The organism is Pseudoalteromonas sp. TAE56 (assembly GCF_000497955.1).
Taxonomy (GTDB): domain Bacteria; phylum Pseudomonadota; class Gammaproteobacteria; order Enterobacterales; family Alteromonadaceae; genus Pseudoalteromonas.
Genome location: NZ_AUTN01000106.1, coordinates 1 through 57,671, shown reverse-complemented (window position 1 = coordinate 57,671; position 57,671 = coordinate 1). Strand labels below are relative to the sequence as shown.

At 39.0% G+C, this 57,671-nt stretch carries 49 protein-coding genes and 5 pseudogenes (1 of these 54 running past the window's edge); 23 read left to right on the top strand and 31 right to left on the bottom strand.

All coding sequences use genetic code 11. The features are described 5' to 3' along the window. Both L656_RS0112665 and speA read right to left on the bottom strand, forming a co-directional pair. Positions 1-760, bottom strand: partial view of an acyltransferase gene (locus tag L656_RS0112665; protein ID WP_024599473.1) — the 5' portion only. The gene continues 125 nt to the left of window position 1, outside the view; 760 of the gene's 885 nt are visible here — the first part of the coding sequence; the start codon lies at positions 758-760; the stop codon falls past the left edge of the window. A gap of 60 nt (positions 761-820) precedes the next feature. Next, positions 821-2,701: a biosynthetic arginine decarboxylase gene (speA, locus tag L656_RS0112660; protein WP_024591379.1), complete on the bottom strand. Its 1,881-nt coding sequence runs from the start codon at positions 2,699-2,701 to the stop codon at positions 821-823. 198 nt (positions 2,702-2,899) lie between these two features. On the opposite strand from speA, the gene speE reads away from it, so the two are divergent. Beyond that, complete coding sequence (gene speE / locus L656_RS0112655; RefSeq protein ID WP_010554937.1) at positions 2,900-3,763, top strand: polyamine aminopropyltransferase; 864 nt, start codon at positions 2,900-2,902, stop codon at positions 3,761-3,763. A 220-nt stretch (positions 3,764-3,983) separates the two neighbouring features. Here the strand turns inward: speE and L656_RS0112650 are convergent, their stop codons facing one another. Beyond that, complete coding sequence (locus tag L656_RS0112650) at positions 3,984-5,216, bottom strand: hypothetical protein (RefSeq protein WP_024599472.1); 1,233 nt, start codon at positions 5,214-5,216, stop codon at positions 3,984-3,986. Next, positions 5,206-5,829: a plastocyanin gene (locus tag L656_RS0112645; protein WP_024599471.1), complete on the bottom strand. Its 624-nt coding sequence runs from the start codon at positions 5,827-5,829 to the stop codon at positions 5,206-5,208. Before L656_RS0112645 ends, L656_RS0112650 begins: the two co-directional genes overlap by 11 nt. A gap of 158 nt (positions 5,830-5,987) precedes the next feature. On the opposite strand from L656_RS0112645, the gene L656_RS0112640 reads away from it, so the two are divergent. Beyond that, positions 5,988-8,030 (top strand): glycoside hydrolase family 97 protein, encoded by a 2,043-nt coding sequence (locus L656_RS0112640; RefSeq protein ID WP_024599470.1) that lies wholly within the window; start codon positions 5,988-5,990, stop codon positions 8,028-8,030. A gap of 22 nt (positions 8,031-8,052) precedes the next feature. Here the strand turns inward: L656_RS0112640 and envZ are convergent, their stop codons facing one another. Then, positions 8,053-9,366 (bottom strand): two-component system sensor histidine kinase EnvZ, encoded by a 1,314-nt coding sequence (envZ, locus tag L656_RS0112635; protein ID WP_024599469.1) that lies wholly within the window; start codon positions 9,364-9,366, stop codon positions 8,053-8,055. A gap of 5 nt (positions 9,367-9,371) precedes the next feature. Beyond that, positions 9,372-10,091 carry an osmolarity response regulator transcription factor OmpR gene (gene ompR / locus L656_RS0112630; protein ID WP_002959552.1) on the bottom strand — a complete coding sequence of 240 codons (720 nt, stop codon included), beginning with the start codon at positions 10,089-10,091 and terminating at the stop codon, positions 9,372-9,374. Positions 10,092-10,286: 195 nt separating this feature from the next. On the opposite strand from ompR, the pseudogene L656_RS1000000122805 reads away from it, so the two are divergent. Continuing rightward, positions 10,287-10,433, top strand: a pseudogene (locus L656_RS1000000122805) (transcription elongation factor GreB); the annotation flags it as partial. A gap of 506 nt (positions 10,434-10,939) precedes the next feature. Here L656_RS1000000122805 and hsdR read toward each other — a convergent pair. From hsdR to L656_RS0112605, 5 genes are all read right to left on the bottom strand, one after another. After that, on the bottom strand, positions 10,940-13,450 hold the full coding sequence (gene hsdR, locus L656_RS0112620) for an EcoAI/FtnUII family type I restriction enzme subunit R (protein ID WP_024599468.1): 2,511 nt from the start codon (positions 13,448-13,450) through the stop codon (positions 10,940-10,942). Continuing rightward, positions 13,450-14,637 (bottom strand): restriction endonuclease subunit S, encoded by a 1,188-nt coding sequence (locus L656_RS0112615; RefSeq protein ID WP_024599467.1) that lies wholly within the window; start codon positions 14,635-14,637, stop codon positions 13,450-13,452. Before L656_RS0112615 ends, hsdR begins: the two co-directional genes overlap by 1 nt. Beyond that, positions 14,637-15,338, bottom strand: a complete 702-nt coding sequence (locus L656_RS1000000123630) for an HsdM family class I SAM-dependent methyltransferase (RefSeq protein ID WP_446727580.1) — start codon at positions 15,336-15,338, stop codon at positions 14,637-14,639. The genes L656_RS0112615 and L656_RS1000000123630 overlap by 1 nt, the downstream gene beginning before the upstream one ends. A gap of 88 nt (positions 15,339-15,426) precedes the next feature. Continuing rightward, positions 15,427-16,062, bottom strand: a complete 636-nt coding sequence (locus L656_RS1000000123625; protein WP_275041076.1) for an N-6 DNA methylase — start codon at positions 16,060-16,062, stop codon at positions 15,427-15,429. 147 nt (positions 16,063-16,209) lie between these two features. Continuing rightward, positions 16,210-16,446 (bottom strand): helix-turn-helix domain-containing protein, encoded by a 237-nt coding sequence (locus L656_RS0112605; protein WP_004588153.1) that lies wholly within the window; start codon positions 16,444-16,446, stop codon positions 16,210-16,212. 100 nt (positions 16,447-16,546) lie between these two features. On the opposite strand from L656_RS0112605, the gene L656_RS0112600 reads away from it, so the two are divergent. The 3 genes from L656_RS0112600 (at position 16,547) to L656_RS0112590 (ending at position 18,880) form a co-directional block, all read left to right on the top strand. Then, on the top strand, positions 16,547-17,071 hold the full coding sequence (locus L656_RS0112600; RefSeq protein ID WP_004588152.1) for a hypothetical protein: 525 nt from the start codon (positions 16,547-16,549) through the stop codon (positions 17,069-17,071). Further along, a complete protein-coding gene (locus L656_RS0112595; RefSeq protein WP_024599466.1) occupies positions 17,068-18,501 on the top strand; it encodes a DEAD/DEAH box helicase in 1,434 nt (477 codons plus the stop codon). Before L656_RS0112600 ends, L656_RS0112595 begins: the two co-directional genes overlap by 4 nt. A gap of 88 nt (positions 18,502-18,589) precedes the next feature. Further along, positions 18,590-18,880 carry a hypothetical protein gene (locus tag L656_RS0112590; protein WP_016899339.1) on the top strand — a complete coding sequence of 97 codons (291 nt, stop codon included), beginning with the start codon at positions 18,590-18,592 and terminating at the stop codon, positions 18,878-18,880. A gap of 599 nt (positions 18,881-19,479) precedes the next feature. Here the strand turns inward: L656_RS0112590 and L656_RS0112585 are convergent. Together L656_RS0112585 and L656_RS0112580 are read right to left on the bottom strand one after the other, a co-directional pair. Further along, the gene (locus L656_RS0112585; protein ID WP_024599465.1) at positions 19,480-20,886 is read right to left on the bottom strand and encodes a sensor histidine kinase; all 1,407 of its coding nucleotides are present in this window, start codon (positions 20,884-20,886) and stop codon (positions 19,480-19,482) included. After that, entirely contained in the window at positions 20,886-21,560 is a 675-nt protein-coding gene (locus L656_RS0112580; protein ID WP_024599464.1) for a response regulator transcription factor, read from the bottom strand. The genes L656_RS0112585 and L656_RS0112580 overlap by 1 nt, the downstream gene beginning before the upstream one ends. Before the next feature lie 172 nt (positions 21,561-21,732). Between L656_RS0112580 and L656_RS0112575 the strand changes: the two genes are divergently transcribed. Genes L656_RS0112575 through L656_RS0112565 form a run of 3 tightly spaced genes read left to right on the top strand, consistent with a single transcriptional unit; the run spans position 21,733 to position 25,718 of the window. Next, a complete protein-coding gene (locus L656_RS0112575; RefSeq protein ID WP_024599463.1) occupies positions 21,733-23,688 on the top strand; it encodes an LTA synthase family protein in 1,956 nt (651 codons plus the stop codon). A 2-nt stretch (positions 23,689-23,690) separates the two neighbouring features. Next, the gene (locus tag L656_RS0112570; RefSeq protein ID WP_024599462.1) at positions 23,691-25,319 is read left to right on the top strand and encodes a phosphoethanolamine transferase; all 1,629 of its coding nucleotides are present in this window, start codon (positions 23,691-23,693) and stop codon (positions 25,317-25,319) included. Between the two features lie 12 nt (positions 25,320-25,331). Then, positions 25,332-25,718, top strand: coding sequence for a diacylglycerol kinase (locus tag L656_RS0112565; protein WP_024599461.1), 387 nt, complete (start codon positions 25,332-25,334; stop codon positions 25,716-25,718). A 110-nt stretch (positions 25,719-25,828) separates the two neighbouring features. Here L656_RS0112565 and L656_RS0112560 read toward each other — a convergent pair. Continuing rightward, positions 25,829-26,257: pseudogene (locus L656_RS0112560) on the bottom strand (transposase); the annotation flags it as partial. A 149-nt stretch (positions 26,258-26,406) separates the two neighbouring features. Then, positions 26,407-27,377 (bottom strand): annotated as a pseudogene (locus tag L656_RS0112555) (IS3 family transposase); the annotation flags it as partial. Between the two features lie 126 nt (positions 27,378-27,503). Here L656_RS0112555 and L656_RS0112545 point away from each other — a divergent pair. Both L656_RS0112545 and L656_RS0112540 read left to right on the top strand, forming a co-directional pair. Further along, positions 27,504-27,875, top strand: coding sequence for a hypothetical protein (locus L656_RS0112545; protein ID WP_024599458.1), 372 nt, complete (start codon positions 27,504-27,506; stop codon positions 27,873-27,875). Between the two features lie 120 nt (positions 27,876-27,995). Beyond that, on the top strand, positions 27,996-28,670 hold the full coding sequence (locus tag L656_RS0112540) for a hypothetical protein (protein ID WP_013463096.1): 675 nt from the start codon (positions 27,996-27,998) through the stop codon (positions 28,668-28,670). A gap of 373 nt (positions 28,671-29,043) precedes the next feature. Here the strand turns inward: L656_RS0112540 and L656_RS1000000122610 are convergent, their stop codons facing one another. After that, complete coding sequence (locus tag L656_RS1000000122610) at positions 29,044-29,454, bottom strand: TraR/DksA family transcriptional regulator (protein WP_016899346.1); 411 nt, start codon at positions 29,452-29,454, stop codon at positions 29,044-29,046. 123 nt (positions 29,455-29,577) lie between these two features. On the opposite strand from L656_RS1000000122610, the gene L656_RS0112530 reads away from it, so the two are divergent. From L656_RS0112530 to tnpC (L656_RS0112515), 4 genes are all read left to right on the top strand, one after another. Next, entirely contained in the window at positions 29,578-29,919 is a 342-nt protein-coding gene (locus L656_RS0112530; protein WP_008467385.1) for a hypothetical protein, read from the top strand. Beyond that, the gene (tnpB, locus tag L656_RS0112525; RefSeq protein WP_016899347.1) at positions 29,916-30,266 is read left to right on the top strand and encodes an IS66 family insertion sequence element accessory protein TnpB; all 351 of its coding nucleotides are present in this window, start codon (positions 29,916-29,918) and stop codon (positions 30,264-30,266) included. The genes L656_RS0112530 and tnpB overlap by 4 nt, the downstream gene beginning before the upstream one ends. A gap of 80 nt (positions 30,267-30,346) precedes the next feature. Next, complete coding sequence (gene tnpC, locus L656_RS0112520; protein WP_024599457.1) at positions 30,347-31,828, top strand: IS66 family transposase; 1,482 nt, start codon at positions 30,347-30,349, stop codon at positions 31,826-31,828. A gap of 39 nt (positions 31,829-31,867) precedes the next feature. Continuing rightward, entirely contained in the window at positions 31,868-32,608 is a 741-nt protein-coding gene (gene tnpC / locus L656_RS0112515) for an IS66 family transposase (protein WP_275041078.1), read from the top strand. 173 nt (positions 32,609-32,781) lie between these two features. Here the strand turns inward: tnpC (L656_RS0112515) and L656_RS0112510 are convergent, their stop codons facing one another. The 8 genes and pseudogenes from L656_RS0112510 to L656_RS0112475 form a co-directional block, all read right to left on the bottom strand. Further along, positions 32,782-33,159: a diacylglycerol kinase gene (locus L656_RS0112510; RefSeq protein WP_010554758.1), complete on the bottom strand. Its 378-nt coding sequence runs from the start codon at positions 33,157-33,159 to the stop codon at positions 32,782-32,784. After that, positions 33,149-33,874 carry a phosphatase PAP2 family protein gene (locus L656_RS0112505; RefSeq protein ID WP_241763437.1) on the bottom strand — a complete coding sequence of 242 codons (726 nt, stop codon included), beginning with the start codon at positions 33,872-33,874 and terminating at the stop codon, positions 33,149-33,151. The genes L656_RS0112510 and L656_RS0112505 overlap by 11 nt, the downstream gene beginning before the upstream one ends. After that, positions 33,867-34,769: a cation diffusion facilitator family transporter gene (locus L656_RS0112500; protein ID WP_002962881.1), complete on the bottom strand. Its 903-nt coding sequence runs from the start codon at positions 34,767-34,769 to the stop codon at positions 33,867-33,869. Before L656_RS0112500 ends, L656_RS0112505 begins: the two co-directional genes overlap by 8 nt. Beyond that, a complete protein-coding gene (locus L656_RS0112495; protein ID WP_238142582.1) occupies positions 34,770-36,386 on the bottom strand; it encodes a phosphoethanolamine transferase in 1,617 nt (538 codons plus the stop codon). A gap of 196 nt (positions 36,387-36,582) precedes the next feature. Then, positions 36,583-39,788, bottom strand: a pseudogene (locus L656_RS01000000122265) (efflux RND transporter permease subunit). A gap of 12 nt (positions 39,789-39,800) precedes the next feature. Then, entirely contained in the window at positions 39,801-41,147 is a 1,347-nt protein-coding gene (locus tag L656_RS0112485; protein ID WP_008467342.1) for an efflux RND transporter periplasmic adaptor subunit, read from the bottom strand. 62 nt (positions 41,148-41,209) lie between these two features. Beyond that, positions 41,210-42,448 carry a TolC family protein gene (locus tag L656_RS0112480; protein ID WP_008467341.1) on the bottom strand — a complete coding sequence of 413 codons (1,239 nt, stop codon included), beginning with the start codon at positions 42,446-42,448 and terminating at the stop codon, positions 41,210-41,212. Positions 42,449-42,552: 104 nt separating this feature from the next. Next, positions 42,553-42,900 carry a hypothetical protein gene (locus L656_RS0112475; RefSeq protein ID WP_010554760.1) on the bottom strand — a complete coding sequence of 116 codons (348 nt, stop codon included), beginning with the start codon at positions 42,898-42,900 and terminating at the stop codon, positions 42,553-42,555. 169 nt (positions 42,901-43,069) lie between these two features. Here L656_RS0112475 and L656_RS0112470 point away from each other — a divergent pair. Further along, positions 43,070-43,480, top strand: a pseudogene (locus tag L656_RS0112470) (ISAs1 family transposase); the annotation flags it as partial. A 32-nt stretch (positions 43,481-43,512) separates the two neighbouring features. Here L656_RS0112470 and L656_RS0112465 read toward each other — a convergent pair. Then, positions 43,513-44,136 (bottom strand): recombinase family protein, encoded by a 624-nt coding sequence (locus tag L656_RS0112465; RefSeq protein ID WP_008467336.1) that lies wholly within the window; start codon positions 44,134-44,136, stop codon positions 43,513-43,515. A gap of 350 nt (positions 44,137-44,486) precedes the next feature. Between L656_RS0112465 and merR the strand changes: the two genes are divergently transcribed. From merR to L656_RS0112435, 6 genes are all read left to right on the top strand, one after another. Next, a complete protein-coding gene (gene merR / locus L656_RS0112460) occupies positions 44,487-44,858 on the top strand; it encodes an Hg(II)-responsive transcriptional regulator (protein WP_033011277.1) in 372 nt (123 codons plus the stop codon). Between the two features lie 190 nt (positions 44,859-45,048). Next, complete coding sequence (locus L656_RS0112455; RefSeq protein WP_008467333.1) at positions 45,049-45,396, top strand: mercuric transporter MerT family protein; 348 nt, start codon at positions 45,049-45,051, stop codon at positions 45,394-45,396. Positions 45,397-45,442: 46 nt separating this feature from the next. Next, positions 45,443-45,727, top strand: a complete 285-nt coding sequence (gene merP, locus L656_RS0112450; protein ID WP_008110847.1) for a mercury resistance system periplasmic binding protein MerP — start codon at positions 45,443-45,445, stop codon at positions 45,725-45,727. Further along, positions 45,727-46,146, top strand: coding sequence for an organomercurial transporter MerC (gene merC / locus L656_RS0112445; protein WP_008467331.1), 420 nt, complete (start codon positions 45,727-45,729; stop codon positions 46,144-46,146). Before merP ends, merC begins: the two co-directional genes overlap by 1 nt. Positions 46,147-46,166: 20 nt before the next feature. Beyond that, complete coding sequence (merA, locus tag L656_RS0112440; RefSeq protein WP_008467329.1) at positions 46,167-47,606, top strand: mercury(II) reductase; 1,440 nt, start codon at positions 46,167-46,169, stop codon at positions 47,604-47,606. A 113-nt stretch (positions 47,607-47,719) separates the two neighbouring features. Then, complete coding sequence (locus L656_RS0112435; RefSeq protein WP_008110853.1) at positions 47,720-48,157, top strand: MerR family transcriptional regulator; 438 nt, start codon at positions 47,720-47,722, stop codon at positions 48,155-48,157. A gap of 169 nt (positions 48,158-48,326) precedes the next feature. Here the strand turns inward: L656_RS0112435 and L656_RS0112430 are convergent, their stop codons facing one another. Then, positions 48,327-51,296, bottom strand: coding sequence for a Tn3 family transposase (locus L656_RS0112430; RefSeq protein WP_254910763.1), 2,970 nt, complete (start codon positions 51,294-51,296; stop codon positions 48,327-48,329). A gap of 256 nt (positions 51,297-51,552) precedes the next feature. Here L656_RS0112430 and L656_RS0112425 point away from each other — a divergent pair, with 256 nt between their 5' ends. Then, positions 51,553-51,849, top strand: a complete 297-nt coding sequence (locus L656_RS0112425; protein WP_080668968.1) for a MerR family DNA-binding protein — start codon at positions 51,553-51,555, stop codon at positions 51,847-51,849. A 588-nt stretch (positions 51,850-52,437) separates the two neighbouring features. Here the strand turns inward: L656_RS0112425 and L656_RS1000000122800 are convergent. From L656_RS1000000122800 to L656_RS0112400, 5 genes are all read right to left on the bottom strand, one after another. After that, positions 52,438-52,929, bottom strand: coding sequence for a tyrosine-type recombinase/integrase (locus L656_RS1000000122800; RefSeq protein WP_356947950.1), 492 nt, complete (start codon positions 52,927-52,929; stop codon positions 52,438-52,440). Positions 52,930-53,157: 228 nt separating this feature from the next. Beyond that, positions 53,158-54,357, bottom strand: a complete 1,200-nt coding sequence (locus L656_RS0112415) for a hypothetical protein (RefSeq protein WP_024599455.1) — start codon at positions 54,355-54,357, stop codon at positions 53,158-53,160. Then, positions 54,357-55,397 carry a nucleoid-associated protein gene (locus L656_RS0112410; RefSeq protein ID WP_010554772.1) on the bottom strand — a complete coding sequence of 347 codons (1,041 nt, stop codon included), beginning with the start codon at positions 55,395-55,397 and terminating at the stop codon, positions 54,357-54,359. The genes L656_RS0112415 and L656_RS0112410 overlap by 1 nt, the downstream gene beginning before the upstream one ends. A 237-nt stretch (positions 55,398-55,634) precedes the next feature. Continuing rightward, positions 55,635-55,994, bottom strand: a complete 360-nt coding sequence (locus L656_RS0112405) for a hypothetical protein (protein ID WP_241763436.1) — start codon at positions 55,992-55,994, stop codon at positions 55,635-55,637. Between the two features lie 76 nt (positions 55,995-56,070). After that, positions 56,071-57,617 (bottom strand): IS3 family transposase gene (locus L656_RS0112400; RefSeq protein ID WP_139016066.1). Its coding sequence is split into 2 segments (ribosomal slippage): positions 56,071-57,158 and positions 57,158-57,617, totalling 1,548 coding nucleotides; the frame shifts between segments, so codons are not numbered across the junction. Positions 57,618-57,671: the final 54 nt, after the last annotated feature.

Genomic DNA, 57,671 nt, shown 5'->3' with positions numbered 1-57,671 from the left:
CTTCGCTTACCGGCCTTACTTCCACGTGTACGTTGATATTTTTTACCTTACCACCAGCAAAATCCATAAAAGTAGGAATGCCATCAGGGTAGTGAATTGTTACGTTAACCACTTTAGTAATTTGCTCGCCCATTGCTTGCATTACAAAAGCAATACCACCCGCTTTTGGTTTTAATAAATGTGGGAACGGGCTATTTTGACGTTCATGCTTTTGCGTAGTAAAACGAGTGCCTTCTACAAAGTTAACTACGGTTACTGGCATTTCTTTAAATTTTTCACACGCTTTACGCGTGGTTTCTAAATCTTTGCCACGCAACTTTGGATTCTTTTTTAATTGGCTTTTGCTCGTGCGAGTCATAAACGGAAAATCAAGCGCCCACCAACACAAACCTAAAATAGGCACGTAAATAAGCTCTTTTTTCAAAAAGAAGTTTAAAAATGGAATTTTTCGATTAAACACACGTTGTAATACTAAAATATCGACCCAGCTTTGGTGATTCGCTATTACTAGGTACCAATCCTTTAGTTTAAGGTCTTCAAGGCCAGTTACATTAAGTTTAGTTGGCGTAAATAACTTTTGATTTAAGCTATTAAAGGTAACCCAAATAGTTGCAAATTGCTTAGCTGCCCAGCTCATAAGCTTTTGTAAAGGCTTAATAGGGATAAGCTTTATAAGCCCACAAACAAAAATAGGCACAAACCAAAAAAGTGTGTTTATTGTGTAAAAAATAATACTAAATACACTGCGAATAACTGACATTACTTCCATTCCTTTAAACATTGCGCAGCCACTAATACTGCGCTTTCAGTTGCTTACAAATTAATCTTCAAAATAGGTATAGCCTTCAAGGCCTGCATTAAGCTCAGCTAAATAACCTTCTTTACACTGCGTCGATACATCAAGTTTATTAACTTGGTACGCAAAGTTGTCAGCTAAAATGGCGCTATCATAGTCAACAAACTTTAATACATCCTTAACGCTATCACCTTTTATGGCATTGGTTAACACATAACCTTCATCGTTAAGCTCTACGTGCACCGAATCAGTGTCACCAAATAGGTTATGTAAGTCACCTAAAATTTCTTGATACGCACCTACCATAAACATAGCAATGTGGTATTGCTCGCCATGCTTATATTCTGGTATTGGTAGGCTGGTTTCGATACCTGCGCCTTCAACGTACTCACGAATTTGCCCGTCAGAGTCACAGGTAATATCTTGAATAATCGCGCGCTGAGTCAATGGTTGAGTTAAGTTTTCGATTGGCATCACCGGAAACAACTGCTGAATACCCCATACATCAGGCAATGACTGAAATAATGAAAAGTTAACGAACAGTTTATCTGCAAGTTTTTCGTTTAAATCGTCCAGTACTTCACGGTGCGCGCGCGCGTTATTACTAAGTGATGCCCGCACACGATGTAAAATAGTAAAGTAAAGCTGCTCTATTTTCGCCCACTCTAGCATGCTTACTAAGCCATGCACGTACTGATCGTGCGCTTCGCTAAATAAGTGCATAGCATCGTGATAAATCTCAAGCGCCATACGCGGGTTCAAACGCTGTAAACACTGCCACATTTCATCAAGTACTAATGCGCTATTTTCAAGTGGTGGCTCTGGATTTAGATGATTAGGCGCTTTTTCTACGTCAATTACATCAGTAATTAATACCGCATGGTGAGCCGTTAAAGCACGCCCCGATTCGGTGATAATAGCCGGATGCGTAAGATTATGCTGGTCACACACTTCTGCAAATGCATTCACTACGTTACGCGCGTACTCTTCTACGGTGTAATTCATTGAACACGCACTACGTGAGCCAGAGCCCTCGTAATCAACGCCTAAGCCGCCGCCCACATCAACGGTATTTAACGGTACGTTTAATTGTGTAAGCTCAGCAAAGTGGCGTGCACATTCACGTAAAGCACGGTGAATATCGCGAATGTTGGCAATTTGAGAACCTATATGAAAATGCACCATTTGCATTAGGTGCAATTTATTATGCTTTTTAAGCACTTCAACTGCGCTTAGTACTTGACCCGCAGTTAAACCAAACTTGCCTTTTTCGCCGCCCGTATTTTGCCACTTGCCTTTGCCTACTGAGTTTAGGCGAATGCGAATACCAATAGCCGGTTCAATGCCTAGGTTGTCTATTTCTTCAAGTAGTGTGGTCAGTTCTGAAAGCTTTTCTACCACAATTTTTACGCTGTGGCCCATTGCTTGACCAATACACGCTAAGCGTAAAAACTCACTGTCTTTATAGCCGTTACATACAATAGTGATTGGCTCTTTTGCCACGCCCAAAATAGCCATAAGTTCTGGCTTTGAGCCTGCTTCTAAGCCAACAAGCCCGCTTGGATGCGCTAATAATTTACTTACTACAGAGCGCTGTTGATTTACTTTAATTGGATAAACACAGGTGTATTTGCCATTATATTCACGATTTGCTCGCGCTTGCGTAAACGCGTTAGTAAGTGTGTCTACACGATTTTTTAAAATATCAGTAAAGCGCACTAAAACCGGCAACGTTAAACCTTGTTGCTTAAACTGCTCAGTTAATTGCGTTAAAGAAATGGCCGGTTTTGTTTGGTCGCCATCTGGGTAAGCCACCAGTTCGCCTTGTGCATTAATATCAAAATAACCATCACTCCAATGAGCAACGTTATAAGTGGCGCGTGCTGTTTCTAAACCCCAGGTCATGGCAACTCTTCTTTAGTCAATTAGGTATAAAGGCGCATTTTAATACGTCACTATCCACTAGGCTAACAAAAATTGAACTTTCACTCACTCCTAACTAACTTTATTCGTCAAATCAGTTAAAATGTCATTGAGCAAAACGCCAAGCACTGGCAGAATTGCCCCTTTTTCATACTCAACCTAAAAAGTGTAATAGTAACTATGGCAAATTTAGATCAAAGTAAGTGGTTTACTGAAATTAGCGACCGCGATGGCAGCGCATTTTCATTACGTATTAATAAAAAGTTAGATGAAAAACAGTCTCCTTTTCAAAAGGTAGAAATGTTTGAAACCACAGACTTTGGTAATTTAATGATCATCGACGGGTGTACTATGGTAACAACCCGCGAGAACTTCTTTTATCATGAGATGATCAGCCACCCTGCACTTTTAGCGCATCCAAACCCTAAAAACGTCGTTATTATTGGCGGCGGCGACTGCGGTACTTTACGCGAAGTATTAAAACACCCAGGCGTAGAAACTGTAACGCAAATAGATATAGACGAAGTAGTAACGCAAATGTCGTTAAAATACTTCCCAGAGCTTTGTGAATCTAATAACGACGCCCGTGCAACGGTTATGTTTGACGACGGTATTAAATACATGCGCGAAGCCGCTGGCGAATCTATCGACGTGGTTATTGTTGATGGCACCGATCCGGTAGGTCCGGGTGAAGGTTTATTTAATCATGCGTTTTACACAAGCTGTTTAGATGCACTGCGCCCAGGTGGTATTTTAGTGCAACAAAGTGAATCGCCACTTATGCACATGCCATTATTAGTTGAAATGCGCGAAGCAATGCTAAGCGTAGGCTTTAACGATTTACAAACATTACCATTCCCACAACCAATTTACCCAAGCGGTTTATGGTCAGTAACACTTGCACGTAAATCACAAGCATTTGACGGCTTTAGAGAAGATGGCGCGGCACAAATAGCCGAGCACAGTGAATACTACAATAGCGGTATTCATCATGGCGCACTCGCTACACCTAACTACATGAAACGCGCATTCGATAAAAAATAATACCAATCTGCTTATATATGGGGTCTATTTAACGTTAAGAAAATTACGCTAGAACTAGGCAAAAATTTTTGTATCTAGTTGTTCTAAATAAAAAATTTTTAACGACGTTATAGTGCAATTTAATTCGTTAAATTGATCAAAGATTTATGCAGGTTGGTATAATCTATACCAATTTTATTAAACTAAAAAGGGAGCTTTAAATGCTCCCTTTTTTATACTTTTAAAAACGCCATTGCGCATTTAGCATTATTTGCTGCTGCGAGATTCGTTCATTAAATCCAATTGGCTCTCTATTTTTAGCAGCACTTTTAAGTGCAGAACCTTCAACCCCTATTTGTAGTTTATTAGTGAGCTGGTAGCGCCATGTTGCTGTTAAGCCTTCCCCATTGCTTGCATTAGGGTCAAACGCGGTTGTGTCGTTGTCAGTAACTTTAAAATAATCATAACGTACTGAAACGCGATGTTTGCCTTCTTTATGGCTCAGCATTAAATAATGACTATAAAAAGCATTATCAATTAATGCGTTACTGCCCATTTCAGTTTTGCCATTGAGTGCCTGAGCAATAAAACGTGTCTTGCTGTTAAATTTATAAAGCCAAGCGGCGCTCGTAAATCGAGTATTCCAAGCATATTGCCCGGAACTATAATTAACAGTATTTGGATCACCATTATTATCATAATAGTAGATTCTAAATTGAGACTGCTTTAAGTAATCCCAATGTATACCAGCGTAATAACCAAAGCGCCCGTCTACTTCCTCAAACGGTAAAACCTGATTAGCTTGCCAGCGTAATTCGTATTCGTTTAATGCCGCTACAGGCGCAAATTGCACGCTTTCGTTAAACGTTGTTTGTCTATCGTGTAATGCAAAGCCACGCCATGCGAGTAAAGTACCTGCGGGGTCATTGCCTTTAAATGTCGCACCCACAAAGCTAAAGCTATGTCTGCTGTTAAAACGTTTTGCTGGGCGCTTAATAGTTACTTCAGCACCAACGGTACGCACTTCCTCACCTATCCAGCTATTGATAGCTGAATTTGTATAGTTATAAGGAGAAGTCCAGCCTATATCAGGGTTTTCAAGCGACATAAGCGGATAAAATCCCCCTACGCGCACGTGCCATTTATAGTTACTGTTAGATAGTGGCTGATACTTTACAAAAGCTTGCGTAAAACCAAGGCCAACGTCAGGATCTTGATTCGCATTTAACACGCCGTGAGTCGACCAGCTAGATGCTAAATCAACATTAAAATCTAAAATACCTTGCGATAGAATAAGCTCATCACTTTTAGTATCGTGCCGATATAGTCCGATACCGCCTTCTTGAAAACTAAGCGTATTATCACCCTGCACGGCTCTAATTTGTATTAAGCCTTTTACTTGTGCATACAACACATTACTAAAACATAAAGCACCGGCTACAAGTGCCAGTCTCATTAGCCTATTAATAATCATCAAATTCATCCGTAGCAAAATCAATTTGCTCCGCTATTTCCTGCTTTACTTTATAAATGATAGGGTTGGTAGCCACAGTAATAGTTTGAGATTCAATCTTACTAATATCGCTAAACCCAGAATGCCAAACACTTAACGTGTATTCGCCTGCATTGGCATTTAAATCTACATGTCCATTTTCATCAGTGATTGCAAAAATAGTACTATCTACCACCACTATATAACCTAACATCCAATCATGAATATTACAGCCAAGCTCAACAACACCCGTTTGTTCAAAAGTAATGGGCGCTTTTGGGTGCTCCTTATATAGCTTTAATTCAAATGTTTTAGCTTTAGAAAATGAATAAACATGATGCATGATTGAGTCCGCATTCGGAAACTCTACCTTTGCATTTTGTGGGACAACTAAAATACGCGGCTTAAATTCTCGATTTTGCTGGGTCATCGCATAAGGTGCTTCTGGAGGAATAACGCTAGAGGGGCCTCCTGCAGTTAACCATACAACAGCATTAGGTAATGGGTCATTATTAGCATTTTTAATTGTAATATTTGCTGCAAAAACTCCAGTACTAACACTTAGTAAAAATACACAAAGTAAGCTTTTTATCATTTTCTTGTCGCTATTATCAATTTGTTTACATTATAGACCGATTAAGCCAGCAAATTCTTTCTATTTTTTAAAACATTGAATACGTATGTAGGCAGTCGTATTAATCATCAACAGTCATTATCCTTAAATGTCACCACCGACTCATCTAAGGACACACCATGAGAATACCAGCACTTGTGCTTTTAGCCTTTGCTAGTAATAGCTACGGACAAACCGTAGAGCTAAAATCGCCAGACACACAAATAACAGTAAGCATTTCTGACGAAAACAACACGCCAAGCTACGCAATAAAATTTAAAAACAAAGCGGTTATAAACAAATCTTTACTGGGGTTTGAATTTAAAACACAAGCGGCCTTTAGCGACGGCTTTAAAATTAAAAGCATTGAACAACAAAGCGTTAACTCGCAGTGGCAACAACCCTGGGGCGAGCGCCAAAATGTTGTTGACGAATATAACGAAGTAGCCGTTACTTTTACAAAAAATGAGACAAATAAAGGCACCTACACTATTCGATTTAAAGCATTTGATAGTGGCGTAGGTTTTAGATACGAAGTACCACAACAAGTAGGCTTCGAACATACAGAAATAACCAAAGAGTTAACTGAATTTGCAATAAACAATAGCCATGATGCAACAGCATGGTGGATACCTGCTCGTGGCTGGAACCGCTACGAATATGTTTACAACACCACCCCACTTAACGAAGCTCCACTAGCCCACACACCATTTACGTTTAAAACAAGTGATGGTACTCATATTAGTATTCATGAAGCCGCACTTGTTGATTACGCAGGCATGGTACTTAATCAGCGTCGCTCTGGTACGTTTACTGCCGATTTAACGCCGTGGTCAGATGGTGTCGCCGTTAAAAAACAAGGTGCTTTTAAAACACCATGGCGCACCATTCAAATAGCCGACAGCGCTGTTGGCTTAGTTAACTCAGATATAATACTAAATCTAAACGAGCCTAATAAACTCGGTGACGTGTCGTGGGTTAAACCTGGTAAATACGTCGGTATTTGGTGGGGTATGCATATAAACACGCAAACTTGGGGTAGCGGTAAAGAACACGGCGCCACTACGCAAACCACAAAATACTATATGGATTTTGCAGCGCAGTATGGTTTTGATGGCGTACTCGTTGAAGGCTGGAATATTGGCTGGGATGGCGATTGGTATTTTAATGGCGATGTATTTAACTTTACCAAACCGTACGACGACTTTGATATAGCAGCGCTTACTCAGTACGGCAAAGAAAAAGGCGTACAACTCATTGGCCACCATGAAACATCAGGCAATGTAAGCAACTACCGTGACCAAATGGAAGATGCTTTTGCCCTTTACGAAAAATCAAACGTAAGCCAAGTAAAAACAGGTTATGTAGCCGATGGCGGAAATATAAAACGTATAGACAAAAACGGTATTGCTCGCCACGAATGGCATGACGGCCAGTTTATGGTTAACGAATACCTTTATAACGTAAAACTTGCAGCTAAACATAAAATTAGCATTAACACTCACGAGCCAATTAAAGATACAGGCCTGCGCCGTACTTATCCAAACTGGATTGCGCGCGAAGGCGCACGCGGACAAGAATACAATGCATGGGGTTCGCCACCTAACCCACCAGAGCATGTACCAATGCTTGCTTTTACCCGCATGCTATCTGGGCCGATGGATTTTACGCCAGGTATTTTTGATATGAGCTTTAATGGTTTAGGAGGCGATACAAACCGCCCACAAACCACTCTCGCCAAACAACTCGCACTTTACGTTGTTTTGTATAGTCCAATTCAAATGGCTGCCGACTTACCTAAAAACTACTTAGCTAAGCCCGATGCGTTTCAATTCATTCAAGACGTACCAACAGATTGGCAGCAAAGCATTGCTCTTGATGGTGAAGTAGGCGACTTTATTGTATTCGCTCGTAAAGAGCGTAAAAGCACTAAATACTCAGGAAACGATTGGTACTTAGGTGCTGTTACTGACGAAAAAGCCCGAACTATTGAGGTAAAACTCGACTTTTTAGAGCAAGGCAAAAAGTTCGAAGCGCAAATTTATAAAGATGGTAAAAACGCAGAGTGGAAAAATAATCCGTACGATATAACTATCGAAAAACGTATTGTAACTACAGACGATAAACTAACGCTTGAGCTTGCCACCAGTGGCGGCACAGCTATTCGTTTTAAAGCACTTTAATATAATAAAACCCCTGCATTTACTATGCAGGGGTTAATACTTTTATTGGCAAATATACTTGTGCACTTAAACCGCCTTCTGGACGGTTTTCTAGTTTTACTTTACCGTCGTGCATATCAACAATGCGTTTAATAATAGCAAGACCTAAACCACTGCCTTCACTGCCACGTGCAGCATCGCCTTGTTTAAAGGGCTCAAACACAGACTCTAATTCGTTTTCAGGAATGCCGGGGCCACTATCGTTTACAGCAATAACCACGTATTTTTTGTTTGAATTAAAGTAGCTAAGTACTTCAATATCGCCCTCAGAATAACGCAGTGCATTACCAATCATATTGGTAATTACACGCTTAATAGCCACAGAGCTTAACGGTATATTGCCTATATTAGGATTACTTTTAAAGGTAATAGTACGTTGATGTTGAAGCTCAGAATTGACAACCTCGGCAACTAAAGCATTTATATCTTCGCAACTTAGTTCTTCACGTTTATGGTGGCGTAAATACTCAATAAACTGATCAATAATCCCGTTCATGTCTTCTATATCGTAAATTATACCTTCACGAAGATAATCATCTTCATCAACCATCATTTCGGTAGCTAAACGAATACGCGTAAGCGGCGTACGTAAATCATGAGATACACCGGCCATTAGTAAACGGCGGTCGTTTTCGAGTGCGGCAATTCCGCGCGACATTTGGTTAAACGCACGCGTTACTTCTATTACCTCTGTTGAGCCTTGTTCTTCTAACTTAGTAGAAAAATCGCCTTTACCCACTTTCACAGCAGCTTGTTGCAGTGCTTTTAATGGCCTATTGAGGTGCCTTGCAAACAACCACCCACCCAGCACACTTAAAAAACCAATACTTGATAAGTAAAACGTTAAAAACTCTAAGTTATTCTCTTTAAAGCCTTTAAGCGGTACCTTTACCCAATAACCTGGTGCTTGCGGTGCTTCAACCCAATAAATCAACGGATCAGTTTGGCTAATACGTACACGAGAGTAACCACCAAGTTGCTCAGTCATACTACGCGATAGCATAGAATACTCGCGGCTTTGCCCAAGCCCTTGGCGCATTGCTTCTCGCTGAGTCATCACTTCAATGCCAGTGATTTCAAAAAACTTTGCAGATACTTCGTCGTTTATTTCAACGCCATCTTCCCAGTCAATAAATACCGTTTTAATTTGCTTAGCAAGCATCAAGTTAACTTGCTCAATGGTTGGTTTTACAACATAAAAACTAACCGTAACATAAGACACTATTTGATTTATGAGTAGCAGAGCCGCCACTAAAAAAACAGTTTGTCCAAAAGCACTGCGCGGAAACATGCCCATAAATATTACTTTTCACCGTCGGGAACAAACACATACCCCAAACCCCAAACGGTTTGAATATAACGTGGATTAGCAGCATCTACTTCAATCATGCGTCGAAGTCGCGACACTTGCACATCAATACTTCGCTCAAGCGCACTGTAATCACGCCCACGCGCTAAGTTCATTAGCTTATCGCGGCTAAGTGGCTCACGCGGATGCGAAACAAGCGCTTTAAGCACTGCAAACTCACCACTGGTAAGCGATATTGTTTTATCCCCTTCACTCATTTCGCGCGTTGCCAAATTAAGCGTAAATTTACCAAAAGCGATTAAGTTTTCTTCAGCAGCAGGTGCGCCTGGCACTTCTTTTGCGCGGCGACGTAAAATTGCTTTTATGCGAGCAAGTAGCTCACGTGGATTAAATGGTTTTGGAATGTAATCGTCAGCGCCAAGTTCAAGGCCAATAATGCGGTCTACTTCGTCGCCCTTTGCAGTAAGCATAACAATAGGAATTTCATTTTCTTTTTGGCGTAGACGGCGGCAAATCGATAAGCCATCCTCGCCCGGGAGCATTAAATCGAGAACCATTAAGTGAAAGTTTTCTCGCTCTAGGAGTCTATCCATTTGCTCCGAGTTTCCTGCGGTTCTAACAATAAAGCCTTGCTCTACTAAGTAACGTTCAAGCAAACTGCGTAAGCGCATATCGTCATCAACAACTAATACTTTTGTGGTTTCGTGTCCCATGATCTCTTTCTTATTTTTATATCCAATTACTAGTTAATATAAATGAAAAACTTAATAATCAAAAACTAATTACTTGCTTAGATTGTTACTGAACATTTCAAAGCTTACTTACTCGTACTTTATTATATTTTACGCTCGACAAGTTTTGACAAATTTAATAACGTGCACACCATTAGAGCTAATAAAGAATTCACCATGAAAACAAATTTAGTTACCCGCGAAGGTTACTTACAATTACAACAAGAACACGACCAACTATGGAACGTTAAACGCCCAGAAGTAACAAAAATAGTAAGCTGGGCAGCCAGCCTCGGAGATCGCTCTGAGAACGCAGACACGCAATTAGAACCATTACAAACATACTAAATACTATAAGAGCTAAGCTTTTAAAGCTTCAAAAACTAGTATGCGTACTATTTTTCATACTATTCAAAACTATAACTTTTCAAACTAGCCGAGATTAAATAGTAAAAAATTGAGCGTAATTTTTTCTTCTTAAGACGCACAGCTAGCATCACTTAAATTGCATTAGGGTAGAAACCTCCACTGTTATTTTTAGTTACTTATATATGATTGTTACTCGTGTAAAAATCCTGTTGATAACTCTCAGGATATAGAATGCGCGGCATGTAATTGGATTGTCTGTAGTTATTGTGGGGCGTGTGGGTGTGGGTATACTGGTTATAAGCACGCCTAGCAGTAAGAAGAGCAAAAGTAATTTTTGCTCTTCTTACCTTTTTTTAAATTAATAATTATATCAGCCTCTTAAGAGTATAGTCGCTCACTTACCCCTCAGAGGCATCAAGTAAGCTTTTTCAATTGCTTACTGATAGCTATAGATAATTTAACTACCTTGCATACAAATACTTCTGAAAACCTATAAATGTGTCGCGTATCGCGGCTGGTGAGCCAAATTCAATGGCGGCGTCGTTAATGGTGTTGTATTTAAGCTCTACTAAGCTGCGCATTTTTTTTGGTGCCAGTTCTTGAACGCCGTCTTCAATGTATTTACTTAATATAAAGTTGATAAACTCTTGTTGTTTATAATCGCTAAACGCTGAGTTTATTTTAGGTTTAGCTTGTTGAGCTCGCTCGGTGCGTGTTTGCGCTTCTGCGGCATAGGCTACGTACGATAAAACATCGTATACATCGCTGTCTTGAGCATCAATTACTGCCTTCATGCTATCGAGTTTTTCGCTATCGTAACCCGCTTCGGTTAAATCTTCTAATAGCTTTTCGCGAGTGGTTGGGTCGCTCCAGATTTCTCGTAGTTGGTCTTCGTTTTCAAAAAAGCGCGGTAGGTCATCGAACATACGTTCAACAAACTCTTTAGCTGTAATGGGCTTGCCTTCAGCACTCCAGTACATTGCTGAGGATATATGCTTTATTTGTCGTGTACGGCCGTCTGAGAGCTTTATTTCGAGCTTTTCGCATACACATGGTCTTTCGCCACATTTTTCACAGCCTTCAGGCTCTGGCTTTTCACAAACACATGGTTTTTGTTCACACACTTTACACGGTTTCTTTTCACCGGCACCATCGCCGCCAGTGTCTTCACATTGGCACGGGGTTGTGCCGCACTCTGGGCATACTTCGCTGGGTATTGGTTCACCATCCCAAGCAGGATCAGCAAAGTTATGGTGCGCTTTTACAAAGTCGTAAATGGTAAAATAGTCTTTGCCATCGTAAGTGCGGGTGCCTCGGCCTATGATCTGCTTAAACTCAATCATATTATTACAAGGACGCATGAGCACAATGTTACGGACGTTACGCGCATCTACGCCTGTAGAAAGCTTGCGTGATGTGGTTAAAATTGTTGGAATGGTTTTTTCGTTATCACAAAAGGTTTTTAAATCGTTTTCACCCGCTACACCATCGTTAGCGGTAACACGAACACAATAGTTAGTGTTGGTGGTCCAGCCTTTTTTTACTGCGTACTGATTAATAAAATCGCGCACCATACCGGCATGAACTTGTGTTGCACAAAACACGATGGTTTTTTCATTGGGTTTAAAGCGATCCATCCAGTAATGAACGCGGCGTTCTTCACGTTGTGGAATGGTGATAATACGGTTGAAATCGCCTTCTTTATAAAGCTTGCCGGGTTCTGGGTCGCCTTTTACAACAACGCCATCACCTTCTGTATAAATATACTCATCCATCGTGCCAACAATCGGTAACACTTTAAATGGCGTTAAAAAGCCATCGTTAATGCCTTCTTTTAGAGTATAGCTGTAAACAGGCTCGCCAAAGTAACCATAGGTGTCGACATTATCGGTGCGTTTGGGTGTTGCGGTTAAACCCAGTTGTACAGCAGGGGCAAAGTAATTAAGAATATCACGCCAAGCACTTTCATCATTTGCGCCACCACGGTGACACTCATCAATAATAATTAAATCAAAAAAATCAGTCGGATATTGCTCGTAATACGGGTTTTCTGCCTTTTTAATTGGCGCATTTTCATCATCTTCTGTTGTGGCTTCTTTTAATTCGGTTTTAGGACCACACATAAGCGCATGAAAAATAGTAAAAAATACGCTAGCATTTTTAGGAACGCCACCTCGTTTACGAATATCGTCAGGGGTGATACGTACAATGGCGTCTTCACCAAATGAGCCAAAATCGTTAAACGCTTGGTTGGCTAAAATATTACGATCGGCCAAAAACAAAATACGTGGGCGCTTTTTAGCAAGGTTTATATCTTTCTGCGCGGTTAAACTCCAACGGGTTTGAAACAACTTCCATGCGGTTTGAAAGCCAATACACGTTTTACCTGTACCGGTAGCCAATGTAAGCAGTATGCGATTTTTACCTTGGGCAATGGCTTCAAGCGCATTGTGAATGGCGTTTTCTTGATAATAACGGGGTGCCCAATCGCCTTTGGCTTCAAAGGGAATGCTGGAAAACGCATCACGCCAAGCGGTAGTGAAAGCGGCTTCAGGGGTATCACCTTTTTGCTCAAAAGTTAAATCCCAAAGCGCTTGCGGTGATAAGTATTCATCTACCAGCGTCTCAACACCGGTGAGCATATCAATTTGGTAAATATCATGGCCGTTGGTGGCATACGCAATCCGGCATTGCAGGCGTTGTGCGTAGTCTTTGGCTTGGCGCACACCTTCGCTATAAGTCAGGCTTTCTTTTTTGGCTTCTGCAGCGGCAAGCTTGCGGCCTTTGTATACCAGCACATAATCGCAAGGCACTTTATTAGCGCGTTTACCGCCGGCCATAATTTGGCCAGGGCAAATAAGCTCCCGGCGAATAAAGCTGTTATCAACTTCACCCCAACCCGCAGCAACTAACTTAGGATCAATTAAATCCGCTCTGGTGTCGGCTTCGTTACGCGTCCTTGCTTGTGACATTAGGCCACCGCTCCTTCTTTTTCTTTGGTCAACTCGCCGGAAAAGGCTTTTTGTAAGATGGATTTTTTGAGTTCGTCTATCGAGTTCAATTTATTATGATATACATGTTCCAAGCTTATTACGTGATTAAATAACTCATCAAAATTGCGCACAAACTTCTCGGTTAATTCAACCGGTGGAATCGGCAAGGCTAATTGCTTTAGAGACTTCCCTGTAAAATGTTGGATACCAGCCCCAGTAAAACTGTTTTTTAGAGTGCCATTACAATCGCTCAGATATAAATAGTATAAAACCCAGCGATTATAGAGTGGATTATGACAACGTATTCTATGCAAGGCTTTTTGGAAAAAGATATCTTCATCTTGCTCCCAAATAGCTCCACGCCCTGGATAACCACCCTCACAAATTACCAAGTCTCCTTTTTTAATAGCATATCTTTCATACTCACTATCCTCAAAACGCATTTCAAGAAGATCATCTGTATTTATATTAAACCACTGAACATTTTGATTTCTTAAATATGGCTTTGGATTGCCTTTATTTTTCTTTTTATCAAGCATTTTTCCCAAACATGTTTCAGCGATTTCAGCAATCTTCTTAACTCCCCAATCATCACCATGCTGGCTAAATACTTGCTGCAAGTAGCTTTCAAACAGCTCGCGAGCGTTTTTGAGGTTTTGCTCGGTCTTGGCGCGGGCTTGCTCTATATCGGCGAAGGCTTGGTCGAGAATGGCGACGATGCGTTTTTGTTCGGGGATAGGTGGAACGCTAACTTCAAAGGGCGATATATCCGCTTTACTAAATCCAGCTTGAGCGGATCGTTCTGCAACCGACATTAGTCGTTTTTGAAAACTTTCTGAGTGAAGATATAAATATAAAAAGTCTTTATCGATTATATCTGTATTTGGAATTGTTTTAATCAGAGCCACATTATATGCGCCTGATTTACCTCGATGAACTTGACCAACAGATGCACCATATCGCGCTAGCATTACATCATCATTTTTACATATACGGTTTTTCTTAGCCTCTGGTATATAAATAGCCTTATCATCGCTTTTAAAATCTCGTATTTGGAGAAGCCTAATATATCCATCTTTTTCTTCTTGAATAAATACAGACTTTGGAGGCTGCGAACCTCCTTGAAAATCACAAATATCGCCTAGTTTATAAGTTAGCCACCCCATCACAACAACTCCTGAATCTTACCCAGAATCGCTTCACTCTCTTTATCCAGCGCGATGATTTCTTCGATAATGGCTTGAGGTTCACGCAGTGGGGCTTCTTCCGCTTGATTCGGGTTTTTAACCGATAAGTCCCATGTTGCATCATCTAGTTCAGTCGTCGCCAATGACCAAGACTTAGCACTGTCCTCAAAGCCCTTTTGTAGTTCAATAAACTCTTTTAAGTCGTTATCGTTGAGAGGGTTGGTTTTACCCAAGCTGCGGCCAGGATCAAGCTGATAGAACCATGTTTTCTGTGTCGGTTCGCCTTTGGTGAAAAACAACACCACGGTTTTTACCCCAGCGCCTAAGAAGGTTTTTGCTGGGCAATCTAGCACGGTGTGTAAGTTGCAGTTTTCTAATAGCTCTTTGCGCAAGGCAATGGCGGCGTTATCGGTATTGGATAAGAAGGTGTTTTTAATCACAATAGCAGCACGGCCACCAGGCTTGAGCATTTTGATAAAGTGCTGCAAAAACAAGAAGGCCGTTTCACCGGTTTTAATCGGGAAGTTTTGCTGAACTTCTTTACGCTCTTTGCCGCCAAACGGCGGGTTAGCTAATACAATATCGTGCTGGTTGCTTGGGGTAATGTCTTGTAGGTTTTCGCCTAATGTATTGGTGTGGATCACGTTAGGGGCTTCGATGCCATGCAAGATCATGTTCATAATGGCGATAACGTAGGCTAAAGACTTTTTCTCTTTGGCGTAGAAGGTGTTTTCTTGCAGGATTTTTAAGTCGCTGGTTGATAGCTGCTTACGGCTTNCCTGCCGACCCTGCGGCACCGTCGTATATGGTTTCGCCTATTTGTGGCTGTAATACGTCGATCATCGCGCGAATTAATGGGCGAGGGGTGTAGTATTCGCCCCCGTTACGGCCAGCGTTGCCCATGTTTTTAATTTTTACTTCGTACAGGTGTGAAAGCTCGTGCTTTTCTTCTTGTGAGCGAAAACGCAGCTCATCCACTTTCTCTAGGGCGTCACGCAGTGAATAACCACTTTGAATTTTGTTTTTGATCTCGCTAAAGATCTCACCGATTTTATATTCAATGGTATCTGGTCGCTCGGCGCGTTGCTTAAAGCCTTTAAGGTAGGGAAATAACTCACCGTCAACAAAGTCCATTAAATCATCGCCCGTTAAGGCGTTATCGTGATCAAACTCACCAGCAGCCGTTTTAGGCGCAGCCCAAGAACTCCAGCGGTATTTCTCATCGATAATGTATTGGTAGTCTTCTGCCATCAATTCGGCTTCTTGAGACTTGGTGAATTCTAGGTCATCAAGGTATTTAAGGAACAGCATCCACGATGATTGCTCGGTGTAATCTAGCTCACTAGAGCAACCGGCATCTTTGTGAAAAATGTCGTCAATGTTTTTAAAAGTTTGTTCGAACATGTAAATTAAGTCCTTGTTAGCCAGTGAGCTTGAGGTGATTTTTACTAAAAGCAACTCACTCGCTTATTTATATTCCTGAGGTAATAGTGATTAATATACCCTAATTAATTAAAAACTTAATAATATATTAGTACCAAGTAGTTTTGGTTAGTCTAGGTCAATTTTATACTTTTGCCTTGCCGGTAGTATCTCTTCAAACTCGCAATTTAATGCGTTTACTAATTTATATAAGGTTTCGAGCTTAATATTAACATTACCTCTTTCCATTTTTCCGTAATTACCGCGCTCTATACCGACATAGGCGGCAAACCCTTCTTGCGAATAGCCTGCTTCTTTGCGTTTTTCTCGTAGCTTTTCACCAAAATGTTTAACTAAATCACTCACCTGATTTTCCTCAAGGCAAAATGATTAGATTTTCATGTTGAGGGCTTAACTACCACGCCCTATAATACCCATTATTATAAGAAGTTTATTAGGATTTACTTTGAAATTTGACCCTCTCGTAGCTCAAATTATTGTTGCACCAAATTTTGATAACTTTACAACAAGCGATGTACGCTCGGCGTACTTAGCATTAAAAAGTGATTCTTCTTTAGTACCTACAGCAGTTAGGCGAAGTATATATGCCGAATTGGTCAAGCTTGTTAAAAAAGGCTGGCTGAAAAAGGTGGTATCAAATAAAAAAGGATTTACGCGATTCAATAAAACTGAGAGCTTTAACGTTGAGACAATTACTCACTTAGCTAGTGCCATACCTATTGCAACTACAGAGAAGGCGGATGATAAATACGCGCTGTTACTTAGTAAGTTAAATCATTACAAAGCCGAGCTATTATTGAATATGGGTGAATCTGAGGCATATAAAGAGCTTTATTTGGAGTCACCCGAATTAGTAGATGAACTTCAGCCACAATATAACAAAGCCAGAGACAACAACACCAGAATACTTGGCAAAATTAGAGCAATTGAAGGCTTACTGAAGCAAAACGAAGCATTAGAGAAAATATGAAACTAAGACTATGGCAAGACGAGTGTATTAATTTAGCGTTTAAACAATACCAGACCGGCAATAGCCACTTTTTAGCCTTGGCAACTCCTGGGGCGGGTAAAACCTTGATGGCCTCAGAATTAGCCGATCAATTATTAAAAAATAATATGGTCGATGTGATTATTTGTTTTTCACCGTCGTCTATTGTTTCTCAAGACTTTAAGGAAAGCTTACAGCTAAAAACGAATGAACGATTTGATGGGCTTATTGGCGCTAAAGGTAGAGCTTTAACCTATCAAAGCTTGCAGTATTTAGATGTGAACTTTTGGCGGCTATTTGAACGATATCGTGTTTTTGTAATATTTGACGAAATTCATCATTGTGCTGGCTCTAATATTGCCAATGCAAATGCATGGGGTGAGCAGATAATACTTAACATTCAAAATAAAGCACAGTATACATTAGCCTTAACAGGCACCCCTTGGCGTTCTGACGCTGCTCCTATTGTTCTTTCATCGTATCAGCAACCTAACAATAAAATAGCGTGTGACTACGTTTACGGGCTTTCTGAGGCTATTGGAGATAATGTTTGTCGGGTTCCACAAATAGTAGCTGTTGATAATAGCCGCATTACAGTTGTAGATGACGCTGAAACCAAAACATTTAACTGCTTTAAAGCGTTATTAAACGACTCTGGCGTTTCTTATCAAGAAGTTATTGAAAATGAAGCCGTAATAAAATACATGATTTCTTCAGCTCAAAAAAAGCTGACTTCTATAAGATTGAAAAACCTCGATGCAGCGGGGTTGATTGTTGCATCTTCTGTTGAGCATGCCCATCAAATCTCTATGTTAATGCGAACTCACTTTGACGAGGATAGCACTGTTGTAACCTACCGAGAAAATGAACCTACAAGTATTATTCAGCAGTTTAGGTATGCACAAACTAAGTGGATTATTTCTGTTGGTATGATTAGCGAAGGTACAAACATCCCTCGTTTGCAGGTTTGCTGCCACCTTACAAACATAAAAACAGAAATGCATTTTAGGCAAATATTGGGCCGTATTCTGAGGGTAACAAACTCTAAAAACCAAGAAGCTATTATGTACATGCCCGCCGAAACTAAGCTTTTAGAGTATGCGTATAGAGTTAAACAAGATGTTCCATTTGAAGCTGATGTAGTTAAATTTGAAAAGATTGAAACTCCTGCTGGAGAAAACACCGCAGATACAGACTCAAGCGATATTACTTTTAATAAACAAAGTAAAAAACCTTCCAAAGCTCAGTTTGATTTTGATAACTTTGCTGACTTTTTTGATCAGCCAGTTATGAGCAATAGGCCTGAAGCGACAGAGGAGCATTTTTTAACCGGTGCTTATGAACGAATAATTAATATATCAGGCCGCTTTCAGCAAGAGGCTATTGCTTTAGGGTTAAGTGAATTGCGGTAAATACGCTAGAATTTACCTCAAGTAGATCTCTACAGACAACATCGATTTCAGTTACACGAGGAAATATAACTAAATTTAAGGTGTTGCTATGTATAGCTTCTCTGAAATTCATAAAAAAATAGACTTTATAGAGATTTTAACCAATAGAAAGATCAGTGAAAAATCAAGTTACCTAGAGCAAATTAACTTTATACATCAAAGTGTAAATATAAAAAATGCTGAGCGTTTAAGGATAGAGTTAGGTTGGGGTATACGAGCATTTTCTTCAGCTATTAGAACCAGCAATAGCTCATATGTACGCTATAAAAAAGAATTAAAGCCTTTAAATACCACTTTAAGTGAAAATGCATTTGAACTTGCAAAAGCCTGGAGCCTGTAACGGATTCTGTGTAACTGCCCGTTTTTACATTTTAAATATGCTTGCTGAGTCGTTCCTCAAATTCGACTCTAAAAAACCTTTAACATTTATAGGCATTATAGCTGGCCGTGAATTAATTAAAAATACTGTAAACAGACTCAAGTATGGCTATAACGCCTAAAAATAAAGTGCCTTAGGGCGTAAGCTGGTTGCAATATCTGAAGCCAAGATCTGTACCTTTGGTTAATTTACCAAGAGATTATCACTTTAGAGATTAATAAGTTGATTTGAGGTTATTAATGGCTCAATTTTCTCTGATAGTCGCATTTGTGCCATGAGCAGTCATTCATGATCAACTCGTTTCTGCCCCTTTATGAGTTAACGCAAATACCCTATAGGTCGGCTTTGAGCGATAAGCGGTCGGTCGGGTAAACTCGTTTTTGGACAAAAACGAGTTAGAGCCGGAGGGCGGATCTGTAAAATGTATAGTGATAACAACATCCTGCTAAGCCGCAGAAACGGAGTTGATTGTTTGATAGCTACCAGTACAATTAAGTATTTAGGAGCCTCATCACATAATTGCATTCCCCAGCCTTTATTTCTATGTAGGGCTAAATAAACTAATCAGTGTTTAAGGCTAAAGAGAATGTGATTTTTCTGTCACTAACTTCTGCACTTAATTGCGCATCAATTGCTTTACTAAGCGTTTTAGCGATTGATAACCCCAATCCAAAGTTATCATTCGATGTTCTTGAAGTGTCTTTTTGCCATAAAGGGTCAAATAATTGGTCTATATCATTATCACTCAAAGGTTCAATAAGGGAGTTAGTAACTGACAAAAATAAAAGTTTTTCTTTTGAAATCATTGTCGAAACTAAAATTTTTGAATTTAGTGGGCTGTATTGTTTAGCGTTGTTAACTAAATTGCTAATAATTGATTCGAGGGCAAACAAGTTGCTTATAATTGCTGGTGCATTCTCATTCAACTCCAAATTTACACGCGATAAATTAGTGTTTTCTAAGACTCTGGTAATGACTTGATTTAAATCACAAGCATCTTGTTTGATTAGCTTACCATTACTGTATTTATGTAATAGCAATAAGTTCGACACGATATTTTTAAGCCGTAAACTTATTTTCAACGCTTCAGGCTTAAAATCCTCATTGAGCTCAATCTCATTTGGAAACCTGATAGCAACTTCTGCCATATTTATAAGTTCGGCAATGGGCGTTTTTATTTCATGGGCAATATCGGATGTAAGTCGCTTTTCCCTTAGGTAAAGTTGTCTATTCTCTTTAATAAAAGCATTTAAGCTTTCAACAATAGGCAAGAGCTCTTTAACTGGATCTTGTATAAATATCTGTGAGCCTTCACTGGTAATACTTAACTGACTGATATCTTGGTTGAGTTTAATTAATGGCGCAAGTGATGTATCTATCGCCTTCCTGACAAATAATCGAATAAATACAATAACTGTAATTATGGTGACTATAAAAATAACGTCAATCAACCAAAGTACAAAATCAACTTCCTCAGAAGACGCTGCATAAGCTAAAGTCAGTGGCTCATCATTTGTTTTTTTATATGTGTCTACTGATATATTGTCTTTTTCTTGTGGTATAAAACGACTATAAAACACCCGACCATCTCGGCCATCAGATAATTGTATAGGGAGTATTTTTGACTCGCCAATTTCTAAGCTTTCATATGGTAGGTTTTTAACTTCAAATAAATCTAAACTTTTTGAGCGGGTAAAAACACTTTCTTTGCTCCATAATTGAAAGTACTCAGGCTCTATTTCCCCTTCGAACTCGGGCAAAAACTCACTAGAAAAGTGAAACGAAAAACCTTCATTAGTTTTATGTACTAAGGTCATTAACATACCTGCTTTGGATTGCAGGCTGCGATCAAACTCATTATCTATCCAACTATCAACAGCAATGTCGGTTGCCAACAAAATGCATAAAACAAAGCTAGTTATAGTTACCGAAAGTGTAACAACTAATCTACTGCGAATAGATTTCATTATTGTCCTTGTACAATATAACCAAAACCACGTTTGGTCTGAATTGGCAGCTCCCCTCCTGCAACTCTTACTTTTTTGCGAGCAGATGATAAATGGGCTTCAATCGAGTTCTTTGATATCAAATCATATTGCCCTGCAAGGTAGGTACTTAGCTTTTCTGCACTAAACACTTTATTTTGATTGCTAAATAAACATTCGACAATTTTGTACTCGTTGGGTGTTAAGTCGATAACATTGTCAGCAACTTTTAGCAGTTTTAACTGTAAATTCAGTGCTAAATTATCAATAGTTATGATATCACTCATCATCTTCAATCCTCCACGGCGCATTAAATTTAGCAGTCGAGCGTGGAGCTCATCAAATGAAAAGGGTTTAGTCAGATAATCATCCGCTCCTGTTAAAAGCCCTAAAACACGGTCTTCAGGTTCTTGCATAGCTGACAAAATTAAGACTTTAGAATCAAGCTGTTTGGTTCTTATGGTTTGCAATAAAGTAATACCATCGATACTCGGTAACATAATATCAAGTATTATAAGCTCATACTCACCTGTCATCGCCATACTCAGCCCTTGTGCACCATCACCGGTGTCATCAACCGCAAAGCCTAGATTTGCTAAGCCAATTCGTAAACTACGCCTTAGTGACGCTGAATCTTCAATTATTAATAACTTCATGTGTTACTCATTCACCTGAAATGCATCTTCATCATTAGGTTACGCCATATAGCTTAAGTTTTACTTAAGACTTGCTTAAGTTTCCATAGTTTAGCCAATATTAAGTTTAGACTCAGGATTTCTTAAGTTTCGGTTTTTAGTATTGCTGCAATTATTAAGATCGAGCACAACTATGACAGCAAATACTTCCGTTTTAAAACCCTTGTTGCGTTTTACTATTATATTGATATCAATCTTTATAACTTCCCGCATTGCTTTATTGTTTTGGCAACATTCAAGATTAAATGATGGTGATATTTGGCCGATCATATCAGGAGCAATCAGAATAGACTTAAGTAGCATTGGATACTTAGCAACTATTGGGGTTTTTATACTGATACTACATGTAGTTGCACGCCCTAAAACAGAGCTTTTCCAGCGTATTTTTACACTTTACGGTAGCTGCGTTGTAACTGTAGTTGTTATTGTTGAAGCATCAACACCTGCATTCATCAATCAATATGATGTAAGGCCTAACCGATTATATATTGAATACCTTGATTACCCACAAGAAGTCTTCTCAATGTTAGTGCATGGCCATCTTTTTGCAATGTTAAGTACATTGCTTTTGGCCTCGTTAACAAGCGTTTATAGCTATCGCCTTTTATGCAGAGCATTCACACAACCACCGTCACTGAAAAAAGCATCCAATTTACCCATTCTAATGGCTGCTTTAATAATCTGCTTATTTGCTGCTAGAGGTACATTAAATCACCGACCGCTTAACCCTGCATTAGTCTATTTTTCTCAAGATTCACTAGTAAACTCACTTGTTCTTAACTCCACTTACAGTGTTGCGTTTGCGCTGAAAAACATGGGTAACGAAAAAAGTGCCAGTAATTTGTATGGCACAATGCTTCGTCAACAAATTATAGATACGGTCAAAAAGGCTTCTTATCGAAAACAGTTTGTCGTTGGAAATATTCCAACCTTGGCGCACAACAAGCCTTTTGTGTCTGGTGTTAAAAAAAACTTAGTTATAATACTTGAGGAAAGTTTAGGTGCCCGATTTGTTGGAGAACTTGGTGGGTTAGATATTACGCCCGAACTTGATAAGCTATATCAACAAGGGTGGGGGTTTGACAACCTTTATGCTACGGGCACGCGCTCCGTAAGAGGTATTGAAGCAATTACTACAGGTTTTACACCATCACCATCTCGCTCAGTAGTTAAACTATCTAAATCGCAGCATAACTTTTTTTCACTAGCGGATGTATTCAGTCAAGAAGGTTACAAAACACAGTTTATCTACGGCGGTGAAAGCCATTTTGACAATATGAAAAGCTTTTTTCTAGGAAACGGGTTTAACGATATTGTTGACATCAACCATATTGATAATCCCCAATTTATCTCCTCTTGGGGGGTAAGTGATGAGGACTTATTCAATCAAGCAGATAAAGAACTGACTAAATTAAGTAATTCGACAGAGCCATTTTTTAGTCTTGTATTTACTTCTAGTAATCACGATCCGTTTGATATACCACAAGGCAAAGTATCGCTACCCAAAGGACATAACCCTGAAAACTATAAGCGTGATCTTGCAATTAAGTATGCCGATTACGCACTAGGTAAATTTATAAATAAAGCAAAAACACGGTCGTACTGGGAAAACACCGTATTTTTGGTTGTAGCAGACCATGATGTGCGTGTTTTTGGCTCTGAACCTGTCCCTTTGAAGTCTTTTCATATACCAGCTGTTATTTTAAACAGCGATATGAAAAGTAAACGCGATCCAAGACTCGTTAGTCAAATTGATCTACCTGTTACTTTGATGTCACTTTTAGGAATTGACCAAGCAACCCCTATGCTGGGCTTTGATCTGACTAAAAGTTATCCAGTTGAACGCGCAATGATGCAGTACTACGACAATTTTGCATACCTAGAAAATGATCGCGCTGTCATCCTAATGCCAAATCAACAAACCAGCTATTGGCGCTATAACAAACAAACCAAAATACAAGAAAAAAATGAACAGCTAAACGTTGATCAAACGTTGGCTGAAAAAGCACTAGCTCATGTGTTATTTAGCAACTTAGCTTACACCGAGCAGCTTTATCGTTTAGCTGATAAAAGTAGTGATAAGGAATAACTATGAAAATTGCTTTTAAAAGATTTTGTATTTCGTCTTGGCAAGTAAGTTACAGCCAATTTGTTTGCTTAGTTTCAATGTATATCGTTATCGCATTTAATGGCTTGTTTTTATACAATACTTTTATGGCTGCAACACAGTCAGGGCATATAAATTGGCTTTTTATCGCGTCGGTCCCTTTATTGCTTTTCTCATTGACTGTTTTAGTTTTAAGTTGGTTGTCCTTAATTACTTTTGTTAAAGCTATACTTCTATTTAGTGTTTTAGTTTGCTCATTGTTGTTTTATTCAACACTTAATTATGGCGTTATTTTTGACAAGAGCATGTTACAAAATATTGTTGAAACAAATTCAGGTGAAGCATTTTCATACTTGAACTTTCAGCTTGTGTTATTTATTTTTTTATTGGGGATTGTACCTACTTACTTATTTTCCAAGTTCACAATTATTGGGAGTTTTAGAGTTCGTTTAAAAAGTTTTACGAAGCTAAATCTATCAGCTTTGCTCTGTTGTGCCTTAATCGCTGTACCCTTTTATAAAGAGTACGCTTCTGTTGGCCGCAACAACCGACAGCTAACAAGTTATATCACCCCGTTTGCATTCTATACAGCAAGTTATAAATACCTGAGGGATAATTACTTTTATCCACCATTACCTTTCAAGGTACTCGATAACTTGCCCACTTTAAAAAATAAAACGAGCACCTCGCTAACTGTAATGGTTGTCGGGGAAACAGCTCGGGCGGCTAACTTTTCACTACAAGGCTATAGTAGAGCAACGAATACTTATACTCCCAAGTTAGGCGTAAAGTATTTTAGTGATGTTTCATCGTGTGGAACGGCAACGGCTATTTCAGTCCCCTGTATGTTTTCACGACTGAACCGCAAAGAATATGATTCTCGGCTTGCTAGTAGTCAAGAAAATGCTCTAGACATTATTCAGCGTAGTGGTGTTGAAGTAACATGGATTGATAATAACAGCAGCTGTAAAGGAGTGTGTGCTCGCATCAAATCAGACAACATTGAGCCGAATAAAGAACATCCGTTATGTGATGGTCATTACTGTTTTGATGAAATATTAGTTACGAAACTAGCAGACAAGATAGCGACTAGTAACGCTAAACATAAATTGGTTGTTCTACATATGATAGGTTCACATGGACCAACTTATTATCGTCGTTATCCTGAACACGAAAGTTTGTTTAAACCTGATTGCTCTCGAAGCGATATTCAGAACTGTAGTACAACTGAACTAACAAACACATATGATAATACTATCGCATACACAGATAAGGTGTTAAGCCAGTTGATAAAAGTATTACAAGCAAGTAACGAAACAAAGAAGTCACTCCTATATGTGTCAGATCACGGTGAGTCACTTGGTGAGAAAGGTTTATACCTTCACGGGTTTCCATATGCATTAGCACCAAGCGAGCAAACCCATATTCCAATGATTTTTTGGAGTAATAAACTCGCTAACTCTAAATTTAATCATTGTATTGAGTTACAACGCTCAAAAGTATTTTCACACGACAATATTTTTGACACTTTACTTGGCTTAACTCAAGTAAGCAGCAGTCAATACCAACCTGAATACGATATTTTTAACGCCTGTAAGGCCCTAAGTCTATAAAGAGAGTTTCCAATGCAATTTGATAGTGCAAATAAGCCGTCAGGTATTAATCGAGTAGTTTTAGCTTTTAAAAATTCACAGCGTGCATTTAAATGGCTTGCTAAAAATGAAGCTGCTTTTAAACAAGAGCTTTTTTTACTCGCTTTATCGCTAATTATTATTTCGATTTGGCAGATAGGTATTTACGAAAAGGTCATGCTACTAATCTCTGTTTTATTTGTGATATTCGCAGAGGTTGTTAATACAGCAATAGAAGCAACAATAGACAGAGTTGGCTTAGAGATTCATCCATTGTCAGGTCTCGCTAAAGATTTAGGCTCCGCAGCAGTATTAATTGCGCTATTGATAAGTTCATTCGTCTGGATTTCTGTATTTATAAGCTATATTGGTTATTTTTAAAATTTATCCAATCTCAATGATCGCTTATCGCTCATTTGCGACCGTCGCCTAAACTCGTTTTGGGGCAGAAACGGGTTACGCTTGAATGTCCGCTTCACGCCCTGAGGCACTCAACAAGCTTTTTCTACCACTAAAAGAGGAGAACCTTTCTCTTTTAGTGCTTTTAAATATTTTGATTCATCATAAGCTTTTCCTGTTTTCCAGCACCTAAATAAGATCCTTACCCATTTATAGGCCAACGCTCTTACTGCCGATTGGTGTGAATTACCTTTCGCTTTTTGCTGTGCGTAATAAATGCCCGCCCAATAAGATTGCCCTACGCTTTTGGAAGCCCACTCTATAAAGCTCTGACGGACAAATTTAGAACATTGCCAGCGCCAATGTACCCAGCTTTTTTGACCACTACGCTCTGTAACTGGCGATAAGCCTGCATAGTTTTGTATTTCTTGTGCGCTACTAAAACGAGATTTATCTTCCCCTAAAGTAGCTAAAAGCCTAGGAGCAAGGCAAGGGCCTGTGCCGGGAAGTGAAGTAAATATTGAGGCGTCATCCATACTGGTAAAAATTGAGTTTATTTGTGAGTCATACTCTCGAATATTGTTAATTAATACCAACATCTGTTTAGCCAATGCGATGACAAACGTTTGATAAGGTATAATTAAAGATTCGTCGGGTAATCCCCCCATTTTTAATGGAGGCTGGCAGTAGAATTTCCGTTGTTTAATTTTTCCAGCTTTTGTATTGGTGTTATACCACCTAACCCCATGTTAGGGCGTTCATTATTATAAGTCCATAGCCAATCAGTCGCTATGTCTTGTAACTCACTAATATCACTATAAATATAATGACTCAGCCAGTCGTAACGAACCGTTCGGTTGAAGCGCTCTATATAGGCATTTTGCTGCGGGTTACCGGGTTGAATAAACCGTAATTCGATATCATTATTTAACGCCCATTGCGCTAGTTGCTTGCTAATATATTCAGGGCCATTATCACATCTGATAGCTTTGGGTTTACCACGCCACTCTATAATTTGATTTAACGAGCGGATCACACGTTCAGCAGGCAGTGATAAATCAGCGTCAATAGTCAGCCCTTCACGATTAAAGTCATCAATGACATTAAACAATCGACACGCTCTGCCATCCGCTAATTGGTCATGCATAAAATCCATTGACCAACATTCATTGATGGTTTCTGGTACTGCCAATGGCTCAGGCTTATCTCTATTTAAGCGTTTCCTTGGCTTGATCCGCAAATTTAACTCAAGATCACGGTAAATGCGGTAAACTTGCTTGTGATTCCACTTGTGCTTTTTTACATTACGCAAATATAAAAAACATAATCCAAAACCCCAGCTTCGCTTTGACTCAGTCAAATCGAGTAACAGCTCTGCTATTTTTAGATTTTCATTTCTTAATATCGGTGTATAGCGATAACACGTTTCACTTATCATAAAAGTACGGCAAGCTAAGGCAATACTCATTTTATTTGTGCTAACGACTTCATGTGCCAATACTTTACGCTCAGAAGCCGTTACCACTTTTTTGCCATAGCCTCTTGAATGACCTCAGATTTGAGCCGCTCTTCAGCATACATTTTCTTTAAACGGCGGTTTTCATCTTCAAGCTCTTTCATGCGCGTCATTAAAGACGCATCCTGTAGTGGTACAGTGATTTTGGCCACCCATTAAGAAAGAATTCTTTCAATGCAATCAGTGCTGATACTTCGGTTACAGAGTCATCTTCGATTCAAGTACAAGAGCAACATGATCAAGTTGCATCATTGAATTCTATTCTTGATTTTGAAGAAGCAGCTAAAAATGAGCAAACAACCAGTGAATATGAACGTTGTAGCCCTACAATTTACACTAGATACACTAGTCTTAAATTGGAGCAGACTCGAACTATTGCAAGCTTTACTTATGATGGTGGTAATTGCCGTAGATACGGTTTTGCAATTTTAAGAAACTATGACGGACATGATTTCAAAGTGACTTTGGTTGATAGCAATGGAGATAGAGTTGCTGGCGGATATAGCGTAGCAGTTTCCACTTCTATCTTTAATGCAGGCACTTATTATTGGGAAGTTGAAAATAAAACAACAACTGGATCTACTTATGGTGGAATTACTTATGAAGTAAGATCTGGTGGCTAGTTAAACTTTCTATTAACGACTCAGCCCTATGAGTCGTTAATAGAAAACAATCTAAAATAAAAGCTTAAGTTTTATAAAATTATGTCGATAAAAGAAAACGACATATGAAAAAGGATTTTTATGAAAATCAGCACCAATCTACTACCTACTCTATTTGAAAGTAAAATATCTATTTTTACAAACAGTGATGATGAAAAAATAAAAAGCTTTTCTACTAAAACAAGCGAAAGTGGCTTAAAAATTAATATAAACACAACTCACCTTGATCCTAAAGTTAAAGAAAAAAAAGACAATAATGCTTTTGATTCATCATTAATTGAGGGAAGTGCATATGAAAAAGTATTTAAAAAAGAAGAGCTCAACTTTTCTAATATGAGTATAAAAGAACTTCATAGTATTGTTAAAAATGTGAATGAAATGGAACGAGAATACACACAAAAATACGATAGTGATGAACCAGTTAGATTAGGTAAGTCAGGAAACCCCATAATATCCAAAAAAAGAGAAGATATGAATAGTTTAGAGTCTAAACTTAGGATCCTTTCTTATGGTGGAGGGGATGTAGATCCTGATAAAAAAATTAATGTTATGGAGTATTTTTCTAATAGTTCAGAGAAATTAGATGGACTTGCTAAAGAATATCCTGAACGTCAGACTTATCAAGTAAGAGCCTCTTACATGAAAGAAATAATTAATACGTTTGATAAATTTATATCAGACGATACTTTTGATTTATATCAAGAAAAGGCTGCTTTATTGTTAACCGACAAAAAGAAAGTCGATGTTTTTATTTGAAAAAAGCCTAGAACATAGCAAAACAGCTAACAGCTTATTGAACACCATTTTGGTGGTTTATAACACACCGAAACGGCGTATATTACATACCCTGATAATTTCACCAATAATTACCTTTGTAAACAAGTAATTAAAACAGCTAGGAATTAAGCATGTTATTTTGCCCCAAAACGGCGTTTAATAATGTTATTGGACAAAATTAGATTTCTACTTAAAACACAGGAATAAATTTAACTTTTTCAGTGTCCGGTTATCGCTCAAAGCCGACCTATAGAATAATTGCTTTAACACGTTTTGGGGCAAAAGCTTGTTAGAACAAAAGGCAGACTGCGACAAATAGCATCGAAAAGTTTCGAACTTTATTGTCATGGTTTTAGTATTTATTGTCGAGTTTCATAATTATTGTCCTCCGACACTTATATCTATTTTGAACTTCAATTATAGATTGGCAATCACAGCAGTTTTCTGCCGTTGGCACTGTTACTAATCTTTTAAACTGAATTTCAATACCGCATGTTTCACAATACCCGTATTCGCCAGGTTCTTTTTGAAGCCTAAATTTAACTCGTTGCAATGCCTTCAGCTGCAGACCTTTTCTATAACGTGAAATGTATTGTTGCTTACGCTCTTCTTCTAGTGCCGCTCGATCTAAAATATCTGCAAGTACATTGCTTTCAACATTCTTATTTATTGGTTCATTCAGAGCATTCTTAAGCATAGAAATTTCATCATTAACTTGGTTTATTATATGCCCTAATTGGTCTGTTTTTAAAAATTCATGCATTCCTTATATCCTATACTAAACATCAAAAAGGTATTTAAACTGTAAGCGTCTAGCGAACCACACCTAGCATCGATGTTCTGATTATCTAAAAATACCTGCTCAATGATAAATTCGGAGCAGGTGATGAAAACTTACAGAACAAGCGCACAGTGGCAGCAGCTTTTGCTGAAACGCAGTACGTTTAGTGGTACTAATATTGAATTCTGCCAACACCATAATGTCGCTATTACGACTTATTATAAACAACGTGCTTTACTGGCAAAAGACCAGCCTAATTCCACCTTGCCAGTGCACACGCAGTGCCTTACATCATCACGTTTTGTCCAGGTAAAACAAACTACTGAAGTCTGCGCGCAAACTCGTCAAAATACGCTGCAGTTTGATACGCTAACCGGCCAACTCACGTTTCCTATCGATTTAGCGACGGCCGATATCGTTGCCATTATTAAAGGGCTAACGGTATGAGGATGTTCGTTGATGTACCCACCGTCTATTTATGTGCCGATGCCGTTGATTTTCGAAAATCAATTAATGGTCTGGGGGCGTTGGTGGAAGCAGAGCTTGAACTACCCGTGCTCAGTGGTGCGCTATTTGTGTTTTGTAATAAAGGCCGTGACAAACTCAAACTGCTTTACTGGGATAACACCGGTTTTGCACTGTGGTATAAGCGATTAGATAAGCATAAGTTCAAATGGCCCAAACTCATGTCACCCACCATGACCTTAAGCGAGCAGCAATTACACTGGTTATTATCGGGTTATGATGTGATTGGACACAGTAAAATTGATGTCGCAGGTAAGCAAATGCTTTAATATTTGCGATCGATTGATGATCATCAAAGTGAGTTCAGTTAGCACTGCAAAGCCTTTGATGATGCCTTAAAATAGGCGTCATGAAAAATGAACTCGCCCTTAAACAGCGCATTGCTGAACTTGAAAAACTGTTAGCGCAGAAGGATGCCCAGATTGCGGCATTGGAAGAGCGCTGGAACTTGGCCCAACAAAAACAATTCGGCAAAAGTGCTGAAGGCTTTGCCGGGCAAGGCGAGTTATTCAATGAAGTGGAAGAAATTGTTGAGGAAGTTGAGGCAGAGCAACAATCCATTAGCTATACCCGTAAAAAGCCGGTGCGTAAGCCACTGCCAAAAGACTTACCTCGTGAGCAGGTTATTCACGACATCATCGACAAAACCTGTGATTGCTTTGGCGGTGAGCTACATAAAATGGGTGAAGATAAGTCAGAAAAGCTTGAGTTCATACCCGCTAAAATCAAAGTGATTGAGCATATTAGGCCTAAATACGCCTGCCGTCACTGTGATAAATCCTCAACTCAGACACAGATTAAACAAGCCTCAATGCCTGCCATGCCCATCAACAAAGGCATTGCAACCAGCAGTTTGCTCAGTCAGCTTATCACCAGTAAATACCAATACGGGTTACCGCTGTATCGCCAGGAAGCGATGTTTAAGCAATACGGTATTGAACTCAGTCGACAGACCATGAGCAGCTGGATAGACAAATCAGCCACACTCTTCGCGCCATTAGTTGAACGGCTTAAAGCCGAGCTGTTAAAGCAACCCACGCTGTTTGCCGATGAAACGCCATTAAAGGTGGTGAAATCGGACAAAGTAAACAGTTACATGTGGGTGTATTGCTCGGGTCGAGATTCACCAGACCCGAATAATCCTATCCCTAATATCGTACTTTACGACTTCCACAATAGTCGCGCGGCCGCCTGCGTGGTCAATTATCTTGATGGATATCAAGGGTACTTGCACGTGGATGGCTATCAAGCCTATGCCAGAACAGAGGCAACCTTAATCGGCTGCTGGGCGCATGCTCGTCGTAAATTTATCGACGCGAAAAAGCTACAAGGTAAAAACAAAACCGGCAAAGCGGATGTGGTATTGAGCCTTATCCAAAAACTGTACGGCGTTGAGTCACGCATCAAAGATAAAAGTGTGGATGACAAATATACGGCAAGACAAGAGGTTAGCCTGCCTATTCTTAGCAAGCTAAGAATATGGCTTGAGCAGGATCAGCCAAATTTAGTGGGGAACAGCAAACTGATAGAGGCAGCTAATTACCTGGCAAATCAATGGCACAAGCTCATACGCTATGTTGATGATGGCCGACTTAGCATCGATAATAATAGAGCAGAACGCGCGGTAAAACCGTTTGTGATAGGCCGAAAGAATTGGTTATTTAGCCAAACGGCTAACGGTGCCCATGCTAGTGCCACCCTTTACAGCATTGTGGAAACCGCCAAGATAAATGGTCTAATCCCATTTAATTACATCTGTGCTTGCCTTGATGAACTGTGCCAGCCTGAGCCCGATATCGACAGCTTGTTACCCTGGAATTTTAAAACATAGGTGTAGTTCGCTAGACGCTCACCTTAATTGCGGTGATTTATAGGCGATGAAACCTCGTTAAACGTTATTAACGCAGAGAAAGCGACCAGCTATATGTGGCTGTACTGTTGTGGCGATGATAAGCCGGGTAAAGACACTAATATTGTCCTGTTTGATTATCATAATAGTCGCGCGGCCCACTGTGTAGTTGGTTTTCTTGACGGTTATCAAGGCTACATGCACGTTGACGGCTACAAAGCATACGAGCAAACGAAGGCAACACTGGTTGCGTGCTTAGCTCATATACGCCGTAAGTTCATCGAGGCCAAAGGCAATAATAAAAAAACCGTTAAAGCGGATGTAGCACTTAACCTTATTCGCAAACTCTATGGTATTGAGCAAGCCATCAAAGGTAAATCGGTCAGTGAAAAATTCACCGTTAGGCAGCAAAAAGCCAAACCAATCGTTGATGAATTGTATCAATGGTTACTCAAACACAAAGATAAAATCCCTCCCCAAATGGCGCTAGGGAAAGCAATTACCTATGCGATAAACCAGTTTGAGAAATTCAGGCGTTACCTCGATGATGGCAGGCTCAGTATTGATAATAACCGAGCAGANTGGCTGTTCTCAAATACCAGTAATGGCGCGCATGCCAGCGCCATACTCTATAGTCTTGTTGAAACCGCAAAGGCAAATGATCTTGTAGTGCATGACTACATCTCAATGTGCTTGCAACATATTGCAGAGCAGCCAAGTAACCTTGAGCCACTGCTACCTTGGAATATTAAGCAAGGCTAGGTGTCGTTAGCTATACGCTTACAGCAGAAGTTACTATTTGAGTGTTTTGGCTAAAAATGTTTGTATTTTTTGATCTATAGCGGACATGGCTGAAAATATTCTTAATTGTCTAACATAGAGTATTAGATTAAATATATTTTTGAATTATTATACATTCTAATAACATTTACACTTCATAAGCTCAAGTGCTGAATAAATACACCAGCCCATATTAAAGTTGCGATGATAACGCTCACCATCACAGCCAAAGAGCCTAAGTCTTTCGCTAAACCTGACAGCGGATGAATTTCCGCGCCAATTCTATCGACTACTGCCTCAATAGCGGTATTGAAGATTTCTGCCAACAATACGAATAATAAAGCGCACCAAAGAATCACGTACTCAAAAAGTGAAAATGGAAAGAATAAACAGCCCACAACGAGAAGAACTGACAGCCAGAATTCTTGTTTAAACGCTGCTTCATTTGCTATCAGCCATTTAAACGCTCTGAGTGAATGCCCCGCTGCTAGGTATATTCGTTTTATTCCCGTCGGCTTTTGCTTAGTACCCATTGATTGGCTCCTGTTGGCTATTCTTAGCATTAGGTTTGGAATTAGGAAAGTGTAAGGTACGAAACACTACCGCGGCTATCAAACAAATGATTAACCATGACAACGTCATCGTTGTTAGTGTGTGACTTAAAAAATGGTCACCTATCGCCATCTTATAACTCCCCATAATCCAGCCAGTAGAAACAGCAAACGCTATCGCAATACATTGGTATTTCGGACGATAAAACAAAAAGAATAATGACATTAAGGCAAAACCACCGCTGGCATGACCCGCAGGAAAGCACTTGTACTTTTTAGTTGACTCAAACGATTCAGGCATTAATTCAAACGCCTTAACATAAGGGACATCGCCGCCATATAGTTCAAGCTGCGCAGGACAAGCACCATTGGTTGTTGCTTTTAAACCGCCGATGACTGACGGCACTAACATCAAAGAGAAAATAACCACTAATAATCGCTTTTGAAAGTGCTTAGAGTACTTGCGTCTACAAGCGATAACGTAAAAAGCAATGAGCGACAGTGCCAACAAAATAATGCTGTATTTAGGCAACAAGTAAAAAATAAAACGATAAGGCTCTTCATATTTATCAATTAACCACGTTTGGTTGGATGCATTGAATAACAAATTTTGAAGCCAAATATCGCTATTTGTTGTTTCAAATAAAAAAGCAATAAGCGTTAATGCATACATTGAATAAAGCAGGTGTTTACTCAAGTTCAAAACAATTCTCCATTTGCAAGGTGTTCCCTACTACCACTTCTATGGTCGAGTGGTGAATACCGTATTGAGCTGCGAGCAAATCTTTAATTGGCTTAAGATCTTGGAATTGTTCCATCGTTTTTAAGTTAACACTGGTTTCTAAATACACTTCGCTATCATCTAATTGCCACACATGAATGTGTCTTACTTTTTCAACATTCTCCATTGATTCGATATCCTTACAAATCTTATCGATATCGATATCAACGGGGACCGCTTGCATTAAAATACGAATACTTTGCTTAGCTAAAATAATACCGTGGTACACCACATAAACCGAGATAAGTATGGTTGCCAATAAATCGACAACATACCATTGATATAAAATGATCAAACTACCCGCAACAATGACAACGACAGAAGCAAAGGCATCAGATAAATTATGAATAAATGCCGCTCTGAGATTCAAGTTATTCTTCGCGCCTGCTTGATAAGTCAACCACGCGGTTATGGAATCAATCACTAAGGCTATTGTCGCAATCCAAACAACAATCCAACCATCAATAGGTTGAGGGTTAAAGTACTTCTCAACTGCGGCATAAATGAGATATATACCAAGAATAATAAGGGTAGTACTGTTGATTAATGCCCCGATAATTTCAGCCCGTTTAAAACCAAAAGTCATTTGGCTATTAGCGGGTTTTCTTGCAATTTTTCTCGCAACAATCGCAATAACGATAGCGCCTGCATCACTGAGGTTATGAAGCGCATCAGCAATCAAGGATAAACTACCTGATAAAACCCCGCCGATAACTTGGGCCACAGTAAGTAAAATATTGATAAATACTGCCATGCTTAATTTTCCGTCATGGTTATGTGCATGGCTGTGCGTATGGTTATTATTTGACATTTACTCTTCCTCTTGCGTAACAAATAGTGGTGATGGCGCTTTTTCAGGCAATGACATATCTGTGCTGATATTTAACGCATGTAGTAAAGAAAAAGAAAAAGCATCGTGAGAACTTTCTTTTTTACTTTGTTTGACCGTACTTTCCATATCAACGTGTGATGAAGAGCCGAACCAAGCAATTAAAGGTACATGAGTCTGTTCTTCAGGCGCCAGCATGTAAGGCATACCATGTAAGTAGAGTCCGTTCTTACCTAACGATTCACCATGATCGCCAATATAAAACATGGCAGTTTCAAAGTTGGTATTGTTCTCTTCTAATAAATTAATGGTTTCATTGATAAAGTAATCGGTATAGAGAATGGCATTATCATACGCATTAACAATTTCGCTAGTTTCACAGGCGGAGAGTTCGCTTGTTTGACAGGCAGGAGTGAACTTCTCAAAGTCTTTGGGGTATCGTTTGTAATATGCCGGGCCGTGGTTGCCCATTTGATGAAGCACTATGAGTACACTACCTTCTTGATCATCAATATACCCCTGTAAACCGTCTAACATACCAATGTCACGACACTCTATATCGCACACTGAATTTAGCTCAGGTGATTTGAAATTTTGGTATTCGACACGATCTGCGACGCCTTTTGAACTAGAGTTATTGTCTCGCCAAAGGACACTTACCCCGGCTTTGGAAATAACATCTAATACGTTTTGTGTTCGCCGTGCTTTTTTATTATCAAATGACTCTCGGTTATCGAATGAAAACATACAAGGGACCGAAATCGCGGTTGATGTGCCACAAGCATAGAATTTATCAAAACTAATTAAATCATCTCTTTGAGCTAATAATGGTGTAGTTTCTCGTTTATAGCCATTTATAGAAAGATTACCCGCATGGACAGTTTCACCGACAATGACAATGTAGAGTTTTTTATGCGACTCTTTATCAATATCATTGGCAGAGTTTACTACCATTAAAAATTCGTTATTTTCTTGCTGTTCAAGCACGTCCTTGAGGAAAAATCCCGTAGAGTAAATGGGATAGATAGGATTTAAGTAAAATCTTAATGGCTTGTGTTCTCTAAAGAAATTAGTGAATTGAGCACTAAAAATATAAAGTGAAACAGTAATTACACCAAGTGCCATGATGGTATTACTTATTTGTAGCCAACAGTTTTTTGTCCATGACGATTTATCTATTTTGACCATAAAAAGGCAAGCTATAGGTACTATGGCTAACAACAAAACAGTTAAAAAATACTCAAATGACAGTAAGTCAGTTGCTTCATCGATATTCGTTTCAGCAATGTTTTGAATCATTACATTATCAATGATGGTGCCAAAGCTATCGGTATAATAACCAGCCATGGCAGATAAGAGTAAAAGACTGCTCAGTACTATTCGAACGGGAATGATAATACTGAAAAATGACACAATAATGGTTAATACACTCATTACCACAAGAGTCAGCGCGATAATAAAACCTTGATTATCTTGCCACGGGTATACCGAATTAACTTGTTCAAAAAATGTAGAATTGCCCGTCACTATAATAAATAGCACGGTGGCGATAATAAGGAGGTTTGGCGAATAATTGAAAAACGACAGCTTTTTCATCATTATTCCCTAAATTTAGGATGCAAAAATTCGAAGCTAATAAAAGCCTACTATTGAATCTCTGCATCGAGTGAAAATGACTGGCTAAGCCCTGCTTTTGACAAGAGCTTAGCTAGTAGCGATTTATAGTGCTATCAAATTAGTTACTTACTTTATTAATTTGTAAGTTAATGAGTAAGTCACTAAGTTATCTAGCGCGTTAGTCTCTAAGATCTTTGATTTTGGCTTTTGAGAACCAAGCATATAAAACCGGTAACACAAACAAGGTGAGTAACGTTGCAGTAACCAAACCGCCAACAATAACACTCGCCAGTGGTCGTTGAATTTCAGCGCCAACTCCATTGGACATCAGCATTGGAATTAAACCTAACGCAGAAGTAATGGCGGTCATTAATACTGGACGTAAACGAGATACTGCCCCATCAAAAACAGCTTTTGAGGTGTCTATACCATCTTTTACCAGCTGGTTAATGCTTTCTACCATGACTACACCATTAAGCACGGCGACACCAAACAAAGTGATAAAGCCGACTGAACTTGGCACTGACAAGTATTGACCTGAAATATACAGTGAGAAAATACCACCTATAACGGCCAAGGGTACATTCACTAAAATAAGCATCGCTTGACCAACAGAGCCAAAGGCGAAATAAAGTAGCAAGGCAATTAGTGCCAATGATAGAGGCACTACCACTGATAGTCGCTGCTGCGCACGTTGTTGGTTTTCAAATTGACCACCAATCACTACAGAATAACCTGCAGGTAAATCTACTTTGCTATCAATAACTGCACGAATGTCGCTAACAACACTTCCCATGTCTCGACCTTGAACATTGGCTTGAATTACCACGCGTCGCTGTACATCATCACGTCGCACTTGTGGTGGGCCAGATTCAAAACTGACGGTAGCAATATCGCCTAAACGTACCCAAGCACCCGTAGGTGATTGTATTCTCAGATCTGCAATAGCTTCTTGGTTATCACGGTATTTTTCTTCAATGCGAACATAAATATCATAACGTTCATTACCATTGATTATTTGGCCAGCGCTAACGCCACCGATACCGTTTTTAACCACTTCCATGACATCGCCAACTGACAAACCAAAACGTGACAATTGCTGTCTTTTCGGTTTAATCACTAACTGTGCTTCACCAGCGATTTGCTCTAAGGCTACATCTCTTGCGCCATCAATTTGTTTGATTGCCGCTTCAATTTCTTGACCTTTGCTCGCCAACATATCTAATTCTGGTCCAAACAATTTAATGGCAAGTTGCGCTTTAACTCCTGACAGTAATTCATCTACACGAGTCGCTATGGGCTGTGAAAAGTTAAGTAATAACCCTGGGAATTGCTCAAGTTTCTCTTCCATTAAACCTTGTAATTCAACGCGATTTTTGGCACTTGTCCATTCTGAAACAGGTTTTAAGCCAATGTAAATTTCGATGTTATTAACTGGTTCAGGATCACCGCCGATTTCAGCACGTCCAATTCGACTTAGGGTATATTCAACTTCGGGGAACTCCATTAACTTTTCTTCAAGAATTGGAGCAACCGACAAGGCTGTTTCTAAACTTGCTGATGGCGCTAATGTTGCTCTTAGGTTAATGGTACCCTCTTCTAATTCTGGTACAAATTCAGTCCCTATTTGAGGTATTAAAGATGCTGCACCCACAAGTAACAATAATGAAGCAATAATAACTACTTTCGTGTGTTTCATCGCGGCTTTGAGGCCTTTTCGATAAAGCTTATCTAATGGTTTTAAGACAAAGCTTTCTCTTTCTTTAACGCCTTTATTAAACATAAAGGTTGCTAAGGCTGGAACCACAAACAGTGCCACTAAAATAGCCGAAATAACCGCTAAAATAATACTGATAGCCATCGGCTGGNCTGGAACAATTTAGCTTCCACTCCTTCAAAGCTAAATAACGGTGTAAATACCACTAAAATAATAGAGGCAGCAAAAAATACCGGGCGTGCAACTTCTTTTCCTGCTTCTTTTAATCGTAGAGGAATGCCTTCTTTATCATGTTCTACATCGTGGGGATCAGCATCTGTGCCTAACGTTCTCGCTTGCGCACTTTTGTAATGTGTTGAATCAGGTCTATTAAGGTGTTTGAACATGTTTTCAACCATCACAACAGAGCCATCAACCAACATACCAATAGCAACAGCGATACCACCTAACGACATTAAGTTTGCCGATAAACCTATCCAAGACATCACCATTAAGGCGATAGCGATTGAAATAGGAATTGAAATTAACACTAAAAAGGTTGCGCGTAAGTTCATTAAAAACAGAGCAAGTACGATAGCGATAAATATAAATGCCAGCGCTAATGCTTGCACTACAGTATCAACTGCTTTAGTAATTAAATCTGCCTGATCGTAGAAAGGTTCAAAACGTACGCCTTCAGGTAGTGCTTGGTTGATCATTGGAATACGTGCACTTATACCGTCGATTGTCGCTTTAGTATTTGCGCCCATACGTTTCAATACGATACCTGAAACCACTTCACCTAAGTTTTCAATGTTACCCTGTGCATCTCTGCGCGTCATAGTAACTGCGCCTTGGCGTATTTCACTACCCAGCGAAACCTTGGCTACATCTTCGATAGTCACCACAGTACCATCAACCGTTTTAACCGGTACTTGTCTAATATCAGCTAAACCTGCTTCGCCACTATTAAACCAACCTGTGCCACGAATAACTAATTGCTCTTGTCCACGGTTCATGTACCAACCGCCAACATTGGCATTGTTGTTATCGAGTGCAGTAACAATATCGTCTTGCGTTAACTCATATGATAATAATTTACTTGGCTCAATGTTGACTTGATACTGTCTGACGTTGCCGCCAAAAGATAAGACGTCGGTAACACCATCTACCGGCATAACCAATAACTTTACTATCCAATCGTTCAAGCTCCTTAAGGTCATAGAATCATAACCAGAATCTTTATCTGCAATTAACAAATACTGAAAAACTTGACCCAAACCTGAGGTGTTAGGTCCCATTGCTGGTGTGCCCACGCCTTGCGGAATTAACTCTTTTGCCGCTTGTAAACGCTCAAATACTAACTGGCGAGCAAAGTAGATGTCTGTGCCTCCTTTAAAGACAACAGTAACACCCGATAAACCCGTTTTTGAAATAGAGCGTACTTGCTCTACATCAGGCAACGCATACATTACTGCTTCAATGGGATAGGTTATTAACTGCTCTACTTCTTCAGCGGCTAAGCCCGGTGCTTCAGTATTAACCGCTACCTGAACATTGGTTACATCAGGAAAAGCATCTAAATTTAGTTTTGGGATCACCATAACAGAGCCTGCCATAGTAGCAATTAGGGCGATAATTACTAAGAGTCGATTATTGATCGACCAATCAATCATTTTATTAAACATAATCTTATTCCCCTAGTGGCCGTGCGGATCAAATCCGCCTTTTGCTATTTCTGACGCAACAAAAAAGGCACCTTTTGTTACCAAACGGGTATTAGGCTCAATACCGATAATTTGACGGTAATTGCCTAATGGCTGACCTAATTCAACTTCAACGGCTTTAAATTCACCAGAATGGTCTTCAACAAATACCGTCCAATCACCATCGGCACCACGCATTAATGCTGTTTCTGGTACTGCCATTACAGGGCTTTGCGTATCAAACTGAAAATTTACATTAACAAACATGCCTGAATGCAAACTGTCATCAGTATTTTCAACCGACAGTCTAACGATTCGGGTACGCGTACTTGGATCAATGGTATGTGCTTCTTGAATGACCTTGGCAACATGCACTTGCCCGGCAAACTCAACTTTTGCAATGGTGCCAATAGGAAGACTTAATTTTTTATTTGGCGAAACACGCGCTTCAACCCATAAGTCTTTTTCATCAGCCAATACCATGATTTTTTCACCGGCAGGCACACGTTGTCCTTGAGAGAAATCATCACTTAAAACCACACCAGAGCGCTGAGCGACTAAGGTATATTCACCAAGATTTGATGAGTTGTTTTTTACAATATCTTTAATGGCTGCTTTGGTTAAACCAAAGGCAGTTAATCGACCATAAGCTGAAATGTAATCTGTTTCACTGGCTAATAGGCGGCTTTCACTGACGGTGCCAAGGCCCAATTTTTTAGTTCGTTGCCACTCACTGTAAGCAACACGATATTGTGCTTGTGCTTCGGCCATTGATTCACTAAATAAGGTAACTAAAGACTGACCCTTAGTCACATGTTCACCTAAAATAGCATGACGACTGATCACTACCGATTCAGTACGTGAAGAGACAATGTAACTGGTATAACCGTTCGCTTTTATTTCTCCTGGTGCATAGATACTTTTAGCAAAAATTGCCGGCTTTAAGTTAGTCACTTTGATATTGGCGAGTGCCATTTTTTCTGGACTAAAACTTATGCCTTCTTCATGTTCTTCTTCAGCTGTTTCTTTACTCGCTGTTTCACTACCATGGTCATGACCGTCATCAGATTTCTCCTCCGCAGCATGGTCGTCTTTGCTTTCATCACTACCATGTTCATGACCACTTTCGTCATGCACTTCTTCACTTTCAGAGTCATGATCATGGTCAGTTTTTAATACGATGGATTGCTCTACTGCTGGCGTTTTTTCTAGAGCGGCATCGTTATATGATAATGCCGTAGTTGACACGACAGCTAAGCCAGTAAATAAACTACTTAGGGTAATGAGTTTTATTTTTTTCACTATTTTATGAGATGTTTTATCAGTTATTTTATTTTTCATTTTTAATTCCAAATTCTGTAACAATTCACGCTCATCAAGCCGCGTAAAGTGATATAATAGGTTTAGTTTAATAGCTTAGTTGCCGCATTTAATTGGCCTACATCGAGTAGCCATTGCACTTCGCTTATTTTGAACTGGGCTTGTAATTCAATGCCCGCGTATAAACCTTCCGCTCTTTGTTGTAATGCCAATAAATAATCCGAGGTATTTAAATCACCTACTTGCCATTGTTTTTGCAATAACTGCGCGCTGTGTTCGCCGCGTCCTTGCATTAACTGTTGCCAACGGCCAAGGTATTTTTTATTAGAGATTAGTGAGGCAGTACTTGCCTGTATCAAATACTTTTGCTTACGCATTACTGAACGAAAATTTGCTTCTGCGGCGATAGCTTGTTGGTTTTGTGCTTTGGCATTAGCTTGGTAATCATTACGAATATTTAACGGCATAGAAAAAGTAACTCCGACAACATTATCGACATCATTTTTTCCGGCACTAATTCCAATGGTAGGATCGGCTTTGGTTTCAAGCATGGCATATTGAGCTTTACTTTTTTGCATTTGCCACAGTGCTTGAGAGGCTAATACTTGCGGGTGCTGCGTTAACCACTGCTCAGCTACTTGAAAGTTTGTAACGCCTAAGCCCTGCTCTGGATATGCTTGTGTATCAGGACGCCAATCAGGCAACAACTCATTAACCTTGGCTTGAGCTTGTGTTAACTGTGCTTGTATTTGGGCCGTTTTATTAAGCATTTGCGACAAATTCAAGAAAGTTAACTCAGCATCAACCTGACCAAGATCGCCAGCTTTCTGCCTTTTAGTTACAATTTTAAGCAAGGTTTCTAACTGTTGCTCTTGTTCAAAAGCAAGTGACGACTTATCCATGGCAAGTTGCCAATTAATAAGTGCTTTTAAGGCTTGTGCTTTTTTCTGCTCTATCGCATAAGTGAATTGTTTACTGGCCGCCGTTAATATTTTATCGCCGATAGCAGCATTAACAGCCTGCTTATCCCACAAGTCAATCGTTTGGCTAATACCAATATTGTAATTATTTCCGTCACCTTCACGCTCGTAACCTGTCGATAGTTCTGGGTTGTAAAGTGGTAACTTACTGCCCTGTGCTTTGGAAAATTCAGCATTCATGAGTTCACGTGCTGAGACAATATCAGGGTGTTTATTGATTTGCCGATCGAGCCAGTCACTCGATAGCGTTGGCTTAGCAAAAGCGAAGCTACTAACAGATAAACTTGCTGAAAAGCCGATAAATAATGCGATTCCAGTAGATTTTGCTGAGAAAAATTTCATAATAATCTCTTAATTTAATAATAAAATGCCGCAACTAAACCAACTAGGCTACATTAAGCGCTAGTTAAGAATAAATTTGTTACGAATATAGCTTTAAAACTAAATTAAACGATTGGGGGGCGTATAGGTTCTTCAGTGAATATTTTATCTACATGATCAGCATAAAAATATTGATTTGTAATAATAAGTTTAGGGGTCTGTAGTGTAGATTTATTACTGGCAACCCACTGTGTGTGAGTGCCTTGACAGTGACCACAATGATGGCAATCTTTAATATTATGTTCAGTGTCAGATGATTCATCGAAAAGTTCAATATCATCACTATCATGGGAATGTTCTGTTTGAATATGTAGAGAGTCAATCTGATGACTTTCATTTGAATTAGCCACAGAAGCAAACGACTGCAATGCAATCGATAGTACTACTAACAAACTAATCCAAGTATTTTTCATTTTTACTCTAACATCAAAATTTTAAAAAACATGGTAGTCAAGAAACCCACTCAAGTCAATCAAATTAAGTAGTTTATACAGGACAATCCACGGCAAGATCATTATAAATTGAACTTCTAGAACAAGTAGCGATCAGATCAAGGCATTATAATCACCTTGGTCACTTAATATGAGCGCTACTTTTCTGAAACACTTTGATTCAATTACCGATCCTCGCATTGAACGCTGTAAAAAGCATGAACTTATCGATATTCTCCTCTTAGCCATTAGTGCTGTACTCTCCGGCGCAGAAGGATGGGAGGATATTGAAGATTTTGGGCATCTAAAACTTGATTGGTTAAAAAAATATGGCGCTTTCAAAGAGGGTATCCCAAGACACGACACCATTGCCCGTGTCATTTGTCGGTTAAAATCAGATGAAATAGAGCATTCATTTCAATCTTGGATATCATCACTTATTGAAACCACTGGTGCTGATATCATTGCCATTGATGGAAAAACAGCACGTCGTTCATTTACAACCAAAGATAGAAAAAGTGCCTTACATACCGTCAGCGCATGGAGCTGCCAACACCAATTAGGGGTTTTGCGCCCATCCCCTCGAAATTAACCTTAGTCTAAATTTTTAAGCTTTTTTCTAACTCTAATTACCGTACTTCGACTAACTCCAACTGCTTCAGCCGTTTTATTAATACTAAATCCAGCTTCAGTAAACGAGGCAATCCTATCATGAGCCTCTAAATCAGGCTGACGACCGTGATAAAGTCCCTTTTGCTGTGCTTTTACAATACCTTCTTTTTGCTTACGTTCACGTTCTCGATATTCTTTATATGCACTGGCCGCTAATATTTCTAACAGCATATTATTAATAGCACTAAGTATTGATCTCATAAAATCATCACTTGGAAAACTGCCAAATGTTAAATGACTGGTTGGTAGATCTAAACTAACAACACTAATTCCTTTTTCATTTATTGAGGCTACTAGAGTTTTCCAATCATCAGGGCTTAGCCTTGTTAAACGATCGATTGATTCAACTAACAAAACATCACCGGACTCTGATTCATCCAATAAACGAATTAGCTCTGGTCTATCTAAAGAATTACCAGATTTATTTTCTATATAAAAAGAAGCAATTCGTTTGCTGAAGCCAGAAACGAATTTTTTTAATGAGCTTTTTGCTCTATTTGCATCTTGCTCAGAAGTTGATGCTCGTAAATATGCTCTTATGAACATTTTTGCCTAATTAGGTCTATTTAGATGGTGTCATATCATATAGGTTTATTTAAGTGGTGTCATTACGTAATTGCCTGTGATATATTAACAGTATCTTTAGGGTGTACTCATGTAGAACTGCATGTAATAACACTAATTTGGACTTTGATAATGAAAAAGGATAAACCATACATTGTTGTGGTTTAATATTGTTGTAACAACGGTAACTTTACTTATTTAATAGAAGAAAAAACAAAATCAATTAGCGATGTTTAAACTGGTATTCATTGATGGTCACTTTAATTAGATATAAAGTAAGTAAACAAAAAGTCAGTAAGGTAATTGATAACGTGTCTAAACGAACCATAAGTATGTTGGCTAAAGAACTGAGTGTAAATGTCGAAACAATTCGCTTTTATGAACGCAAAGGCTTAATTAAACAACCACCAAAGCCTATGCAGGGCTATAGACATTACCCGAAAGAAACGGTAAATAGAATACATTTTATCAAGCGTTCTCAAGAATTAGGTTTTACGCTAAATGAGATTGAAGGGTTACTTGCGTTAAACGATAGTCCATGTAGTAAAGTACAAGAATTAGCTAATAAAAAACTGATCGCAGTACAAAAAAAGATGGCTGACTTGTTGTTGTTAGAACACGCTTTGGAAGAACATTTAGGACAATGCCAAAATAATGATGACGATAGCCACTGCCCAATAATTGATTCGTTGCAACCGAAGTAAATGATTCACTTAACTACCATTTCCCACTAAAACAGCATATCCAATTTTACTTCTGCGCCTTAATTCAAGTTAGCTTATTCCCCGTATCTGTCGTAGCAGATTATCAAAGATAAATTTTTTATAAATCACCCTTGACTCCGTACTTAGGTACATGCAATACACTTGCATTATCACTTAATGAGGTATCTATATGAATCAAAAAGAATCAAACCTTCCAATGATAGGAGGCATCATAGCAGCATTAGGCGCAGGCGTATGCTGTGTAGGTCCTTTGCTCCTGTTATTACTTGGGGTAAGTGGCTCATGGATTGGTAATTTAACTGCATTTGAACCCTATAGGCCATTATTTATCGCATTTGTAGTGTTGTTGTTTGGTTACTCAGGTTGGAAAATTTACCGTCCTGTAGAAGAGTGTGAGCCGGGAACGGCCTGTGCAATTCCTAAGAAACAGCAACAACGAAAAGTAATTTTCTGGCTGAGCGTTATAGTTGCGACAATTTTAGTGACCAGTAATTATTGGATACTTTTGTTTGCTTAATATACAGATCAAGAAATTTATAACATTTTAAAATTTGGAGCTAATTATGAAAAAATTATTATTAACCGCACTGCTTTCACTTTCTAGTTTTGGTGCTTTTGCTGAAGTAAAAACAGTTACACTGGAAGTGCCAACGATGAACTGTGCGACATGTCCAATCACAGTTAAAAAGTCATTAGAAAATGTTGATGGCGTTGAAAATGCGAAAGTTACCTACAAGCCTAAGCTAGCTGTTGTTTCTTTTGATGACACTAAAACCAACATCAATGCATTAATTGCAGCGACTACCAACGCTGGCTACCCTTCAAATTTAAAAAGTGAAAATAAGTAATGTTTAGCCCCTTAGAACTAGTTACGCGTATCGGAGATAAAGCAGGCTCTATAGGTGCACTTGTTTCGGCAATGGGATGCGCCATGTGTTTTCCCGCGATAGCTAGTCTTGGTGCGGCAATTGGGATGGGATTTCTTAGTCAGTGGGAAGGGGTATTTATCAATACGTTGTTACCACTGTTTGCAGTATTAGCGCTGGCAATGAATATCTTAGGCTGGTTTAGCCATCGTCAATGGCACCGTAGTTTTATCGGTTCAATTGGCCCCATTTTGGTTTTACTCTCTTTATACCCTTGGTTCCAGTACGGGTGGAGTTCATACGTTACTTATACGGGGCTAGGACTAATGGTTGCTGTATCAATTTGGGACATGGTTTCTCCTGCGAATAAACGCTGTGATGATGAAACTTGTACCGCTTAACTTTTTAAGAGGAATAAAATATGTCAACGAATAGTTGTTGCTCGTCAAATGACATCCAGCCAGAACAATTACATGTAGCCATTATTGGTAGTGGTTCAGGGGCCTTTGCCAGTGCGATTAAAGCAGCAGAAGGCGGAGCAAGAGTTACTATCATTGAAGGAGCCGATGTAATCGGAGGTTGCTGTGTAAATGTCGGCTGTGTTCCTTCAAAAATATTGATCCGTGCTGCGCAATTAGCGCATCAGCAACGTACTAACCCGTTTGATGGTTTAGAAAATATTCAGCCACAACTTAGCCGCTCCTTATTAGCACATCAGCAAAACGCTCGCGTCGAAGAACTACGCGATGCTAAATATCAACGTATTTTAGAGAGTAATCCCGCGCTATCTTTACTTAAAGGTTATGCACGTTTTAAAAATCAAAATACCTTGCTAGTTCACAAGTCTGATGGTAGTGAAGAAGAGCTGGTTGCAGATCGCATTTTAATTGCAACAGGCTCTACACCAAGCATTCCGCCAATTAAGGGTTTAGTTGATACACCTTATTGGACATCAACAGAAGCCTTATTTGCAGAAGAGTTACCGAGTAGTCTAGTTGTCATCGGCTCCTCCGTTGTTGCTCTGGAAATTGCGCAAGCTTATGCCCGTTTAGGTAGCCGTGTGACAATTCTAGCCAGACATACCCTTTTATATGCTGAAGATCCGTTATTAGGTGAAAAACTGGCAGAGTGCTTTGAAAAAGAAGGTATTAGGGTACTTAATAATACGCAAGCAAGTCATGTTTCTTATGATAGCAATGGTTTTTCATTGGAAACTAACGAAGGAACATTAATCGCTGAAAAATTGCTTATCTCTACGGGTCGCCATGCAAATACTGGAAAGCTTGGTTTAGAAAATGTTGGTGTTGAAACAGATAAAAGTGGTGCCATTGTTGTTAATAGTATGATGGAAACATCAACAGCTAACATTTATGCCGCTGGAGATTGCTCCAATATGCCACAATTTGTTTATGTTGCTGCTGCTGCCGGAAGTAGGGCTGGAATTAATATGACAGGTGGAAATGCGCAACTCGACTTATCTACCATGCCTGCTGTTATATTCACCGACCCACAAGTTGCTACGGTAGGTCTAACCGAAGTACAAGCTTCAGCGGTAGGAATAAATACGATAAGTCGTGTACTTGATATGGAAAACGTACCAAGAGCTTTAGCAAATTTTGAAACGGATGGTTTTATCAAGTTGGTAGCTGAAGAATCCACGGGAAAACTGATAGGCGCACAAATTTTAGCCCATGAAGGCGGAGAACTGATTCAAAGTGCGGCTCTTGCTATTCATAATAAAATGACAGTCGAAGAATTGGCAGGTCAACTATTTCCGTATTTGACGATGGTTGAAGGATTGAAGTTATGCGCTCAAACCTTTAGCAAAGACGTTAAAGAGCTATCTTGCTGCGCAGGGTAATCATTTAACGGTAATGTACTTACAGAAATGTTAATGGAGTGCCAATTGATTGAATGTAATCAAGATATCTTAAGGCATTCCATTAACAACACAAATTGGAAGCATGCTAAATCATGATTAAATCTAAGGTTGAAAACATTCCTGTTGGTGAAGTCAGTTTTTTGACAGAGATACCTGACATCAATAAGTTCATTAGTAGTGATGATGATGCGTTGGATTTTCCTTTGAGTATTTCTCAACTGGCACTAGCTGCACAAACATCTGTCCATACGGTAAGAAATTATGTTCTTGAGAACTTAGTACACTGCGAAGAAAAAACTAAGTCAGGCCATTCACTTTACGGCTTATGTGCATTAAAGAGATTAAAGTTCATTCGAGCAGCAAGGGCGGCAGGTCTTCTTGTAGTTGATATCAAGCCATTACTAATGGCAATAGATGCAGGAGAAAGAAAAGTTCCTGAAGACATCCAAAAGCTGCTACTTACTAAAATCGAGCATAGAAAAGTATTTTTAAATCTAGTAACAAACCAAATTGAAGAGTTTTGCAATTAGAACAATTATAGAACAGTTCATGGCTCGACTAAAAACTTGTTAGCTTATCTGTTTTCTATCAATGTTAGCTTGTATATATCAAGCATATAGAATATCAACACCTCCAATTTTTAATGGCACTTTGATGCGCAGTACCTTTTGAATTAGAAATACAAACAGATGGCATTCTTTAACTTATTGATTCTACATCACTAAGTAAACCAGCTAAGTCGATTTCTTTGCGGTCTTTATTAAAGGCATATTCCCCATTTAGATTAATGTGTTGCCAAGCAACAGGTGAAAGCCGAGAAATAACATCAACCACATCTTGCCTACCGTTCCTCTCTTGGATTTGTAAAAATGCCGATAGTAACGCGGAATTATAATAAATAATGCAATTTGAAATGAGTCGAGCACAATCGTTCCATTGTGATACTTGGTAATCATTCCCCCCACGAAATTTATTGCCATTAACTGAAGTAATAGCACGTTTTAACTGATGGTATGCTTCACCTCTGTTCAAGGCTTGCTGGACGTAATGACGCAACGTTGAATTATCAACATACTCCAAAACATAAATAGATTTAATTAAACGGTCGTACTCATGCAATGCTGACAATCTTCGGCTCTTGCCGTTACTCAACTTTCTAATGATTGTGCTTTGAGTGGTGGTTTTACGACTCAATGAACAAACAATATGCTGAATATTGTCCCATTCTTCAGCAATTAGCTTATGATTAATATCTTTCTTTAATTGAATACGGCCTCCGTTCTCTTCAGTCACTTCAAATAGCTCAAAAAACACCTTTTTCATTTTCGCGTATCGAGGGGCGAATGTGTAACCAAAGAAATCTAATATAGCGAAGTTAACATTATTGGTACCATGCGTATCGGTCGATAAGGTATTAGGCTGTATATCTGAAGAGTTGTTATAGAGTAAGTCAAAAGCAAAGTGACCTTCATATTCGTTAGCGCCAATGACTTGCGTACTCACCGGAACATGATTAGAAACCAATGTTAATGCTGAAACACCTTTACCTTTGGAGAAGTACTTAGACGAATACCGAGCCTTAAACGTATTTATGCGACACTCAAATTTTTGACCATCAATGCTTGAAAACAACTGATTATCGTCCACATGGTAATAGGCAAATATTGGCAACGTGGCTATAGCATTAGAAACCTGATCATTAGACGTTTTGAGTGTTTCATATCTGACATAACTATCATCTACACTGCGTAATTTACCCATTGAACGGTCAGAGATATTCGCCATTTTATATAGGCCGTAATTGGTGCCGTTTGCCAATATACAGGCGATCAGATCTTCTTTATTTACTGGTGATTTTTCTTTAGTTGCTGATATGTGTGTAAATGAATTTAAGTAACCTGTCTTTTGATCAACAAACAACATGAGTTCAACGATACCCATGTGTTGAATTTGATTGTAGAGCGGGTTTTCAATTGTTTGTTGCCAACGGCTGTTAGGAATTGACCACTTGAGTTCGGCTTTGCCAGGAATAAACTCAACATACTTATTATCACCACTAAAGATATGCTCGCTTGCTTCCTTCAGCTTAACTTCTAATTGTTGGCTCTTATCTGCGAGTGTTTGGTTAATCGGTGTTGCCAGCTTATCAAGGCCAGTGTTTTCAATGATTGTCTCTTTTTGCTGCCATTCTTTAGGTTGTATAAGATCTGACGTTAAACTACGGTTATTAACGCTTTCTTTCACCGTTAAGCTATTACTGTGAAATAATTGTTCGGCTTTACGATAAAGGAAATACTCAAATCGATTAGCAATTAATTTGGTATTTTCTCCCTCTAAATACTCTCGGTCATGTTTAGGTACCACATCGATGTTAATGGTTTGGATAGCCTTTAATTCACTAAGTTCAGAATGTGCCATAACATACTGCTCATGGAGTTCATCCTTTAAATGAATGAACTCAATATCGATAGACATAAATAATGAGCGGATAAGTTTTTTAATTTTACTGGATTGTTTATCAATAAATTGCCATTCGTACTGACGGCCATCAAAGTCGTTATTATCTAAGTGATCACTTAACAGTTTAATACTGTCAGCAGGGATCAATTCAAAGGCTTTTTTACGTACATCACCAAAGCTTAAATCATCGTCCATATCGGTATCGATGAAGTACTTTAATAAACTACCAGCGGATTTTAATTTGGTTCTTACAATGGTTACATCTTCAACAATACGCTGCTTTGCATAGCCTTTAGCTGATTCGGTTAACTTCCTTACCAAGTAAATAAATGCAGCAACAAGATTGTCGTTAGTCTCTCGGTACCTGAAGAACAAGTAACAAACGAGATATAAAATAGTTTGGCTATCTGCGTGTTTTCTAAGCTTATAAACGGACTTGTGCTTTACCAGTGAAGCATAGTATTCAAGATTTTTAGGTGATAGCTCCAGTTCAGCAATCAGTGACTTAATTTCTGGATAAAGCGAGCGTATAATTTTATGCGTCTTCAGCTCTTGGGTGATTTGGCTCGTTGAAAAGTCCTTAGCCATTTTCTTTAACTTGGCTAAGTCAGTAAAGGTATTATTTGACTCAAGTAATTTAAGTAATGTTTTTCTGGTACCTGAAGACAAACTATCAAGCAGCACCATTTCAATTCGGTTACGCTCATTTGATAATACCGTAGAAATAGTGTCTTGCAGCGTTGTATAACCAGCTAGCGCTATTCTGTTTTGACCAAAATAAGCAATACATTCATCAAAAACATACCTTGGTTCAAGGTTGATTTTTACAACATCGTTAAGCCTTTTTAATAGCGGCTCTTTATCTAACTTGCTTTGGTATGCTGTAAACCCTGTATATTTTAATAACTTATTAATCAGCTTAGTTTTTGTTGTTGGTGATAAATCCTCAAGAGACATATCTTTATCGCTGAAATACTTGGATCTTACATAATCTAAATCATTACTGACTTGAGTAAATGAGAAATTAAATACTATTGGCCGTGACCTAAAGTAACCAAGCAGTAAGATAAAATACACTCTGGTTTCAATACGTCTTAATTCGTTGACGAGCCTTTGAGTTTCACTATCTAACGAAAAATAATCATCACGATCTTTACGGTTAAAATTGGGTAAGGCATAGAGTTCGTTGATTTCTGATTCGCTGAGAATTTGTATACGCTTGGTGTTTGATGAAGAAATAGTGGTAAGCCTTTCTTGTTATTTTTAATCAGCATACCTTAATCAATGAGGTTAATGTTTACCAGTCAACTGCTTAACATTACCATAAAGCCGATTTAAGCGACTAAAGTGGTAAACTTTTCATAAGATAGTTTACCACTGTGTATTATTACTTAAGAATACTAATGCCGATTTCGAGGGGATGGGCTAAATAATACAAACTGTGTTATTCAAGGGGTGAAGTCCAATGGTACGAAAAGTTACTCTAAGCGTGAAAATTCAAGCTAAGGTTAATTTCGAGGGGATGGGCGCAAAACCCCTAGATATGTCTATCATGGAAGTAAAAACGCTAATGGGCAGTCGTTCGAGGCCAGATCAGAGCTGTTCAAATATCAATACGTTAATAGCTAAGCATTTATCAGACGTCATTATTCGCATTGAAGAGCTAAACGTATTAAAGTCATCACTCGAAAATATGGCGTCATCGTGTGACCAAGACAAAACCATTAGGGACTGTGGTATTTTAAATTATTTACACACTTAAAATTGTAAGAAGAACACAATTTCACTGTGCGCGCTCACCTTAACTTGTATCTATCGGCTAACATTCGTCATTTGTATAGATTTATAAGGCAAAAATCAATAGCCTGAACTTTTGATACTGAGTCAGCCATGCATATTCATTTGTGGCCCTACAAAGCGATTTACATCGGAATCAGTCCTGATAATGATGTTCATGCACATCATGCTGTCCAAATTTGCATTGGTTTAGACAAAGACATCTCGGTTCAAGATTACAAGGCACAAAGTATTCACACCGGACAATGTATTGTGATTTTCGAAGATGTCCCTCACAAGGTTTTGGCACAGGACAATCAGATTGTAGTCATCTATTTAGAGCCTGAAGATAGGCAAAACCAACAACTTCTCAAAGCCTTACGTCAAGCCAGGAGTGATGGAATTAATACTCTGCCGCTTACTAGCAAAGAATTGGGATCCATTTCTCAGCATCTATTTACTGACGTCGATATCGACAAAGTGTGGAAAACAGTAAATAAAGCGGTAGGGCTAGTCTATAGTCCTGCGCTTTCATCGCGCCCTGAGGATAAACGGGTACGAGCGGTCATCGACATTATTGCTTCGCAGAGAGGTTGTGCAATCGATATGGCGTTTTTATCATCGAAGGTTTTCTTGTCCCCAAGTCGCAATCAAGTCCTAATTGCTCAGCCCAGCTCCTGATGATAGACCTGTAATATGAATAGCTTATTGGTTGATTAGAGCGACGTATACTCCGAAACAAATAATCACTGGGTTGCAATTTAACTTCTTGAATCCAATGGATAATACTTTGTTGTGTTCTCGGAGTTATCTCAAATTGAACTTCGATCCCAGTTTTCTTCTGCGTTAATTGAACCCTTTCAAATACTTGATCGAGAGTAGTGACGTCTCGAACTTTTAAAGAGAGTAAGTCACATGATCTTAGCTTGCTATCTATAGCCAAATTAAGTAAAGCTAATTGCATCAAGTTGTTTTGAATTTCAATTCGAGTGCGAATACGCCAAATCTCTTCAAGCTTGAAAGGACGTTTCACACCAGTAGCATTGTGATTTAGTTCTGGTTTCATAGTGACCTCCTATTTAAAAGTCACTATGAGGATAGTGGATGTATTACTGATTAGGATTTGGACAAAAACGTTTCAGAGCCGAATGACGGCTCTGTGCCAGAAGCAGCCGTTAAATAGTATTGTTAAAATCAAAAACTCTGACTCCATTGATTGAAAAATCACACATCACTAGACACTATGAAAGTACCACTACTTTGAGAAAATGGTAGTTAAGAAGGAGGCTTGTTATTAATTATAAGCTTTACAAAACATCCAAATTGTTAATCCAACAAGAGAAAGTGTTGCGCATATAGCAATGTATAATTTGATTTCAACCTGGGTCTGCGCGCTTTCAATATCGCTTTTGGCTTTTCCTATCTCCGGAGCCTCATCTTCGTAAGTTTTAGCTAATGCATTGAATACACCGCGATATTCCTTACTCATAGTACTAATTGTTGAAAATTGACCGAACAAATTAAAAATTAGTAATACCGCTAATACTGACACTGTAACAATAACAGACACATTTTTTGCGAATGCCATCGTTTCTAAGCCACCTATTTCAATTTCCTTTATTTGAGTGGTTGCAAACCAAATACCCGCCGGCAGGGATAAAAGTTTAGTCGCTATATTGTCAAAGACCCCATGAATTTTGCTTACATACTCAGTACGCTTTTCCAAATATTCCTTACGCACTTTATCAAAAGTGTAATTTTCTACATAGCTTTGGTAGCTTAAAAGCACATTCGACACCAAAGAGTCCATATGTTGTATCAAATAGCTAAACCGCTGCCTCAACGTATTATCTTTAAGAAACGAAACTAACTCCCTGCACATTAAGCAAGTGATTGCTTCTTTGTGTAAATCTTTACTCAGCAGCTTCTTAAGGGCATCAAGGTCAATCGAGTGCGTTAAATCAGACTCCTTCAAAACAAACTCGAAATTCAAAGGTCGCTCATAGAAAATGGTACTATCTCCACCTTCAGTAGATTCAGCCAACTCTTTTACAAACTCATAGGCCTTGTGCACATTCAGATAATTAACATATTTTTCGTCTCCACTATCTGGTGTCAATAACGTACTAGTGTTAGTGAAAAAAATATATTTAACTGGTGATTTTACACGTAGCTCATTAGCCAGAAGTTCATTCCATTCAGAACAAATTGAATAGTCTGACTTGATTTGTTGTGCGGTTAGCTCGATGTAAAATCGTATATTATTTTCAAAGTGTGCTGGCTTAAGTTGGCTGAGGTTTGCGCTAGAAAAGGGCTTCCCATCTTTATTAAAGTCGTACGAACCTGTAGTTAATCCCGCATCAGCTAGTAACTCCAACTTATCTTTTAGTTGTGGTGTAAGACGAAGCCATCCTTTAAATTCACCGTCTTGAAGTTCTTTTTCATCAAGTGCAGCGAAAACTACGGCATATGCGTCGAGAATTTGGGTGCTCATTAGTTATCTTGACCAAGATCGTCTTCTAGCTCTTCTTCAATCGCTGCACGCAAAGAGTCAGGGATTTCTGAAAAGGTAAGCTCTCCATCGTCATATTTTACAGTGGTGTTTAGCATACCTCTATCAAAGCTAATCGCAATACCCTTTCCTCTACCAGAAAGTTTTTTGTAGCTTTTTAGTACCTTTGCGTCAATAGCAAGCTCTTCAGGCAAATCATGTATTTCTTTCGCCTGCCTAGCAAATTCATCTGCACGATCTGGAAAAACATGATTTGATACATGGCTCAATTGGACTTGATTCCCAAGTTTTTGTTGCTCTTTAATGTAATCATGCGCTTGTGCAACTTTTTGTGACACGACATCATCGTCCATGCCACAAGCGTTCTTTGCGTAATCTTGTATAGCACTTTTTAATTTCTTGGTTTCAACAGTTGCTGCCAGCTTATCTCTTTGACACCCGATAAATTTTTCAAAATAATCTCTCACGTCGGCTGCTAAGCCTGTTCGGAAGCGAACATATCTTGTGCTTAATTCACTTTTCCATTGAGTAAGGTTGATAGCGGCTCCTAAATGAAGCCTTTTCAAATCTAAGATTTCACTGGCTACAACTTCCAGATTAGCTGCTACATCGATGCCTTCGGTTTTATTCAAAATAGCTACAGCCAACCAATCATCATCGTTTCTTTCATATTGATAAAACACCAGATAACCGCCTTTAACAGAATGTAGTTGATCACCTACGATGACACTTTCATATTTGTTCGCCAATTCTTTTGTCATAGCAATAAAGTCAGAACATTTACATTCATCGTCGTAGTACTTTTTTAGTTTCTGCTCAAAGGCAGGTTCAACTTCATTATCTCCATCTACACCAAATTCGCCGATATTGAGATGAGCATTTGAAAAAAGTTCCAACAATCCGTCCGTTAGCTGTGCTGTCATTCCTTGCGTGCTATTCTCATTATTCCTGAGTTGCTTTGAAAGTCGTTCACCATCTTTGTCACGTTTTACAACATGAATAATTACGTGTTTAATTGCCATACATCGCCTGTTTATTTTTGGACAAGGAACTTTCAAAAGAGAAGAGAAAAGCTAATCCTTGCTTTATATGAATCTAAATCATTCAAACTTTAAATTGTTTTGCCTACACAAAGCAAGCCCTAATAAGCGACATGGGGCAGGTAAGAAGTTTTATCAAAGACCGCTTTTCGCTCTAAGTCGGACTTCGTCAAGTTAGCCTTAACGACAGAACTTTTTAAAAATCCAAAATTTATAATATTAACTGCTACACTTTCTATTATTCTCGATTGCATCAATCTCAGCTTTTTTTTCAATAAACCTCTCTAATGGGTTCCAAGTTTCGTAACATTTTTTTGGCATTGAGTATTTACTCCTCAAAGTTTCTGCTATTTCATTGGCCTCAATTCCAAGAAGTGCATATTGATATTGCCTAGCCCTAAAAGCATCTCTGTAATCAGGTGCTCCATCACCATATTCCGCTGCTATGGAAATAACTTCTTTTGCGTAGTTAAGGCGATTAGGCAAGTCCAATATTCTATACATCAAGTCAAACCTCATTGACTGCCACTTTCCATCTATACCATCTAAGTCGATAGTAGGTGTTTTACTATTTGTCACTAAGCAACCTTGCTGATCTTCCACTCCATTGTCACATACGGAGTTTTTCAAGTTAGTTGTCGCATCAAATTAAATTTTATGCCGCCCGCATTGCTTCTTTTTTCTCTGGATTTAAATTTACTTCATTGATCATCGTCCAATCTCGAGACTTTCCTGACCAACGACTTGGATTCTGTAATTTCGCCATCCCATTTACCTGATGACGTTTCGCTAGTATCGCTTTATCTAATCCTAAATGACGCTGGTTTGGCGTGACAAATTTAATACCGCTGTGCAAGTGCTCATCGTTGTACCAATCAACAAATCCGCTAACCCACTTTCTTGCGCTACCCATGCTTTCAAAGGCTTTCTCAGGGTATTCCGGGCGATACTTTAACGTCTTAAATAGCGATTCAGAATAAGGATTATCATTACTCACAGACGGTCGGCTAAATGAAGGAACAATACCTAACTCCTGCAATGTCGCTAATAACGTTGCCCCTTTCATTGGACTGCCATTATCCGAGTGCAGCGTGACTTGCTCAGGCTTTACCTGCTCTCGCCTGCAAATATCTACCATTAAATCAGCCGCCAGTGTGCTTAGTTGTGTGTCATGAACCTGCCAACCAACTATTTTTCGACTATAAATATCCATCACTAAATATAAGTATAAAAACTGACCTTTAACAGCTGTTGGCAAATACGTGATATCCCATGTATAAATTTCGTTTACACGTGTTGCCCTGAGTGCTTTTGGCTTTTTTATCTTTTTATTTGGTTTAACTTTTTCTCTGTGTGTTAATAATTTATGCGATTTCATAACGCGATAAAACGAGCTTTCTGATGCTATCCACACATCTTTATCCAATAGTTTAGGGACTATCTTGCTGGGTGGTAAATGCCCATATTCTATTGAATTAACCGTCTTAATTATACGCTGTTGCTCTAATTCAGTTAGCCTGTTAGGTGGTCGCTTTATCGTACTTGTTCGCTTATCTGTCATATCATCAGCTTCAATCCAGCGTTGAATTGTTCTTGCCGTTAGACCAAGTAACTCACATGCTTTTTCTTGCCTTGCCCCTGATTTCTGCGCGTCGGTAATGAGCTTTATCAATTCATGACGCTCAGTTGAGCTGGTTAATCGTCCTCGTTGAAACCCCAAAGCGCATCTGCTTTTTTTTTGAGTACGAGTAAGGCGGCTGTTTCTGCTAACGCTTTGTCTTTACGATTAAGCTCTTTTTGAAGCTGCTTAATTTCTTGTTTGAGCTGTTTACTGTCTGATTTTACGGGCTTCGTTGAAGGCCCTTTAGCAAAATCTTGCTTCCATTGTTTAATATGATGCGGGTAAAGCCCCTTAGCACGGCAATATTCATTAAGAGCTGCTTCATCTAAACTCGCACATTCAATAATGGCGTTAAGCCTTTCTTCTAAGCTCCAGTCATGAGGGCGTTTTTCTGTTGTCATGTGACTACCATTATTTTTAGTTTCAAGTTCATGGTTTTTAGCAAGCGCGATCCATCGTTGCAAGGTTGAATAACCGATGCCTAAATCTAGCGCAATATCTTCTAGGCGAACATCATCACATTGAGATAATGCTTTTTCAACAGCGTGAACTTTAAATTCTTGTGTAAATCGACGTCTCATTTTATCTGCCTCTATTAAAAGTTAGAGGCGACAACTATCCTGACACAGGGGGCT

Bases quoted from the DNA above. Each gene is read 5' to 3' on its own strand.
- speA (WP_024591379.1), bottom strand. From the start codon at position 2,701: ATGACCTGGGGTTTAGAAACAGCACGCGCCACTTATAACGTTGCTCAT.
- speE (WP_010554937.1), top strand. From the start codon at position 2,900: ATGGCAAATTTAGATCAAAGTAAGTGGTTTACTGAAATTAGCGACCGC.
- L656_RS0112650 (WP_024599472.1), bottom strand. From the start codon at position 5,216: ATGATTATTAATAGGCTAATGAGACTGGCACTTGTAGCCGGTGCTTTA.
- L656_RS0112645 (WP_024599471.1), bottom strand. From the start codon at position 5,829: ATGATAAAAAGCTTACTTTGTGTATTTTTACTAAGTGTTAGTACTGGA.
- L656_RS0112640 (WP_024599470.1), top strand. From the start codon at position 5,988: ATGAGAATACCAGCACTTGTGCTTTTAGCCTTTGCTAGTAATAGCTAC.
- envZ (WP_024599469.1), bottom strand. From the start codon at position 9,366: ATGGGCATGTTTCCGCGCAGTGCTTTTGGACAAACTGTTTTTTTAGTG.
- ompR (WP_002959552.1), bottom strand. From the start codon at position 10,091: ATGGGACACGAAACCACAAAAGTATTAGTTGTTGATGACGATATGCGC.
- hsdR (WP_024599468.1), bottom strand. From the start codon at position 13,450: ATGTCACAAGCAAGGACGCGTAACGAAGCCGACACCAGAGCGGATTTA.
- L656_RS0112615 (WP_024599467.1), bottom strand. From the start codon at position 14,637: ATGGGGTGGCTAACTTATAAACTAGGCGATATTTGTGATTTTCAAGGA.
- L656_RS1000000123630 (WP_446727580.1), bottom strand. From the start codon at position 15,338: ATGAACATGATCTTGCATGGCATCGAAGCCCCTAACGTGATCCACACC.
- L656_RS0112595 (WP_024599466.1), top strand. From the start codon at position 17,068: ATGAAACTAAGACTATGGCAAGACGAGTGTATTAATTTAGCGTTTAAA.
- L656_RS0112590 (WP_016899339.1), top strand. From the start codon at position 18,590: ATGTATAGCTTCTCTGAAATTCATAAAAAAATAGACTTTATAGAGATT.
- L656_RS0112585 (WP_024599465.1), bottom strand. From the start codon at position 20,886: ATGAAATCTATTCGCAGTAGATTAGTTGTTACACTTTCGGTAACTATA.
- L656_RS0112580 (WP_024599464.1), bottom strand. From the start codon at position 21,560: ATGAAGTTATTAATAATTGAAGATTCAGCGTCACTAAGGCGTAGTTTA.
- L656_RS0112575 (WP_024599463.1), top strand. From the start codon at position 21,733: ATGACAGCAAATACTTCCGTTTTAAAACCCTTGTTGCGTTTTACTATT.
- L656_RS0112570 (WP_024599462.1), top strand. From the start codon at position 23,691: ATGAAAATTGCTTTTAAAAGATTTTGTATTTCGTCTTGGCAAGTAAGT.
- L656_RS0112565 (WP_024599461.1), top strand. From the start codon at position 25,332: ATGCAATTTGATAGTGCAAATAAGCCGTCAGGTATTAATCGAGTAGTT.
- L656_RS0112540 (WP_013463096.1), top strand. From the start codon at position 27,996: ATGAAAATCAGCACCAATCTACTACCTACTCTATTTGAAAGTAAAATA.
- L656_RS1000000122610 (WP_016899346.1), bottom strand. From the start codon at position 29,454: ATGCATGAATTTTTAAAAACAGACCAATTAGGGCATATAATAAACCAA.
- L656_RS0112530 (WP_008467385.1), top strand. From the start codon at position 29,578: ATGAAAACTTACAGAACAAGCGCACAGTGGCAGCAGCTTTTGCTGAAA.
- tnpB (WP_016899347.1), top strand. From the start codon at position 29,916: ATGAGGATGTTCGTTGATGTACCCACCGTCTATTTATGTGCCGATGCC.
- tnpC (WP_024599457.1), top strand. From the start codon at position 30,347: ATGAAAAATGAACTCGCCCTTAAACAGCGCATTGCTGAACTTGAAAAA.
- L656_RS0112510 (WP_010554758.1), bottom strand. From the start codon at position 33,159: ATGGGTACTAAGCAAAAGCCGACGGGAATAAAACGAATATACCTAGCA.
- L656_RS0112500 (WP_002962881.1), bottom strand. From the start codon at position 34,769: ATGTCAAATAATAACCATACGCACAGCCATGCACATAACCATGACGGA.
- L656_RS0112495 (WP_238142582.1), bottom strand. From the start codon at position 36,386: ATGATGAAAAAGCTGTCGTTTTTCAATTATTCGCCAAACCTCCTTATT.
- L656_RS0112485 (WP_008467342.1), bottom strand. From the start codon at position 41,147: ATGAAAAATAAAATAACTGATAAAACATCTCATAAAATAGTGAAAAAA.
- L656_RS0112480 (WP_008467341.1), bottom strand. From the start codon at position 42,448: ATGAAATTTTTCTCAGCAAAATCTACTGGAATCGCATTATTTATCGGC.
- L656_RS0112475 (WP_010554760.1), bottom strand. From the start codon at position 42,900: ATGAAAAATACTTGGATTAGTTTGTTAGTAGTACTATCGATTGCATTG.
- L656_RS0112465 (WP_008467336.1), bottom strand. From the start codon at position 44,136: ATGTTCATAAGAGCATATTTACGAGCATCAACTTCTGAGCAAGATGCA.
- merR (WP_033011277.1), top strand. From the start codon at position 44,487: ATGTTGGCTAAAGAACTGAGTGTAAATGTCGAAACAATTCGCTTTTAT.
- L656_RS0112455 (WP_008467333.1), top strand. From the start codon at position 45,049: ATGAATCAAAAAGAATCAAACCTTCCAATGATAGGAGGCATCATAGCA.
- merP (WP_008110847.1), top strand. From the start codon at position 45,443: ATGAAAAAATTATTATTAACCGCACTGCTTTCACTTTCTAGTTTTGGT.
- merC (WP_008467331.1), top strand. From the start codon at position 45,727: ATGTTTAGCCCCTTAGAACTAGTTACGCGTATCGGAGATAAAGCAGGC.
- merA (WP_008467329.1), top strand. From the start codon at position 46,167: ATGTCAACGAATAGTTGTTGCTCGTCAAATGACATCCAGCCAGAACAA.
- L656_RS0112435 (WP_008110853.1), top strand. From the start codon at position 47,720: ATGATTAAATCTAAGGTTGAAAACATTCCTGTTGGTGAAGTCAGTTTT.
- L656_RS0112425 (WP_080668968.1), top strand. From the start codon at position 51,553: ATGGTACGAAAAGTTACTCTAAGCGTGAAAATTCAAGCTAAGGTTAAT.
- L656_RS1000000122800 (WP_356947950.1), bottom strand. From the start codon at position 52,929: ATGAAACCAGAACTAAATCACAATGCTACTGGTGTGAAACGTCCTTTC.
- L656_RS0112415 (WP_024599455.1), bottom strand. From the start codon at position 54,357: ATGAGCACCCAAATTCTCGACGCATATGCCGTAGTTTTCGCTGCACTT.
- L656_RS0112410 (WP_010554772.1), bottom strand. From the start codon at position 55,397: ATGGCAATTAAACACGTAATTATTCATGTTGTAAAACGTGACAAAGAT.